Genomic DNA, 55194 nt, shown 5'->3' with positions numbered 1-55194 from the left:
TCGCCTACCGGGGGGACCTCGGCGCGCCCCGCACCGGCGACGGGCTGGCCCACTTCGGCGCCTGCGAATGGCGCGACCTGGACGCCGCCATCCGCTACGCCGTGCGGTACGGCGCCCAGCGCGTCATCCTGTACGGCTGGTCCACCGGTGCCGCCATGGCGCTCCGCGCCGCCGCCGAGTCCGCGCTGCGGCAGCACCTCAGCGGCCTGGTGCTGGACTCCCCGGTGCTGGACTGGCAGGCCACCCTGCGCGCCCTGGCCGGCCGCCGCGTCCCGTCCTTCCTGCTGCCGCTGGCGGTGCGCGCGGCGCAGGGCCGGACCGGACTGCACGGCCACGGGCGCCACCCGGCCGGCCTGCCGCGGTTCGACGCCGCCGGCCTGACCCTGCCGACGCTGCTGCTGCACGGCCCGGACGACACGGTGGCCTCCTGGGACCTCTCCCGCCGGCTCGCCGCCGACCGCCCCGACCTGGTCACCCTGCACACCGTCCGGCAGGCCCCGCACGGGGCGATGTGGAACGCCGATCCGCAGCGCTACGAGGAAGCCCTCCGGCGCTTCCTCACCCCGCTCATGTAGCGGCCCGGCGCGGCGCCCCGGCCCCGCGGTCCGCCACCCGGACCGCCGGACGCTCCCGCGCGGGCCGGCCGCGGAGGGCTCCGGACGGACACCCGGGCCCCGGCCCGGAACCGCTCCGGACGGCACCCGGGGCCGGCCCGGAACCGCTCCGGACGGGCAGGCCGGGCGCTGCCCGGAACCGCTCCGGACGGGTTCCGGGCAGGCTCCGGACAGGCTCCGGCGGGCATCCGATTGGGCTTTCGGGCCGTCAGCGGCAAGACTGCTCCCGTGACGTCCCGTACTCCGCGCGACTCCCGGCTCAGACTCGTCCCCCACCGGCCGATGGCCGCTGCCCGCCGGGGCGTGGCACACCGCGGCCCCGCACGTCCGGCCCCCCGGCCACCCGAGGGCACCCCACCGCCCTCCGAACTCGCCCGCCAGGCGCGGGCCGAACTCGCCGGCGCGGTACGGGTCGCCCGCTGGGCGGCCGCCGACGACGGAGCCCGGGGCACCCTCACCGGCCCGGCCGCCGAGCGGGCCGCCGCGGCCCTGGGCACCGCGCCCGACCGGGTCCGGGCCGACTGGGACCGGGCCCGGCTGGTCGGCCTGGTCGAGCTCCACGGCGGCACCACCCGGCCCGGCTGGCGGCTGCGCGCCTGGGACCGCGACGACAGCGCGGTGCTGCGCGGCTGGGTCGCCCTGCTCGACGCCTGGTCGCTGGCGAGACCCGCGCCGCCGGAGGCGGAGGCCGCCGCGGTCGCCGAAGTCGTCGAGGCCGTGCCCCAGTTGCTCTCGCTGCTCCAGCTCTCCGCGGGACCGGTGCAACTCGCCATCCTGCTCGACCTGCTGGAACAGCGGGTGGCCGAACTCCGCACGGAGCGTTGCGAGGTGCCGTACGGAGCGCTGCGCCCGGCGGCCGTCGAGACGGTGGCAGCCCCGGACGCCGCGGCGGCCACCGCCGGTCCGGCCGCCGGGACCGGTCCCGGCGCCGGAACCGGCCCGTCGGCGCCCGGACCGGACACCGGCATCCCGCTGGCGGCCCTGCTGGACTGGGCGTTGGACGCCCTCGCCGCGGTCGGCGCGCTCGTCGTCGGTGACGGGGCCGAGGGCCGCCGGGAGGCGGTGCTCACCCCGCTCGGCAACTGGGCGGTGTGGGTCAAGCTGGAGCAGATCTGCGTCGCCGCCCAGAGCCCGGCCGGGAACATCGAGCAGCCGGCCGCCGACATGCTGCGCGGCTGCGCCGGGCTCACCCCGGGGCCGGCGCGTGCGGAGTACCGGGCCTGGCTGGCGGCCCGCCCGGTGGCCAGCGCGGTGACCGAACTCCTCGACGTCGCCCGCGGCGACGACGCCCTGCTGCGCGGCCTGGCCTTCGAAGCGCTGCGGGTGGTGGGCGCGCCCGCCGAGCCCGCGGTGCGCTCGGTCACCGAGGAGCCCTGGCTGCGCCCCTACGCCCTGCTCTGGCTCGCCGAGCTGGAGGGCGGCGACCCGGACGACGCCCTGGGCGTGCTCACCCGGGAGGAGGCCACCTGGCTGTGGGTGGACACCGCGGCCGCGGTCGCCGACCACGGCGAGAGCCCGCTGCTCGTCCGGCACCTGGAGAGCGCCGTCCAGGGCACCGTCCCGGCGCTGCTGGCGGAGGTGCGCGCGGTGGGGCACCCCCGGACGGTGCAGGTCCTGGTCGCGCTGGCCGCGGCGCATCCCGACCCGGTGCTCGCCAAGGCGGTCCGCCGCGCCGCCTTCCAGGTGCACACCGGCGGTTCCTGACCTCGGCCGGTCGCGGGGCCGGCGGCGCGGGTGCGGTGCGGCGGCCCGGGCCCGGGCGGCGCGGTCCGGTGTCTCGGGCCCAACTCCGCACCGGGGTCACGGATGTGATCTGCGGCACAATTTCCCGGCGTGGTCCGGGGTTGGCCTGCGGAGCGTCCGGCCGGCCCCGAAAAGCAGTTGTCCGCCCCGGTAAACTGAATCCATGGCATTTCTCCTCGCGCATTAGACGGCGTGGTCCGCATCCGTCAGTCCTTCCCGCCGTCCACCCTGCCCAGGAGTAATTCCCGTGATCACCGCATCCGGCGTCGAGCTGCGCGCCGGCGCCCGAGTCCTCATCGAGTCCGCCTCCTTCCGTATCGCCAAGGGCGACCGCGTCGGCCTGGTCGGCCGCAACGGCGCGGGGAAGACCACCCTCACCAAGTGCCTGGCGGGCGAGGGCATGCCCGCGGGCGGCTCCATCACCCGCTCCGGCGAGGTCGGCTACCTGCCCCAGGACCCGCGCACCGGTGACCTCGACGTGCTGGCCCGTGACCGCATCCTGTCCGCCCGCGGCCTGGACACCGTGCTCCGCAAGATGCGGGAGAACGAGGACCGGATGGCGAACGGCCAGGGCGCCACGCGCGAGCGAGCCATGAAGAAGTACGAACGGCTGGAGACCGAGTTCCTCACCAAGGGCGGTTACGCCGCGGAGGCGGAGGCGGCGACCATCGCGGCCAGCCTCGGGCTGCCCGACCGGGTCCTCGGCCAGCCGCTGCACACCCTCTCCGGCGGCCAGCGGCGCCGGGTCGAGCTGGCCCGGATCCTCTTCTCCGACGCCGACACGCTGCTGCTGGACGAGCCGACCAACCACCTCGACGCCGACTCGATCGTCTGGCTGCGCGACTACCTCAAGACCTACCGCGGCGGGTTCATCGTGATCTCGCACGACGTCGACCTGGTCGAGACGGTGGTCAACAAGGTCTTCTACCTGGACGCCAACCGCTCGGTGATCGACATCTACAACATGGGCTGGAAGCTGTACCAGGCCCAGCGCGAGGCCGACGAGAAGCGCCGCAAGCGCGAGCGCGCGAACGCCGAGAAGAAGGCCGCGGCGCTCAACGCCCAGGCCGACAAGATGCGCGCCAAGGCCACCAAGACCGTGGCCGCCCAGAACATGGCCCGCCGGGCCGAGAAGCTGCTGTCCGGGCTGGAGGCGGCGCGGGCCGCGGACAAGGTCGCCAAGCTCCGCTTCCCGGATCCGGCCCCGTGCGGCAAGACCCCGCTGACCGCCGAGGGCCTGTCGAAGTCCTATGGCTCCCTGGAGATCTTCACCGATGTGAGCCTGGCCATCGACAAGGGTTCCCGGGTGGTCATCCTGGGCCTCAACGGCGCGGGCAAGACCACCCTGCTGCGGCTGCTCGCCGGGGTCGAGAAGCCCGACACCGGCGAGGTCGTCCCCGGGCACGGCCTCAAGCTCGGCTACTACGCGCAGGAGCACGAGACGCTCGACCCGGACCGCACCGTGCTGGAGAACATGCGGTCGGCCGCCCCGGACATGGACCTGGTGGACATCCGCAAGACGCTGGGCTCGTTCCTCTTCTCCGGCGACGACGTGGACAAGCCCGCCGCGGTGCTCTCCGGCGGGGAGAAGACCCGGCTGGCGCTGGCCACGCTCGTGGTGTCGTCGGCCAACGTGCTGCTGCTCGACGAGCCGACGAACAACCTCGACCCGGCCAGCCGGGAGGAGATCCTGGGCGCGCTGCGCAGCTTCACCGGCGCCGTGGTGCTGGTGACCCACGACGAGGGCGCGGTCGACGCGCTGCAGCCGGAGCGGATCATCCTGCTGCCGGACGGGGTCGAGGACCTGTGGGGCGCGGACTACGCCGACCTGGTCGCCCTCGCCTGACCCGGTGATCGCCCGTGCACATGCCGTTGGCAACGCGGAGTGACGGGCTTGATCAAACAGCGGTGGATCATTCGGCCGATGGGTGATCCATCATCTGAGTGAGAACGGCTCGTACCGCGGCGCGTCGCACCGCACCGGCGCGCGCGAGGGGGGCGCGCGCCGGGCACCGTTCTGCCGCCCTTCCGGCCTCCTCTCTGACCTGCCACTTCGCGCGAATTTGCGCTCCGCGGTCCGGAGCGAATCCGCTGGAATCTCACGTTCCGAAGACGCCCGCCCCGTGATTCCGGGGAAGTCTTGTGCCACGGACCTTGTCGAATGGGTGGCCAGGACGCCGTTGAGGGGTGATCATGAGAAGTCCAGAGCGCACTTCCCATGAGGAGGCACGGGTGGCCGAGACTCTGAAGAAGGGCAGCCGGGTGACCGGCGCCGCGCGCGAAAAGCTCGCGGCAGACCTGAAGAAGAAGTACGACTCCGGTGCGAGCATCCGGGCGCTGGCCGAGGAGACCGGTCGCTCCTACGGATTCGTGCACCGGATGCTCAGCGAATCCGGCGTGACGCTGCGTGGTCGCGGCGGGGCGACACGAGGCAAGAAAGCCGCCTCGGCCTGACGTCCCCTACCGGCGGGTACGAGCAGTACCACCCGGTTGACCGGCCGGTCGGCCGGGTGGTTACTGTGCAGTCACTTAACCTGACTGCGGCCGACCGGAGGCTTCCAGTGACCCTGCTCGACAAGGACGGCGTACACCTCGCCGTCGACGACGCGGTTGCCACGGTAACCCTGACCAATCCCGCCAAGCGCAACGCCCAGTCGCCCGCGCTGTGGCGTGCGCTGACCGAGGCCGGACGGCTGCTGCCGGGCAGCGTGCGGGTCGTGGTGCTGCGCGGAGAGGGGAAGTCCTTCTCCGCCGGTCTCGACCGTCAGGCATTCACCCCCGAGGGCTTCGACGGGGAGCCCTCGTTCATCGACATGGCGCGCGGCTCCGACGCCGAGCTCGACGCGACCATCGAGGAGTACCAGGAGGCGTTCACCTGGTGGCGGCGGAACGACATCGTCTCCGTCGCCGCCGTCCAGGGGCACGCCATCGGCGCCGGCTTCCAGCTCGCGCTCGCCTGCGACCTGCGCGTCTGCGCCGATGACGTGCAGTTCGCGATGCGCGAGACCAGCCTCGGGCTGGTGCCCGACCTGACCGGCACGCACCCGCTGGTCGGTCTGGTGGGCTACGCCCGCGCCCTGGAGATCTGCGTCACCGGCCGGTTCGTCCACGCCCAGGAGGCCGAGCGCACCGGGCTGGCCAACCTCGTGGTGCCCGCCGCCGAACTCGACGCGGCGGTGCGCGACCTCACCGCCGCGGTGCTCGCAGCGCCGCGCGACGCCGTCATCGAGACCAAGGCGCTGCTGCGCGGTGCCGCGGGCCGCGACTACGAGGACCAGCGGGTGGCCGAGCGCGCCGCTCAGGGGCGCCGGCTGCGGGACCTCGCCGGTACCGCCGGCTAGCGAGCGGGTGTCTCCCTGAGGGTTGGCCGGTCGATCGTCCGACCGGGTCGGCCGCCGCCTGCGGCGAGACCGACCCGGTGGCCGCCCGCCCGGCTTCGGCGGGGCCGCGTTCGGCTCGGGCGGCCGCCGGTCACAGCGCCAGCTTGAACCCGTCGTGGCTGCGGGCGAAGCCGAGCGAGTCGTAGAAGCGGTGGGCCTCGGTGCGGCGCTTGTTGCTGGTGAGCTGGACCAGGGTGCAGCCGCGGGCGCGGGCGCGCTCGATGGCCCAGCGCAGCAGCTCGCGGCCGAGCCCGCCGCCGCGGCGGTCGGCGCGGATGCGGACCGCCTCGATCAGGGCGCGCTCCTCGCCGCGGCGGCCCAGACCCGGGATGTAGGTGAGCTGGAGGCAGCCGATGACCGTGCCGTCGCCCTCGTCCAGCACGACCAGCTCGTTCCGCGGGTCGCTGTCCACCGCCTCGAAGGCACGCGCGTACGCCTCGTCCACCTCGATGGTGGCGGGGTCGATCACCTTCTCCTCGTCCTTGAGCAGGGCGAGGATCGCGGGCAGGTCGGTGCGGGTGGCGGGGCGGAAATCCATGGCCAGAGCATGGCATGCGCGCGACGAGAGAGGCGGGCCGGGGGAGGCGCCCCACGACACGGGCCCGACGACCCCCCCTCGCCCGCCGGGCCGCACGCCACCTCGCGGGCACCCTCATCCGGCCCCGACGCCGACCGAAGGGGCGGAACCTAGGTCACGTCGGTCACGACCACGGCGACGGTGACCGGCGCGGCGACGGTGCGCGCCACCGCGGCCCGCACCGCCCGGGCCACCTCCAGGGCGCCGTGGTCCCCGGCGACGGCCAGCTGCACCTCGACATGGCGGCCGATCGGCGCCCCCCGGGCATCGGTGCGGTCCTCCACGCGCACCGCCCGGGCCGCTCCGCCCAGGACCGGGGCGAGCGCCACGACGCCCGGCACGCCCCGGGCGGCGGCCGCCAGGGCCACCACCGCGGGCGGGAACTCCGGCTCCTTGGCCGAGGGCGGGACCTCCGGCGCCCCAGCCGCGCCGGGCGGGGAGGAGAGGCCCGGCGCAGGCGGCAGCTCCTCCAGCAGCTCGGTGACCCGCAGGTCGATCGCGTCGACCACCAGGCCCAGCCGGCGGGTGGCGCAGGCGTGCAGCCCGGCCCGCAGCTCCCGGGCCACCGCCGGCAGCGGCTGCCCGGCCACCGCCACACAGGTGGCGCCGATCCGCAGCGGCCCCGGAGGCAGCGCGCTCACCGGGGCCGGCACGGTGGGCCGGGCGGCGTGCTCCGGATCGGCCAGCCCGATCCGGAGCGAGCCCAGCCGCGCCCCCGGTACCTCGCTCTCGACGCGGCGCAGCACGTTCCGCGCCGCCTGCTCGACGACCCAGGAGGCGTCGCCCGGCCCGCCCAGTGGCAGCAGTCTGCCGAGTGCCAGTTGCTCCCGTACCGCGCGCGTCAGCCGGTCCGTGACCACGTCCGTCCCCTCTTCGCCGTAGGTCCGCCCAGCCTGCCGCACACATCGCCGCCCGGGGCGGCGACCCACCCGGGCGCGGGTGGTTCGAAGCCCCCGGTCGCACTTCTGCCGCACAGAGCGAGCAATTCCGGTGATCCGGGCCTAGTGTGACAAATGGAGCCGCAGACCACTGCCCCGGAAAGGTTGATCGGCGATGACGGAGACCTCACAGCGCACCCGCTCCGAGACACAGGGCACCGAGGAGAAGAAGACGCCGGGAGGCGTGTCGGTCGGCCGCGGCGGTGGTGCCCCGGGGGTCCGGGGCAAGACCACCATCGCCGACGGTGTGGTGGAGAAGATCGCGGGCATGGCGGCCCGTGACGTCATCGGCGTGCACGCCATGGGCAGCGGCTTCGCCCGCACCATCGGCGCGGTCCGCGACCGGGTGCCCGGCGGCGGCCGGTCGGGAGTCACCCGAGGAGTGAAGGCCGAGGTCGGAGAGGTACAGGCGGCACTCGACCTGGAGATCGTGGTCGACTACGGCGTCTCCATCTCCGAGGTCGCCAACGACGTACGGGAGAACGTGATCTCCGCCGTCGAGCGGATGACCGGCCTGGAGGTCGTCGAGGTCAACATCGCGGTGAGCGATGTGAAGCTTCCGGACGAAGAGGAAGAGGAGACCGGGCAACGGGTCCAGTGAGTAGCACCTCGCCGCCGGACCAGTTGGGGAGTGCAGCATGAGCAAGGCCGTGATCGGTCTGATCGTCGGGATGGCGCTGGCGTACGCCGGGTACTTCGGCGGGTTCGGAGCCTTCCTGCTGGTGGCCGCGCTGGGCGCCGTCGGGTTCGCGGCGGGCCGGTTCCTGGAGGGTGACTGGGAGCTCGGTGACTTCTTCCGCCGGGGTGACCATGGCGAGCGACGGCGGTGACCCGGTGGTCGTGGCCGCCGAGCGCGGCGCGACCCGCATCGCGGACCGGGTGGTCGCCAAGATCGCGTCGCAGGCGGCGCGGGAGGCGCTGCCCGACACCCCCGGCTCCCCCCGCCCGCAGGCCGTGGTCGTGGTGCACGACCGGGTCGCACGGGTCCGGGTCGCGGTGGAACTCCCCTACCCGTCGGATCTCGGCGCGCGCTGCGGCGCGGTGCGCGTCCGGGTCGGCGAGCGGGTCACGGCACTGGCCGGCATGGAGGTCCCCGAAGTGGCCGTGACCGTGGAACGGCTGCTCTCCCCGCACCTGGGCCGCGGGGAGCGGGTGCGATGAGCGATCCGGAACCGGCGGTCGACCTCACCAAGCACACCGGATCGCGGCAGTCCGGACCGGCCCCCGACCGCCCGGACGGACCCGCCGCCGGCCCGCACGTCCGGGCCGGCCGCTTCTGGTCGACCCGCCGGATCCCCGCCCTGGTGGTCGCGGCCGTGCTACTCGGCGCGGTGGGACTGCTGCTGTACGACGTCGCGGCGGTCCGCGCCGACCGGCCCGGAATGCACTGGCGACGGTGGCTCGCCGACGAACTCGACACCCGGCCGCTGGACGACCCGTGGGTGCTCGCCGCCGCCGCGCTCGCCATGGCCCTCGGCCTCTGGCTGCTCGTGCTGGCCCTCACCCCCGGCCTGCGCCGGCTGCTGCCGATGCGGCGGGAGACGCCCGAGGTGCGGGCCGGGCTGGACCGGAAGGCCGCCGCTCTGGTGCTGCGCGACCGCGCCATGGAGGTCTCCGGGGTCCAGTCGGTCCGGGTCGGGGTGGGCCGGCGCAAGGTCACCGCCCGCGCCCAGTGCCACTTCCGGGACCTGGACGAGGTGCGCGGCGACCTGGAGACGGCGCTCTACGAAGGCATCCACCAGCTGGGCCTGGCCCGGCCGCCGCGCCTGCTGCTGCACGCCCGGCGACCGGCGAAGTGGTGACGGCGGCCGTGCCGGGCGGCATCGGACGAACAGGAGGGCGCGGCCCCGCCGGGACGCCGCGCCGCAGGCGGGCCGACGGCGGGCGAAGGGACGGAACGGCGTGCTGAGAAGGGTCAACCGGGTGCTGCTGGCGCTGGTCGGGCTGGTCCTGCTGGCGGTGGGCGGCGCGGTGCTGCTCTCCGGCCTCGACCTGCCCCGCCACTGGGGGTTCACGATGCCCGGCTGGTGGCCGTTCGACGGCCCCGGCGACGTCGTGCTGAGCGACGCGGACCGGCGCCGGTGGCGGGACGAGGGCTGGTGGTGGCCCACCGTCATCGCGGCGCTGGCCGTGCTGCTGCTGCTCGCCCTGTGGTGGGCACTGGCGCAGCTGCGCCGGCGCCGGCTCGGCGAGGTGCTGGTCACCGGCGGCGACGGGAACGCCGCCTCGCTGCGCGGCCAGGCCCTGGAGGCGGTGATGGCGGCGGAATCCGAGTCGCTGGACGGGGTGGAGCGGGCACGGGTCCGGATCCGCGGCCGCCGGACGGCACCGGAGGCCCGGCTACGGCTGCTGCTGACCGCGTACGCCCAGCCGGTGGCGACGCTGCACCGGGTCTGCGGCGACGTGCTGGAGCACGCCCGGCACTCCGCGGGGGTGGACCGGCTGCCCGCCGAGATCAGGCTCCGGGCGGAACGGCACGGCGCGGAGCGGGTGAGCTGAGCACTCCGTGCCACCCGCTCCGGCCGCCGTCCCGCCCCCGTCCGGTACGGCTCGGCCGTCCCCGCCCTCGGGGACGGCGCGCCGCGCTCAGATGCCGTGCGTCGCGCCGCCGTCCACCGGGACCATCAGCCCGGTCAGGTAGGAAGCGGCCGGGGACAGCACGAACGCGGCGGTCCTGCCGAACTCCTCCGGCGTGCCGTAGCGGCGCAGCGGAATCGCCTCGCAGTTGCGGCGCCGGGCCTCCGCCGCGTCCCCCGACAGCGCGTCCAGTTCCCGTACCCGGTCGGTGTCGATCCGGGCCGGCAGCAGACCGACCACCCGGATGCCGCGCGGGCCCAGCTCCACCGACAGGGACTTGGCCAGCCCCGCCAGGCCCGGGCGCAGGCCGTTGGAGATGGTCAGCCCCGGGATCGGCTCGCGCACCGAGCCGGAGAGCACGAAACCGATCACCCCGCCCGCGGGCAGCGCGGCGGCCGCGGCACGGGCCAGCCGCAGCGCCCCCAGGAACACCGCGTCGAACGCCGCCTGCCACTGCTCGTCGGTGTTGTCGTCGAGCAGCCCGGCGGGCGGGCCGCCCACGCTGATCAGGATGCCGTCGAAGCGGCCGAACCGCTCCCGGGCGAGGGCGACGACCCGCTCGGCGGTGTCCGCGGAGCCGTTGTCGGCGGGCACCCCCACCGCGTTCGGCCCCAGTTCGGCGGCCGCCTGTTCGACCCGGTGCGCGTCCCGCCCGGTGATGACCACCTTCGCGCCGTCGGCGACCAGCTCGGCCGCGGTGGCGCGGCCCAGCCCGCGGGACGCCCCGGTGAGCACGTACACACGGTCCTTCAGTCCAAGATCCATGGGGTCAGTCTGCCGTGCCCCGGGAGAGGAGTGTGAGCGCGCTGTCCACCAGGCCGATGTGGCTGAACGCCTGCGGGAAGTTGCCCAGCTGCCGGCGGCCCACCGGGTCGTACTCCTCCGCCAGCAGACCCACGTCGTTGCGGAGCGCCAGCAACTCGTCGAACAGCGCCCGCGCCTCCTGCCGCCGCCCGATCATCCACAAGGCGTCGACCAGCCAGAACGAGCAGGCGAGGAACGCCCCCTCGGACCCGGGCAGCCCGTCGACCGCCGACGGGCCGGCCCGCCCGGAGCCGTAGCGGCGGACCAGCCCGTCCTGGCTCAGCTCGCGGCGCACCGCGTCGACGGTCCCGGCGATCCGCGGATCGGAGGGCGGCAGGAACCCCACCCGGGGGATCAGCAGCGTCGCGGCGTCGAGCTCCGCGGAGCCGTAGGCCTGGGTGAAGGTGCCCCGGTCGCTGTCGTAGCCCAGCCGGCACACCTCCCGGTGGACCTCCTCCCGCATCGCCCGCCAGCGGCCGGGGTGACCGGGCAGCTGGGGGAACCTCTCCACCGCGCACACCGCGCGGTCGGCCGCGGCCCACGCCATCACCTTGGAGTGCACGAAGTGGCGGCGGGCGCCGCGGACCTCCCACAGCCCCTCGTCGGGTGCGCGCCAGGCCGACTCCAGGTAGTCCATCAGGGAGCGCTGGAGGTTCCAGCCGGGCGCGGCGGCGGGCAGCCCCCGGTTGCGGCAGATGTGCAGGGTGTCCAGGACCTCGCCGTAGACGTCGAGCTGCCGCTGGTCGACGGCCGCGTTCCCGAGCCGCACCGGGGCCGACCGCTCGTACCCGGACAGCCAGGGCAGCTGCGTCTCGGGCAGCCGCCGCTCGCCCCCCAGCCCGTACATGATCTGCAGCTCGGAGGGGTTGCCGGCGATGGCGCGCAGCAGCCAGTCGCGCCAGGCGGCGGCCTCCTCCCGGTATCCGGCGGAGAGCAGGACGTTCAGGGTGAGGGCGGAGTCGCGCAGCCAGCAGTACCGGTAGTCCCAGTTGCGGACGCCGCCGACCTGTTCCGGGAGGGAGGTGGTGGGGGCGGCGACGATGCCGCCGGTGGGGGTGTAGGTGAGGGCCTTGAGCGTGATCAGGGACCGCACCACGGCGTCCCGGTGGGGACCGCGGTAGACGCTCCGGGCGGCCCAGGCGCGCCAGTCGCGCAGGCAGTGGTCCAGGCTCAGGTGGGGGTCGATCAGCTCCGGCCGCGGCTGGTGGGAGGGGTGCCAGGTGAGGACGAAGGCCACCCGCTCCCCGGCGGCGACGGTGAACTCCGAGCGGGTGCTGAAGTCCTTCCCGTAGGTGCGGACGGGCGGCTCGGACCGCAGCCACACCGAGTCGGGGCCGGCGACCGCCACCCGGTGCCCGCCGCAGCGGCGCATCCAGGGCACCACATGGCCGTAGTCGAAGCGCAGCCGCAGCACGCCGAGCATGCCGACCCGGCCGGAGACGCCTTCGACGATCCGCACCAGGTCGGGCGCGACGTCGCGGTGGGGCATGAAGTCGAGGACCCGGACGGTGCCCTCGGGGGTCTCCCAGACCGACTCCAGGACGAGCGAGTCGGGGAGGTAGGCACGCCGGGTGCAGGCGCCGGCCCCGGCCGGGGCGAGTCGCCAGTGACCGTTCTCGGGGCCGCCGAGGAGCGCGGCGAAACAGGCCGGTGAGTCGAAGCGGGGCAGGCACAGCCAGTCGATGGAACCGTCCCGGCCGACCAGTGCGCCGGTCTGGCGGTCACCGACGAGGGCGTAGTCCTCGATCCTGCGGGCCACGGGTGCCGGGTGCCCCGTGCCGCGGCAGGCCATGCCGCGGATGCCGGTGCGGCACCGGCGGCCGGGCGGCTCGGTGCCACCGGAAGGGGGCTACTTCTCGGACAGCACCTGGTCGGCGGCGGGGGAGGGGGCCGGAGCTCCGGCCGGTGCGGACGTCCGGTCGGCCGCCGCACCGGAATCCCGGGCCGCCGGCCCGGCCGGGTCCTCACGCGGGTCCGGTCCGCCGGCCCCCGCACCCGGGCCGGTGGCACGGTCGGCGGAGGCGGCGGCCGCCCGGTCCCGGCGCTCCCGCCGGACCAGGACGATCCAGCCGGCCGGGACACCGGCGGCGAACAGCCACCACTGGATCGCGTACGCCATGTGGGCGCCGATGCTGCTGTGGTCCGGCGCCGGAACCGGCTCGGGCTGCCCCTTGCCCTTCGGCGAGGACCCGGTGAGCTCGATGTAGCCGCCGAGGACGTCCCGGTCCAGCACCTTCGCCAGCCGCCCGCTGTCGATCAGCATGACCTGGCGGTCGGGCAGGCCCTTCTTGTCCTTGATGCCGCTGCTCGCGGTGGTCTCGTCGGCCTTGAGGCGGCCGGTGACGGTGACCTCGCCGCGGGGCGCCGGCGGCACCTCCGGGAACTTGGTGAGGTCGCCGCCGGCCGGGATCCAGCCCCGGTTGACCAGCACCGCCCGGTCGTCGGCGAGTAGCAGCGGGGTCACCACGAAGTAGCCGATGGACTGCTCGTCGGGGCCGGTGCGCTGGCGGATCACGACCTCGTGCCGGGGGTCGTAGCTGCCCGTGGCCCGCACCGTGCGCCAGGTGTCGTCGCGCGAGACGGCGCGGCCCGGGGCGGTGAGCTTCCCGACCGGCACGGCGGGCGCGTCGAGGCTCTGCGCGATGAGGTCGTTGTGCGCCACCCGGTTCTGGTGGCGGTGGAGCTGCCAGAAGCCCAGCTTGACCATGACCGGGATCAGGACGAGCCCCACCAGAGTGAGGATCACCCACTGCCGGGACAACAGGAAGCGGTACACGGCTTAAGACAGTACCCGTCGCGGATCGTCCCCTTGCGGGTGGGTACCCGGCGCGAGCCCGCCCCGCGGCGCGCGCCGCCGCCCGGCGCGGCCGCCCCGGGCGGGCCGGCTCACCGGCGGGCGGTGCCGGCCGGGGTCCTCAGACCCGGTCGACGATGCCCACCCGCCCCTCGGCGCGGGCGCAGTGCGCCCCGCAGTACCAGTGCCCGTCGGCCTCCACGCCCTGCCCGATGATCTGGCACCGGCAGTGCTCGCAGATGGGCGCCATGCGGTGGATGGCGCAGGAGAAACAGTCGAAGACGTGCACCGCGCCCTGCGCGTGCACCTCGAATGTCATGCCGTAGTCGTTTCCGCAGACCTCGCAACGTGCCATGCGCCCCAGCCTGCGGTGCCGGACGGGCCGGGGCGAGCGGGGGCCGGGCGCGTCGGCCGGGATTCACCTGATTGTCTGACCGGTTGCGGCCGATTGCCGGGCCCGGCACACCTCCCCGGCCGGCCCCGGGCCCCGGCGGGCGCCCGGTACGCCCCGGCGCGCCCTGGCATACCTCCGCACGCCCCGGCGCGTTCCGCCGGGCCTGCCGGTGCGTCCCGCGGGGCCGCAGGGCCGCCGGGGCGTCCCGGCGGGGCTCAGCCGGCGGCCGTGCCCCCGGCCGGCCGGACGTGCTGCAGCAACTGCATGAAGGCCGCCTCGTCGACGACCGGGGTGCCGAAGGAGCGGGCCTTGGCCACCTTGGAGGTGGGGGAGCCGGGGTCGTTGGTGACCAGCAGGCTGGTGAGCCGGGAGACGCTGGTGGCGACATGGAGCCCGGCCTCCACCGCGCGGTCCTCCAGCAGCTCCCGGTCGACCGAGGTGTCACCGGAGAACGCGACCCGCATGCCCTGCGTCAGCTGCTCGCCGGGCACATAGCGCCCCGGGTTCGGGTACGGGCACGGCGGCCGCTTGCGGCTGGGCCGCCAGCTGCCGGCCCGGTACGACCGCTGCCGGCCGATCCCCGGGGACCCGCCGCCGGGGGACGACGGCCCGTCCGACCACTCGGTGAGCGGCTGGCAGGCGAGCAGCGGCAGCCGCAGACCGGACCGGGCGGCCATCCGCAGGCTCGGCCGGAAGGTCTCGGCGAGCACCCGGGCGTCGTCGAGGGCGTGGTGCGCCCGCTGCTGCACCACGCCGTAGTGCGCGGCGAGGGTCTCCAGCTTGTGGTTGGCCAGCGGCAGTCCCAGCTCCTTGGACAGCGCGATGGTGCACAGCCGCTGGCGCACCGGGGCGGTGGCGCTCGCCCGGGCGTACTCACGGGCGATCATGGACCAGTCGAAGACGGCGTTGTGGGCGACGAGCACCCGGCCGGCCAGCCGCTCGGCGAACCGGTCCGCGATCTCCGGGAAGAGCGGGGCGCCGGCCAGCGCCTCGCTGGTCAGCCCGTGGATCCAGACCGGTCCGGGATCGCGCTCGGGGTTGACCATGGTGTACCAGTGGTCCTGGACCTCGCCCTGGGCGTCCAGCTGGTAGACGGCGGCCGACACGATCCGGTCGTCCCGGGCGAGGCCGGTGGTCTCCACGTCGACGACCGCGTACCCCTCGGGATAGGAGTCCGGCCAGGAGGTCGGCGGTACGGCTGCCATGCGGTCTTCGAGCATGGTCCATGAGGATACGGCCCGCCGCGGACAGTCACCGCGTGGACATGGCTACTTTGTGACGGCGTGAAAGCTGACGAGCTTTGGGAATTCCCAGCAGAGTGGTGCATATCGGGCATGCCCCGGTCGCCGCCCCGAAGCTCGCTGACAAGAAGTCTCACTTCTTTTCTACTTCTCGGTAACTACCTCTAGCCGTGGCCGCCGGGCCAGCCCTAAATTGCGAACATGCCTCACCTTCCCGATGTCGTGCTGTGGTCGATCCCGGCCTTTGTGCTGCTCACCGCCGTGGAGATGGTGAGCTACCGCATCCACCCCGACGACGAGGCCGAAGGCTACGAGGCCAAGGACGCCGCGACCAGCGTCACCATGGGCCTCGGTAGCATCGTCTTCGACTTCCTGTGGAAGATCCCGATCGTCGCGATCTACGCCGCGGTCTACGAACTCACCCCGCTGCACGTCCCGGTGGTGTGGTGGACCCTGCTGCTGATGCTGCTGGCGCAGGACTTCTTCTACTACTGGTCCCACCGCGGGCACCATGTGATCCGCGTGCTGTGGGCCTGCCACGTGGTGCACCACTCCAGCCGGAAGTTCAACTTCACCACCGCGCTCCGCCAGCCCTGGACCACCTGGACGGTCTGGCCCTTCTACCTGCCGATGATCGCCCTCGGCGTGCACCCGGCCGCCGTCGCCTTCTGCTCCTCCACCAACCTCGTCTACCAGTTCTGGGTGCACACCGAACGCGTCGGCAAGCTGTGGCGCCCCGTGGAGTTCGTCTTCAACACGCCCTCCCACCACCGGGTCCACCACGCGTCCCAGGGCGGCTACCTGGACCGCAACTTCGGCGGCATCCTCATCGTCTGGGACCGGCTCTTCGGCTCCTTCACCCCGGAGACCGAACGTCCGGTGTACGGGCTGACGAAGAACATCGCCACCCACAACCCGCTGCGCGTGGCCACCCACGAGTACGCCGCCATCGCCCGCGACGTCCGGGCGGCGGACAACTGGCGGGAGCGCGCCGGCCGCGTCTTCCGGGGCCCGGGCTGGCAGCCGGCCCCCCGGGCCGGGGCCGCCGCCGACGCCCCGGCCGCCGACGCCCCGGCCGCCGACGCCCCGGCCGCCGACGCCCCGGCCGCCGACGCTCCCGAGCCCGCGGCAGCACGGCCGGAAACCACCGGGCAGCCGGTCGCGGAAGGTGCCGCATGAGCCTGACCCGCCGCCCCTCGCCGCCACCGGCGTCCCTCTCCGGAGCCCCCGCGTCGCGCCGTCCGGACCTGCTCCTCGGGCTGTTCGCCCTGCTGGCCGCCGCGCACCTCGCCGCGCTGCTCGGCCGCGCGGAAACCCTCGAGCACCTCACCAAGCCGGCGCTGATGCCGGTGCTGGCCGGGTACGTCCTGCTGCGCGGCGGCCCGCGTCCGCTCGCCGCCGCCCTGCTGTTCGGCTGCGGCGGCGACACCCTCCTGCAGATCGGCGGCGACCTCGTCTTCCTGGCCGGCATGGGCTCCTTCGCGGCCGGACACCTCTGCTATCTGGCGCTCTTCCGGCGCAGCGCCGAGCGCCGGGTCCCGCTGCCGCTGGTGGCCGGGTACACGGTCGCCTGGCTCGGCACCATCGTCCTGCTCTGGCCCGACCTGCCCGCGGACATGCGGATCCCGGTGGCCGGATACAGCCTGCTGCTCGCCGGGATGGCCCTCGCCTCGCTCCGCGCGGGGCTCCTGGCGGCGGCCGGCGGGGCGCTGTTCCTGCTCTCCGACACCCTCATCGCGACCGGCATCGCCGAGTGGCCGCAGGCTCCGGTGCCGCAGTTCTGGATCATGCTGACGTATCTGGCGGCCCAGTACGCCCTGGCGGCGGGGGTGCTGCGGAGCGCGCCCAAGGGGCGTGGGCGACCCGAGCCGGTCACAGCTTGAAGAACCGACGCAGCTCGGGGCGCTGGACGCGCTCGGGCGGGATCAGGTGCTCGTTGAGCACGACCGAGTCCTCGCGCAGGGTGATGACCAGGTCGGACAGGTCCTGCAGCGGCGCGAGGTCGACAGGAGCGCCGGACTGCGTGCACTCCACCAGACCGAGCTCGGTGAGCCCGGGCAGCTCGGCAAGGGGGGCCAGCCCCTCGGGCACGTCGCAGCCGAACAGGAAAAGCCTGGTGATCCGCTGGAGCGGGGCGAGTTCGGCAAGGCGCAGATCCGCGCGCTGGGACACCGAAAGGGTCTCCAACTCGGCAAGTGTGGCCAGCTTCTCCAGTTCCCCGGGGTGGACAGCGCCGGCGATTTGCAACCGGCGGAGCCGGGGCCATCGGGTGATGCCGTGCAGGGACAACCCGTCGTCGGGAGCGTGCAGGCCGAGGATGACGAGTGCCGGGCCGGCCGGCACGGACTCCAGGCCGGACGGCCCGGAGGGGACCGGGAGGCTGAGGTCGGTCAGACTCGGAAGATCGCGCAGAACGGACAGGTCCAGCCCCGGCTCCACCCCCCGGCCCAGGTAGAGCACCCTGAGGGAACCGAACCGCGCGAGCGGGGAGAGATCCCCCAGACTCGGGTTCCGCAGCACCTGAAGGAGCTCGACCTTGGGGTCGACGTAGTCGAACAGTGGCAGTTCACCCTCCACGCCGATGGCGCGGTACTGGGGAAGACGGGGCAGGCAGCGCAGTTGTTCCTCGGTCTCGACGGGAAGGTAGATCTTGTTCTCCGGGGCGTCGGCGAGAACGGCATCGACGTACTCCTCGGTCTCGAAGCGCCGCCACCCGTGGTGGATCTGCACCCGGACCGGCCCCTGGGTCTCGTGCCGGAAGCGTGCGATCAGTGCCTGGGCCGCGGGTCCGCCGATGCGGGCGGCCGTGTGGACCACCGCGGCGGCGGTCCACTCGTCCAGTCCCTCGGGCGGGGGCAGCAGATCCAGAACCAGCTCACCCGCCGCCGACAGTTCCTCCGCCTCCGGGAAGTCGCGCGGCGGGACGAGCCCGTTCGTCCGCCGCTCCACCTCCTCCCGCACCCCCGGGTCCAGCTGCGGCGCGTGCTCCAGGCATGCCGCTGCCAGCAGGTTCAGCCGGTTGCGCCACTTCTTGACCCGGTCCGCCCGCTTGAGGATCCGGCGCAGCAGCCGCGCGCGTTCGTCCGGTCTGGCGTGCCCGACGGCCATCCGTACGACGTCCTCCCACTGGTCGTCGTGCGCCCTCTCCGCCAGCAGGCCGAAGTCCCCGGCCTCCACCGCAGCCTTCGCCGCCAGGTAGTCCTGAAACGTCCGGTGCACGAAGACGACGGCACCCGGGGCGGGTTCGCGCAGCAGGCCGCTGCGGATCAGCAGGTGCCGGAAGACCTGTTCGGCATCGCCCTGCGCCCGCACTTGCGGCATCGCCGCCAGCGCGCCCTGGATCCGTTCCACCGCGTCCGCCCGGTCCGCCTCCAGCTGGCCGTTGCGGATCAGCCAGTACGCCAGCTCCTGGAGGAGCAGGGTCTGCTCGTCGCGGGTCAGTTCGACACCCTCGACCGCGCAGATCTCCCGCTCGGTGTCCCGCCGGATCAGCAACATCTCCAGCGCCGCGTCATACAGATCCTTGCGGGCGCGCGGAAGCTGCATCCGGCGGTCGCGGTTGAGGGCGCACAGCAGGGCGCACATCAGCGGGTTGGTGGTGAGCCGGGAGAGCTCGCGGCGGGCGGTGACCGCCTGCAGCATGGCGTCCTGGTACGCCTCCAGCGGCTCCCCGGTCTCCTCCCGCGCGGCGTCGTGCCAGTGCGTGATGAACGACCGGACGTCCTCCCGGCTCATCGGCAGCAGCGCGTGGGCGCGGAAGCCGTGCGGGGTCAGCCAGTTCTCGGGCACGGCGGACGGCCGGGTGGTCACCACGTAGCGGGCGTCGGGGAACGCGGTGACCAGCTGTCGTAGCCATTCCTCGGTGCGCCTGCGCAGCCGCTGCGGCACCTCGTCCACGCCGTCGACCAGCACCAGGGCCCGGCCGGAGGACATCAGCCCCTCCACCCAGCCGGCCGGTGCGGCGCCGGAAAGGGGGTTGCCCATGCTGCTGAGGAACTCGACGGGCAGCGGCAGCGTTTCGCGTTCGGTGAGGGCGCGCAGCCGCAGTACGAACGGCACGCAGATATTCCAGTCCGCGAGTTCGGGGCCGAAGCTGCGGCGGGCGGCGTTCGTGGCGAGCCACTGGACCAGGGTGCTCTTGCCGGAGCCGGCGGGGCCCCGGAGAAGCAGCCGGGAGGTGGCGGCCAGGGCGTGCTCGATCCGCACGCTGCCGGGGCCGAACTCGCCGAAGCCGGGATCGGCCGGGGCCTCGTCGCGCACGCCGAGACTGATGTACGCGGTGTCCAGCGCCCACTCGGCGCTCGCGCCGCTCAGCGTCACGCCGAACAGTTGCAGCCTGCTCTGCGTGGCGCGGACGAAGTCGGAGTACCGGGCCTCGTACGCGGCGGCGGTGCGCTCCGGCCCGGGGCCGAGCCGGTGCCGGATGTCGGCGAGGGCCTCCACCATCGTGCCGGTGCGCCGGACCAGCTCGACCTGTCCGCGGGCGGGGAACTCCGGCAGGGTGGTGAGGTACTCCACGACGTGGGCGCAGCACAGGTCCAGCAGCCGGTCGAAGAGGGCCGTGGCATCCGCCCCGAGCCCGGCCCGGTCCGGTACGCCCAGAGCGCGGGCCAGCACCTCGCGGCGCAGCCGCTCCGGGTCCAGGTCCACCGCCAGCAACCGGTCGGCGGCGAGTGGTCCGGCGGCCCGGAAGGCGTCGGCGGCCGCCGCGACGGCGGCGAGCCGTTCGTGTTCCGGTACCGAAGTCCCGGCGCCGCTCAGCCGGTCGGCGAGTGTGTCGACAAGTCGTTGCGTCTCCTTGTCGGTCAGCCGGCGCGGCCGCCGCAGCGGACCGCCAGGGGGTACGGGCTTCTCCGCGAGCCCGGCCCCGGGCCGCGGGGCCAGCAACGACTTCACGAGCATGGACGTCACCGTGGTGGCCAGCCGCAGCACGGCGGTCTCCAACCCCTGCACCCGTCAACTCCCCCTCATGGAACGGGCGGTACCCCGAATGCCGCAGGGTACCGCCCGTTCGTCAGCCGCCGCCGGTGGGTTCGACCACCGTGGCCGCCGGTTGTTCACCGGTGCTCATCAGCACACTCGGCAGGCGCGGCGCGCCCGGCGGGTCACTTGGTGACCGCGTCCAGCGCGTCGACGATGCCGTAGCCGTAGAAGTTGTTCACGTGCTTGGTGCCGGTGCAGGTGGCGTCCACGTCGCCGTCACCGTCCGGGTCGTACGGCGCGGTGGAGCAGCCCGGGTTGTCCGCCTGCTGCTTCAGGAGCCACTGGATCTCCTGCGGGGTGGACGTCGGGTGCTTGCTCTTGACGAGCGCGGCGACACCGGCGACGTGCGGGCCGGCCATCGAGGTGCCCTGCAGGTAGGCGTAGTCGCCCTCCGGCATGGTGGACAGGATGCGGCCGTCCTTGGCGGGCAGTTCGGGCACCTGGTACTTGTCTCCGCCCGGCGCGGCCACGTCGATCTGGCCCAGGCCGTAGTTGGAGTAGTACGACTTCGAGTTGTTCACGCCGGTGGCCGAGACGGTGACGACACCGGGGAGCTGGGTCGGCACGTCGAGGCACTTCGACGGGTCGATGGTCCGGTCGACGGGGGTCGAGTCGTTCGGGCTCGACTTGTCGACGATCTCCTTGGCGGCGAGGTCGAAGTTGGAGTTGCCCGCGGAGGCGACGTTGATCGCGCCCTTGTTCTGGGCGTACTTCGCCGAGCGGCCGACCGCCTCCAGGATGGCCTTCTGGTCGAGGTCATCCTTGCAGTTGAACATCCACGGGTCGACGTAGTAGCTGTTGTTCGTGACCTCGACGCCCTTGTCGGCGGCGAAGACGAACGCGCACACCACGTTCTCCGCGTAGAACAGACCGTCGGTGGGGTCGCTCACCTTGATGCCGGAGAGCTTCACGCCCGGGGCCACACCGGCCACGCCGATGCCGTTGCGCGCGGCGGCGATCGAGCCGGCCACGTGCGTGCCGTGGTAGTCCTCGGTGGTGTACGGACGCCAGGCGCCGGGGCTGGTGTCCGCGACACCGCCGACGCAGTTGGCGGACGCCTTGGCGTCGAAGTTCGGCGCCAGGTCCGGGTGGGTGTCGTCCACACCGGTGTCGATGACCGCGACGGTCACCTTCTTGCTGCCGGGGTTCACCTTCGCGGCCTTGTCGGCCTTGATGGCGGGGATGTCCCACTGCAGCGGTTCCAGCGGCTCCTTGCCGGAGGCGAGAGCCTTGGACTTCGCGGCGGCGGTGGCCTTCGGCGCCTTGACCTTCTCCGGCTTGCCGACCTCGGTGGTGGCGACCGGCTTCAGCGGCGCGGTGCGGGTGGCACCGGCGGACTGCACGCCCTGCACGCCGCGGACCGTCTTGGCGAAGTCCGGGTTGGCGGAGTGCGCGACGATCACGCCGATCTTCGCGTGGGTGGTGACGATGGTGCCGCCGGCCGCCTTGACGGCCTTCTTCACCTTGTCGAGGGTCGCCTTGTCGGGGGTGGCGTTGACCACGTACGACAGCAGCGGACCGTCGGCCTTGGCGGCCGCGGCGGGCGCGTCCTGCGGGGCGGCCGAAGCTCCGTGGGGGAGGAAGCCGAGGGACGCGGTGAGCGCCAGCCCGACCGGCACCGCAAGAGCGGCACGCCGACGGGTGGATCTCAGATGAGCCATGGGATCTCCACATCATCCGTGAGACCGCCCCCGCGCAGCTGCGCGCGGGCGGGTACATGACGAGTGAAGCTAGCGCCGATCATGGTCAATCATCAATACATTCCGGCGGAAATCCCATCACGGTTCGCACACAACCTGTCCTTCACTCGAACAGTTTCGTTCGGCGGTCAATCACCCGGGCCTGTTGAAAGATCGGGCGCAGCACCTACGATGCGTGATCTGGATCACTCGCACCCGTCCCCCTCACTCATCGGGAGAGACCGTGGAGACCGCACCGCCCAATCAGCAGGGGCAGCAGGAGCCCCCACCCTACGCGCAGGTGCAATCGAGTGCGGAGTTCGCCGAACTCCGGCGCGCGCACCGGTCGTTCGCCTTTCCCCTCACGATCGCGTTCGTCAGCTGGTACCTGCTCTACGTGCTGCTGTCCAACTACGCGGGTGACTTCATGGGCACCAAGGTCGCCGGCAACATCAACGTCGCGCTCGTGTTCGGCCTCGCCCAGTTCCTGACCACCTTTCTGATCGCCTGGTGGTACTCGCGGCACGCGGCGGTCAAGCTCGACCCGCGCGCCGAGGCGATCAAGGCCGGACTGGACGGTGACGCGTGAACAGCACCCACCTGCTCGCCGCGGCCGGTGACGCCAGCGAGCACCGCCCCCTGATCATCACCCTCTTCGCGGTCTTCGTGGTGGCCACCCTGGTCATCACCGTCTGGGCGGGCCGCCAGACCAAGGACGCCGCCGACTTCTACGCCGGCGGGCGCCAGTTCACCGGGTTCCAGAACGGCCTGGCCGTCTCCGGCGACTACATGTCCGCCGCGTCCTTCCTCGGCATCGCCGGCGCCATCGCGCTCTACGGCTACGACGGCTTCCTCTACTCGATCGGCTTCCTGGTCGCGTGGCTGGTCGCGCTGCTGCTGGTCGCCGAGCCGCTGCGCAACTCCGGCCGCTACACCATGGGCGACGTGCTGGCCTACCGGATGCGGCAGCGGCCGGTGCGCACCGCCGCCGGTACCTCCACCATCGTGGTGTCCATCTTCTACCTGCTGGCCCAGATGGCCGGCGCCGGTGTGCTGGTCTCCCTGCTGCTCGGCATCACCAGCGACAGCGGCAAGATCGCCATCGTGGCCCTCGTCGGCGTGCTGATGATCGTGTACGTCACCATCGGGGGCATGAAGGGGACCACCTGGGTGCAGATGGTCAAGGCGGTCCTGCTCATCGCGGGCACCCTGCTCATCACCTTCCTGATCCTGCTGAAGTTCGACTTCAACCTCTCGGACCTGCTCGGCGCGGCCGCCTCCAACAGCGACAAGGGCTCGTCCTTCCTGGAGCCCGGCCTGAAGTACGGCCTCAGCGAGACCTCCAAGCTGGACTTCATCTCCCTGGGCGTGGCCCTGGTCCTGGGCACCGCCGGACTGCCGCACATCCTCATCCGCTTCTACACCGTGCCCACCGCCAAGGCCGCCCGTAAGTCGGTGAACTGGGCGATCGGCATCATCGGCGCCTTCTACCTGATGACGATCGTGCTCGGGTTCGGCGCCGCGGCGCTGCTCTCCCAGACGGAGATCAAGGAGTCCAACAAGGCGGGCAACACCGCCGCCCCGCTGGCGGCCATGGAGGTCGGCGGCGGCGGGGACTCCACCGGCGGCGCGATCCTGCTCGCGATCATCTCCGCGGTGGCGTTCGCCACCATCCTCGCGGTCGTCGCCGGGCTCACGCTCGCCTCGTCGTCCTCCTTCGCGCACGACATCTACGCCAACGTCATCCGCAAGGGCCAGGCCACCGAGAAGGAGGAGGTCCGGGCGGCCCGCTGGGCGACGGTGCTGATCGGCGCGGTGGCCATCGTGCTGGGCGCGTTCGCCAGGGACCTCAACGTCGCCGGACTGGTCGCCCTGGCGTTCGCGGTCGCCGCCTCGGCGAATCTGCCGACCATCCTCTACAGCCTGTTCTGGAAACGGTTCACCACCCAGGGCGCCCTGTGGTCCATCTACGGCGGCCTGATCTCCTCGGTGGTGCTGGTGCTGTTCTCCCCGGTCGTCTCCGGCAAGGAGACGTCGATGTTCAAGAACGCGGACTTCTACTGGTTCCCGCTGGAGAACCCGGGGCTGATCTCCATCCCGCTGGGCTTCCTGCTCGGCTGGCTGGGCTCGCTGCTGAGCAAGGAGGAGCCGGACAAGGAGAAGTACGCCGAGCTGGAGGTGCGGTCCCTGACCGGCCACGGCGCACACTGATCCGGGGCGGCTGAACGGCCCCTCTCACGGACGGCGACCGGACCGTTACTTCAACGAACTGTTGAAGGTCGTGCCTGTCGCGTACGCTGCGGGAGAATCGACCACAGCGCTTGCACTCGAACGTGGGAGGGGTCGCCGCCATGCTGATCGACACCTTTGGTCGCGTCGCCACCGACCTGCGGGTATCCCTGACCGACCGGTGCAACCTGCGCTGCACCTACTGCATGCCCGAGGAAGGGCTGCAGTGGCTCGCCAAGCCCGATCTGCTCACCGACGACGAGATCGTCCGGCTCATCACCATCGCCGTCACCCGGCTCGGTGTGGACGAGGTGCGCTTCACCGGCGGCGAGCCGCTGCTCCGGCCCGGCCTGGTCGGCATCGTCCAGCGCTGCGCCGCGCTCACCCCCCGCCCCCGGATGTCGCTCACCACCAACGGCATCGGCCTGGCCCGTACCGCCACGGCGCTGCGCGACGCCGGGCTGGACCGGGTCAACGTCTCCCTGGACACCCTGCGCCCGGACGTGTTCCGCACCCTGACCCGGCGCGACCGCCACCACGACGTGCTCGCCGGGCTGGAGGCGGCCCGCGCCGCCGGGCTCACCCCGGTCAAGGTCAACGCCGTCCTGATGCCCGGGCTCAACCAGGACGAGGCGCCCGACCTGCTCGCCTGGGCCGTCGAGGCCGGTTACGAACTCCGCTTCATCGAGCAGATGCCGCTCGACGCCCAGCACGGCTGGAAGCGCGACGGCATGATCACCGCCGGGGACATCCTGACCTCCCTGCGCACCCGCTTCGACCTCACCCCCGAAGGGCAGGGCGAGCGCGGCTCGGCCCCCGCCGAACGCTGGCTGGTCGACGGCGGGCCCGCCCGGGTCGGTGTCATCGCCTCCGTCACCCGCCCGTTCTGCCGGGCCTGCGACCGCACCCGGCTCACCGCCGACGGCCAGGTCCGCACCTGCCTGTTCGCACAGGAGGAGTCCGACCTGCGCGGGGCGCTGCGCTCCGGCGCCCCGGACGAGGAGATCGCCCGCCGGTGGCGGCAGGCGATGTGGGGCAAGAAGGCGGGGTCCGGACTGGACGACCCGTCGTTCCTGCAGCCGGACCGCCCGATGTCCGCCATCGGCGGCTGACCCGCGCCACCGGCCGCCCGGCCGGTGGCCTCGCCCGGGGGCCGTCGGGCCGGCTGTGCGGCCGGCTGCGCGCCCCGCGCACGGGGCCGGGCCCCGGCGGCCAGGGTTCCGCGGCCCACGGGCGGGTCAACTCTCCGAGGACGACCACTCCGACAGCTTCACCACGTCCTTGAGGAACCCCCGGATCCCGAGGAACTCGGAGAGGTGCTCGCGGTGCTCGTCGCAGGCGAGCCAGGTCTTGCGCCGGTCCGGCGTATGGATCTTCGGGTTGTTCCAGGCCAGCACCCAAACGGCGGGGGCCCGGCAGCCCTTGGCCGAACAGATGACATCGGCGGGCGCGTCGGCGGGATTCACACCCCGATCCTAAGGGGCGCGGAGCGCTGTCCCTTGAGGGTGGCGGTGGGCGACGGGCGTGGTCCTGGGGCGCGGAGCGCCATCCACTGAGGGTGGCGGTGGGCGACGGGCGGATCCAGGGGCGCGGAGCGCCATCCACTGAGGGTGGCGGTGGGCGACGGGCGGGCGGACATGACGACGCCGGGCAGCCACGGGGGGAGCCGCCCGGCGTCGGTCCGTCGCTCCGACGGGGGATGCGGAGCGCGTACGCAGTATGTCATGCGGCATGGGGCGCGGTGCACCGGAAGCACATGATTGCTCTCAGCTTTTCTCCGGGCCCCGATCGCGCAGCAGGTCAGCCACGTTCGTCGGGTCTGCCCTCGGACCCCCGGGCGGTGTCGTCCGCTACCGGTTCCGCACTCCGCGCTGGGCCGTGGTCCCCGTCATCGGGGGCGTGCCGCCCGTCCCCGGCGTGCAGCGCCGGCCGGGTGGCCGCCGGGATGAAACTCGACGGCAGCGACGGCACGTTCTCCCGGCCCGCATTGGCGATCACCACGGAGATGTACGGCAGCAGCACACCCAGGACCAGCGCGACGATCGCGACATGCCGCTCGACGTTCCACAGCACCGCCGCCAGCACCACCGAGACGGTGCGCACCGACATCGAGATGACGTAACGCCGCTGCCGCCCGCGTACATCCTCGGCCAGGCTCTGGCGCGCGCCGGTGATCCGGAACACCTGTGCGCCGCCACGCTTCCGCATCACGTTCCACCACCCGATTCCTGGGCCGGCTCACCCTGGTGGCCGGACATCTCCACGGTACGCCCCAGCTGGTCAGGACCGGCGGCCGGGGCACCCCCACGGACGTAGCCGGGACCCGCCAGGAGTGCCGCGGTGACTCCGGCGTGCGCCGTACATCCATCGGCCGGACACTGAGGATGCGTGACGCGTACCCGGTGCCGCACGAGGAGGCAGCATGAACTGGTTGTGGGCGATCATCGTGGGACTGGTGCTCGGCGTCCTCGCCAAGGCCATTCTCCCGGGAAAGCAGAACATCCCACTCTGGCTGACCGTGATCTTCGGCATCCTGGGATCCATCATCGGCAACGCCGTCGCACGGGGACTGGGCGTCGACGCGACCAGAGGAATCGACTGGTGGCGCCATGTGTTCCAGCTCGCCGGAGCCGTGCTCGTGGTGGCCCTCGGCACCCCGTTGTGGGCGGCGATCCGGGGTCAGGGCAGAGAACGGGCCTGACCGCGCCCGAACGGGGGAACGGCGGCCGGTGCGCACCCCGCGCACCGGCCGCCGCCGCATCCGGGGTCAGACCCCGCGCAGCTCCGCGATCTTGCGACCCGCCTTGAGGTACACGGCGCCCGAGGCGGCCAACCGCCCCTCCGCGACCAGCTCCCGGACCACCTCGGCCAGCGGCCGGATGGCCTGCGCCTCGGTCAGCACCACGCTGAGCTGCTCCCCGTCGGCCTCGCCGACCAGCCGCAGCCCGTTCTGCTTGGCGACCCGGCGGGCGGCCGACGCGCTGGGCTGGAAGTCCAGCACCTTCGACAGCACCACCGTGGCGGCTTCCGCGCCGTGCTCCGCCAGTTCCACCAGCGGCAGCGACTCGACGTCGGTGAAGCTCTTCTTGGAGAACTGCGCCACGAACCCGGCCCGCGCGGCCATCGCCGCCTCGACGCCGTACAGCGCCGCCACGACCTCACCCGCCAGTACCTTCTTCAGGTCCATCGGGTGCAGCGTCTTCGCCTCGATCCGGGCGGTGACGAGGGCGATCTCCTGGTCCGTCCACTCCGTCCAGGCCCGCAGGTACGGCTCCATCAGCCGGTCCGGCACCGACATGATCTTGCCGAACACGTCGTCGGCCGGCGCGGACAGCCCGACGTAGTTCCCCTTGGACTTGGACATCTTGGCGCCGGTGCCGTCCGTGCCCTCGATCAGCGGCATGGTGACCACCAGCTGCGGCCGCTGCCCCCGCAGCTCCATCAGCTTGCGCCCCATCTGCAGGTTGAGCAGCTGGTCCGCGCCACCGAGTTCCACGTCGCAGTCCAGGGCCACCGAGTCCAGGCCCTGCGCGATCGGGTAGAGCAGCTCCGACATGGTCAGCCCCGAACCGGCCGCGAGCCGGTTGCGGAAGTCCTCCCGCTGCAGCAGCTGGGACGCGGGCACCTGGGAGAGGAGCCCCAGCAGCTCCGGGAAGGTGTACGGCGCCAGCCACTCGCTGTTCTGCCGGAAGCTGACCTTCTCGAAGTCGAAGAACGGCCGCACCTGCTCCCGGTACCCCGCCAGATTGGCGGCGATGTCGGCGTCGGTGAGCGGCGGACGCTCCGCGGTACGCCCCGACGGGTCGCCGATCTTGGCCGTGAAGTCACCGATCAGCAGGGTGACGTCGTGACCCATCCGCTGGAAGCGGCTGAGGATGATCACCGGCACGGCGTGGCCCAGGTGCACGTCCGCGGCCGTCGGGTCGATGCCCAGCTTGATGCGGAGCCCGCGGCCCGCCGCCCGGCGCTCATCGATCCGCTCGGCCAGCTTCTCCACCCCGGGCAGCACCTCGACCGTGCGGGAGGCGATCAGCTCGGCCTGTTCCTTCGCCGGCAGGTCCGTCAGGTCCAGATAGCGCCGCGCCTTGGTCTCACCGAGCAGCTGCTCCACGGTGGAGTCGGAGGAGAGATCCTGCGCCAGCAGTGCGCTGGCGCGCGCGACGGAGTCGCCGAGGCGTGTCATCGTGGCGTTCCTGAGGATGGTGGTCGGACGAAGGACAGGTCGAGTCTATTTGGTCGGAGCGGTGGCCGCGGGCACGCCGGGTCACCGCCGGGCTCACACGCCCTTGCTGACCGAACTCATGTTGAAGTCCGGCACGCGCAGCGCGGGCATCGCCGTCCGGGTGAACCAGTCGCTCCACTCGCGCGGCAGCGTCCGCTCGGTACGGCCCGCCTCGGTGGCCCGGGACAGCAGGTCCACCGGCGACTCGTTGAAACGGAAGTTGTTCACCTCGCCGACCACCTCACCGCCCTCCACGAGGTAGACGCCGTCCCGGGTGAGACCGGTGAGCAGCAGCGTGGCCGGATCCACCTCGCGGATGTACCACAGGCAGGTCAGCAGCAGCCCCCGCTCGGTGCCGGCCACCATCTCCGGCAGCGAACGGGTGCCGCCCGCGGCGCCCGCGTCCAGGATCAGGTTGTCGATGGCCGGGGCCACCGGCAGGCCGGTGAGGCCCGCCGAGTGCCGGGTGGTGGGCAGCCGGTTCAGCACCCCCTCGGACACCCACTCGGTGGCCGGCAGCGGCAGGCCGTTGTCGAAGACGGAGGAGTCGTCGCCCGACGAGTGCGCCAGCACGAACGGCGCGGCCTCCAGGCCCGGCTCCGCCGGGTCGCTGCGCAGCGTCAGCGGCAGCCGGGACAGCTTCTCGCCGACCCGGGTCCCACCGCCCGGCTTGCTGAACACCGTCCGGCCCTCCGCGGCGTCCCGCGCCCCCGAGGACCACATCTGGTAGATCAGCAGGTCGGCCACGGCGGTCGGCGGCAGCAGCGTCTCGTACCGCCCGGCGGGCAGCTCCATCCGGCGCTCGGCCCACGCCAGCCGCTGCGCCAGCTCGGCGTCGAGCACGGCCGGGTCCACGTCCGTGAAGTCCCGGGTGGCCCGCCCGGCCCAGGCGGACCGGGTGCGGTCCGGGGACTTGGCGTTCAGCTCCAGCGTGCCGGTGGGCTGGTCGTGGCGGAGCCGCAGGCCGGTGGAGGTGCCCAGGTAGCTGGAGACGACCTCGTGGTTGGCGAAGCCGTACAGTTCACGGCCGCCGGCCCGGGCCCGCGCGAAGGACTCGCCGAGCGCCGGGGCGAACGCCGCGAACACCTCCGAGGAGGTCTCGGCGGGAGCCTCGGTGAAATCGGGCGACGCGGGCCTGCCCTCGACCAGCGGCTGGGCGTCCTCGGCCGGACCGGCGTCCCGCGCGGCCGCCTCCGCGGCGCGGACCAGCGGCTCCAGCTCGTCGGCGGTGACGGCGGACCGGGACACCACCCCCGAGGCGGTGCCCTCCCGGCCGTCGACCGTGGCCACCACGGTGAGCGTCCGGCCCCGGGTGACCCCGTTGGTGGTGAGGGCGTTCCCCGCCCAGCGCAGGTTGGCGGTGGACGTCTCGTCGGCGATCACCAGGCAGCCGTCGGCGCGCGACAGTTCCAGCGCCCGCTCGACGATCTCGTGCGGCTTGTGGGTACGGGAGCTCATCGACCGGCCTCCTGGGTGGTGTGGGGACTGTGCCGGCCCGGGTGGTGAGCCCCGGGCCCCCGGCGGTTCAGGCGGGCCCGGCTCATCGGCCCGCCTCCTGCGTGGTGTTGAGGATGTTCACGCCGCGGAAGAGCGCGGAGGGGCAGCCGTGCGAGACGGCGGCGACCTGGCCCGGCTGGGCCTTGCCGCAGTTGAACGCGCCCCCGAGCACATAGGTCTGCGGTCCGCCGACGGCCGCCATCGAGCCCCAGAAGTCGGTGGTGGTGGCCTGGTACGCGACATCGCGCAGCTGGCCCGCGAGCCGGCCGTTCTCGATCCGGAAGAACCGCTGACCGGTGAACTGGAAGTTGTAGCGCTGCATGTCGATCGACCAGGAGCGGTCGCCGACCACGTAGATGCCCCGCTCCACCCCGGAGATCAGCTCCTCGGTGGAGGGCCCGTCCGGGGCCGGCCGCAGGGAGACGTTCGCCATCCGCTGCACCGGCACATGGCCCGGCGAGTCGGCGAAGGCGCAGCCGTTGGAGCGGCCGAGGCCGGTGAGCCGGGCGATCCGCCGGTCGAGCTGGTAGCCGACCAGCATCCCGTCCTTCACCAGGTCCCAGGACTGCCCGGCCACCCCCTCGTCGTCGAAGCCGACCGTGGCCAGCCCGTGTTCGGCGGTCCGGTCCCCGGTGACGTTCATGATCTCCGAGCCGTACCGCAACGTCCCGAGCTGGTCGAAGGTGGCGAAGGAGGTGCCCGCGTACGCCGCCTCGTAGCCCAGCGCCCGGTCCAGCTCGGTGGCGTGCCCGATCGACTCGTGGATGGTCAGCCAGAGGTTGGACGGGTCGACCACCAGGTCGTACGCCCCGGCCTCGACCGACGGCGCGCGCATCTTCTCGGCGAGCAGCGCCGGGATGGCCGCCAGCTCCGCGTCCCAGTCCCAGCCGGTGCCGGTCAGGTACTCCCAGCCGCGTCCGACCGGCGGCGCGATGGTCCGCATCGAGTCGAACTCGCCGGACTCGCCGTCCACCGCCACCGCCGTCAGCTGCGGGTGCAGCCGCACCCGCTGCTGGGTGGTCGTGGTGCCCGCGGTGTCCGCGTAGAACTTGTTCTCCTGGACGGTCATCAGCGAGGCGTCCACATGTGCCACGCCGTCGGCGGCCAGCAGCCGGGAACTCCACTCCGCCAGCAGCCCGGTCTTCTCCGCGTCCGGTACCTCGAAGGGATTGACCTGGTAGGCGGAGACCCAGGTGCGGTCGGCGTACACCGGCTCGTCGGCCAGCTCCACCCTCTCCGCCGAGCCGGCCGCCTGGATCACCTTGGCGGACAGCTGGGCCATCGCCACCGCCTGGGAGGCAACCCGGGCCGCGGCGTCCATCGTCAGGTCCACGCCCGAGGCGAACCCCCAGGCGCCGCCGTGCACCACACGCACCGCGTAGCCCAGATCGGTGGTGTCGGACGAACCGGCGGGCTTGGCGTCCCGCAGCCGCCAGGAGGCGCTGCGCACCCGTTCGAAGCGGAAGTCCGCGTGATCGGCGCCGAGCGCGCGGGCGCGGGCGAGCGCCGCGTCGGCGAGCGCGCGCAACGGCAGTGCCAGGAACGACTGATCGACCTCATGGGGCACGTCGGGCCTCTCCTTCTCTTCCTCTTCGCAGCCTCTGACCGGAGTGAATCATGGCCCTGCGCACCGTACAGAGGAATAAACCGCTCCCGACAGACGGCGAGGGCCACCGGGCCGGCGTGCCGCGGCGGCGGGTCCGGCCGCCGGCCACCGGCGGCACCCACCGGTTGTGAGGTTCCGCTCACGCGGCCGGCCGGGCGGTCGGCCGATCACCGCAGACCGACCCGTTCGGCCCGTACTTCTGTAGGGATCCGACAGTGCTTGCCCGGCGCCACTGTCAGGGGTGGATTCTCCGGGAGCCGCCCCGGACCGATAGTTTGCGGGAGTACCACGACCGCTATCGAAAGGGTGCTCCCTTGAGCCGCTCGGTTCTCGTCACCGGAGGAAACCGGGGCATCGGCCTCGCCATCGCCCGAGCGTTCGCCGACGCGGGCGACAACGTCGCCATCACCTACCGGTCCGGCGAGCCGCCGGCGGGCTTCCTCGCCGTGAAGTGCGACATCACGGACCCCGAGCAGGTCGAGCAGGCGTACAAGGAGGTCGAGGAGAAGCAGGGCGCGGTCGAGGTGCTGGTGGCCAACGCCGGCGTCACCCGCGACCAGCTCCTGATGCGCATGTCCGAGGAGGACTTCAGCACCGTCCTGGACACCAACCTGACCGGTACCTTCCGCGTGGTGAAGCGTGCCAACCGCGCGATGCTGCGCGCCCGCAAGGGCCGCGTCGTGCTCATCTCCTCGGTCGTGGGCCTGCTGGGCTCCGCGGGCCAGGCGAACTACGCCGCCTCCAAGGCCGGCCTGGTCGGCTTCGCGCGCTCCCTCGCCCGCGAACTCGGCTCCCGCAACATCACCGTCAACGTGGTCGCCCCCGGCTTCGTCGACACCGACATGACCCGCGTGCTCAGCGACGAGCAGCGGGCGGGCATCGTGAAGCAGGTGCCGCTGGCCCGCTACGCGCAGCCCGAGGAGATCGCGGCCGCGGTCCGCTTCCTGGCCTCCGACGAGGCCGCGTACATCACTGGAGCCGTCATCCCCGTCGACGGCGGATTGGGCATGGGTCACTGAACGTCATGAGTGGAATTCTCGCGGGTAAGCGCATCCTGGTCACGGGCGTCATCACCGATGCCTCCATCGGCTTCCACGCCGCCAAGCTGGCCCAGGAGGAGGGCGCCGAGGTCATCCTCACCGGCTTCGGACGGCTGACGCTGGTCGAGCGGATCGCCAAGCGCCTGCCCAAGCCCGCCCCGGTCATCGAGCTGGACGTCACCAACCAGGAGCACCTGGACACCATCGCCGACAAGGTGCGCGAGCAGCTGGGCGAGGGTGTCGACCTGGACGGCATCGTGCACTCCATCGCCTTCGGCCCGCAGGGTGCCTTCAACTTCCTGGAGGCGAGCTGGGAGGACGTCTCCACCGCGGTGCACGTCTCGGCGTACTCCCTCAAGTCGCTGACCACGGCGCTGCTGCCGCTGATGCCGCGCGGCGGCTCGGTGGTCGGTCTGACCTTCGACGCCAAGTTCGCCTGGCCGGTCTACGACTGGATGGGCGTCGCCAAGGCGGCCCTGGAGTCCACCTCCCGCTACCTCGCCCGTGACCTGGGCCCGAAGAACGTCCGCAGCAACCTGGTCGCGGCCGGCCCCATCAAGTCGATGGCCGCCAAGTCCATCCCCGGCTTCGAGGTGCTCGCCGACGAGTGGGGCGACCGGGCCCCCATCGGCTGGGAGATCGCCGACCCCGAGCCGGCCGCCCGCGGCGTGGTCGCGCTGCTGTCCGACTGGTTCCCCAAGACCACCGGCGAGGTCGTGCACGTCGACGGCGGCGTGCACATGATGGGCGTCTGAGGACGCCCCCGGCGGCCCCCCGGGGCCGCCCCCCGGCCACGATGCCCCGGTCCCCGCAGCCGCGCGGGGGCCGGGGCATCGCCCGTTCGGCCCTGCCCGCGGGCGGCCGGGCCGGCGGGCCCGCACCGTGGAGGAGTACCGCGCGTCCTGCGTACGGAGCACGGGAGCACGTCCCCCTTGAGGTGCAGCCGCGGCCTGCGTGCCGCAGCACGGCCGAGGAGGTTTCCGCCATGCGCACATCCCGGGCCGCGGCGGCGGCATCCGTGGCCGCGGCGGCCGCGATCGCCGCCGTGGGCATGCAGCCGGCGGCCGCCGGCAGTCCGCGGGGTGCCGCGTCCGAGCCGGTGACCGCGGTCCTGGAGTCGGCCGCCGCCCGGGTGGCGGCCGCGGCCGCCACCGGACCGGGCGGGGTGCGGACCACCGGACCGCCCGTCGGCGCCCCGCGGGGCCCGGACGACGCGGACGACGCGGACGACTCCCGTCCGGGGGAGCGCGGCGCCTCCTGCAACGCCTGGATATCCGGGTCCCGGGCGCACGCCAGTTGCTTCAACCCCGACCCCGGCGCCGACCGGGTGCAGTTGCACGTCGACTGCGCCCGCTGGTGGGACCCGGACCTGGACGGGCACCCGGTCGAGGTCGGGCCGGCCCAGCACATCCGGCTCTCCCAGCGCTGCTGGAAGGAGATCCGCGAGGCCTGGGTGTCCCACCGGCCGGAGCGCTGACCGGCTCCCGGGCGCGGCTCAGCGGGGGGTGAACCGGCAGGAGAAGGCGTGGGCGCTCGCCTCGGCCGCCGCCCGTTCGCCGTCCCGCGCCCGGATCGCCTCCACCAGCCGGGCGTGGTCCACGTACGCCTCGGGGCGCAGCTCGGCGCCGACGTCGGCCCGCAGGAACTCCCGCAGCACCCCGCCGAGGTCGGCGTAGAGCTCGGCCAGCACCTCGTTGTGCGACGCCGCCACGATCGCCAGGTGGAGCGTGGCGTCCGCCTCCACGAAGGCTTCCGTGTCACCCGAGTCCCAGGCCCGTTCGCGCCGGTCGAGCAGGGTGCCGATCTGCCGCAGGTCCTGCTCGGTGCGGCGCTCCGCCGCCAGCTGGGCCGCCTTGGTCTCCAGCGCGGTGCGCAACTCGGCGACGTGCAGGGGTTCGGAGTCCGCGAACCGGCGGTGCATCACCCCGGCCAGCTCGCTGGTGGCCACCACGTAGGTGCCCGAGCCCTGCCGGATGTCCAGCAGTCCGTTGTGCGCCAGCGCGCGCACCGCCTCACGCACGGTGTTACGGGCCACTCCCAGCTGTTCGACCAGTTCGGGTTCGGTCGGGATGCGGGACCCCACCGGCCACTCGCCGGAGGTGATCTGGGCGCGCAGCTGGGCGATCACCTGGTCGGCGAGCGCGGAGCGCCGGGGCGAGGTCAGCGGCATGACTCTCCTGGCTTCGGGCCTGGCTTCGAGCCCGGCTTCGGGCCCGTACCGGGGATCCGGACGGGCTTCCGGACGACCCCATTTTGCCGCCCGCTCGGCACCGCGCGGTCACCGGACCCGTCGGCGGGGCGGCCGGCCGGAGGGGGGTGCGGGCCCGCGCCCGGACGGGCGGGCGGAGTGGACATCGATTCATCCCATGATTCTATGATGGGGATATGAGAGACCAGCGCGTCACCACCGACACCGCCGCACCACCGGACCGGCCCGCCGCCGAGCGCGACGCCGCGGCCGCACCGGCCCGGGGCGCGGCGTCCGGTCCGGCGGACCCGGCCGCCGAACGCGACGCCGAAGCCGCGGAGGCCGCCGACGCCTCCGGGTCGCGCGGCAGGCAGCGGCTGGTGGTCATCGGCCTGGTGCTCGCCGCCCTCAACCTGCGGCCCGCCATCACCAGCCTCGGCTCGCTGCTCGAAGAGGTCCGCGACGGCCTGGGCATGAGCGGCACCCTCGCCGGCTTCCTCACCTCCGTCCCGGCGCTCTGCTTCGCGGTCTTCGGGCTCGCCGCCCCCCGGCTCGCCCGCCGCTGGGGCCCGGCCACCGTGGTGTGCTCCGGTCTCGCCGCGATCACCCTGGGGCTGGCCGTCCGCCCCCTGCTGGGCGCCACCGCGGGCTTCCTGACCGCCAGCGCGCTGGCGCTCGCCGGGATCGCGGTGAGCAACGTCCTCATGCCGGTGATCGTCAAGCGCTGGTTCCCCGACCGGGTCGGCACCATGACCGGCCTGTACTCCATGGCCCTGTCGCTGGGCACGTCCGCCGCCGCCGCGGTCACCGTCCCGATGACCGATGCCCTCGGCGGCAGCTGGCGGCTCGGCCTGGGGGTCTGGGCCGTCCTGGCCGGCGTCGCCGTGCTGCCCTGGCTCGCCGTCGCCCGCGGCCGCACCAACCGGCAGGCGCGTGCGGAGGCGGCCGGCCCGGCCCGTCCGGACGCCCCCGCCGGCCGCATCACCCGCAGCCGCACCGCCTGGGCCATGGCCGTCTTCTTCGGCCTCCAGGCCACCGCCGCGTACATCACCATGGGCTGGATGCCGCAGATCTTCCGCGACGCCGGGGTCTCCGCCTCCACCGCGGGCGTACTGCTGGCCGTCACCATGGTGATGGGGGTCCCGCTCTCCTTCGTGCTGCCGCGGATCGCCGCCCGGCTGCGCCACCAGGGCGTCCTGGTGGTGGCGCTGGGCACCTTCGGCCTCACCGGCTACGCCGGGCTGTGGCTCGCCCCGGCCGCCGGCGCCTGGGTCTGGGCGCTGCTGCTGGGCGTCTCCAACTGCGCCTTCCCGCTCGCCCTGACGATGATCGGGATGCGGGCCCGGACCAGCTCCGGGGTGGTCCGGCTGTCCGCCTTCGCCCAGTGCACCGGCTATCTGCTGTCCATCCCCGGACCGCTCCTGGTGGGCGCCCTCTACCAGCACAGCGGCGGCTGGGACCTGCCGATCGCGCTGATGGCCGCCCTGATGCTGCCGCAGATCGCGGCCGGCGTGCTGGCCGGTCGCGACCGCACCCTGGAGGACGAGCTGTGAGCCGGCGGTGCGACACTGGGGCCATGTCTCCTGTGCTGGACCCCAACCCGCAGAACGGGCAGAAGAAGCTGCTCACCATCCTGGGCGCGATGCTCGTGATCACGGTGATCATCGGCGTGATCGCCACCATCGCCTCGCCCTGACCCGCGACCCCCGCCCCGGCCGCCGCGCCCGGCCGCCGCGTGGTGGGGTACGCCCCCCTGTCCCCTAGGGGGCGGGCCTCAGGGTCGAGTGGGTGGGATGCCGGATGGGAGCGGCGGCCGCGGCTGCGTAGATTCGAGGAGTCACAGCCCGCGTCAGGGCAACCGCTCCCTGTCTCCGGAGGCTCCCATGTCCGCCCGGTCAGCACGCCCCTCCATCCGGCCCGCCCGTCCGGCCCCCGGCGGCGTGGAGACCCGGCTCCCGTGGTGGGGGATAGCGCTCCCCGCCCTCGCCTTCGCCGCGCTCCTGCTGCTGATGTCGGGCGCCTCGAACGTGCACGCGGCCGGCCGCGGCGGAAGCTGGTCGCAGCTGCTCGGCTCGGTCCAGCGGACGGTGCTCGACCAGCTGCCGTGACCAGGGGTGCCCGACCGGTCCACCCTTGGTGGGGACCCTCCCAACACCCCGCGCTCCGCACCCCTTTTCATGCGAAGCTGGGACCCATGAGCGTCGATGTGACCCGAAGGATCGTCCTACTCCGACACGCCAAGGCCGAATGGTCCGCTGACTCCGACCACGAGCGGCCGCTGGCCGACCGCGGCCGCACAGACGCCCCGGTCGCCGGACGCTGGCTGGCCGGCGCCGGCATCACGCCGGACCTCACCGTGTGCTCCACCGCCGTCCGCACCCGGGAGACCTGGAAGCTGGCCGTCTCGGAGCTGCCGCAGCGCCCGCGGACCGTCTACGACGAGCGGGTCTACGAGGCGTCGCTCGGCGAGCTGATCGCGGTGCTCAACGAGACCTCCGACGAGGTCCGCGACCTGCTGCTCGTCGGCCACAACCCCGGAGTGCACGCCCTGGCCGACGCGCTCGCCGGCGAGGCGGACGGCGACCTGCTGCCCAGGATGAACCGGAGCGGCTTCCCCACCGCGGCGATGGCCGTGGTGACCTTCAACGGTTCCTGGAAGTCCGTGGAGCACGGCGTGGGACGGCTGGTCGCCTTCTGGGCGCCGCACGCCGCCTGATCCCCCCGCTCGATGTGCCGCTGCCCCCACCCGGAGGCGGGGGCAGCGGCACATCGAGGCGCAGCCGGTCCGGGGGACCGGTCAGTCGGAGTGCGTCTCCGCGGCCTCGACCTCTTCCCGGGTGATGCCCAGCAGGTACAGCACCGTGTCGAGGAACGGCACGTTCACCGCGGTGTGCGCGGCCTCGCGCACCACCGGCTTCGCGTTGAAGGCGACCCCCAGCCCCGCCGCGTTCAGCATGTCCAGGTCGTTCGCGCCGTCACCGATCGCCACCGTCTGGGCCAGCGGAACCCCCGCCTCGGCGGCGAAGCTGCGCAGCAACCGGGCCTTGCCCGCCCGGTCCACCACGTCCCCGACCACCCGGCCGGTGAGCTTGCCGTCCACCACCTCCAGGGTGTTGGCCGAGGCGAAGTCCAGTCCCAGCCGTTCCCGCAGGTCGTCGGTGACCTGGGTGAAGCCGCCGGAGACCACACCGACCTGGTAGCCGAGCCGCTTCAGGGTGCGGATCAGGGTCCGGGCGCCGGGGGTGAGCCGGACCTCGGCCCGCACCTTCTCCACCACCGACTCGTCGATGCCCTTCAGCAGCGCGACCCGCGCGTGCAGGGACTGCTCGAAGTCCAGCTCGCCGCGCATCGCGCGGGCGGTGACGTCGGCGACCTCGGCCTCGCAGCCCGCGTGTGCCGCGAAGAGCTCGATGACCTCGTCCTGGATCAGGGTGGAGTCGACGTCCATCACCACCAGGCGCTGCGCCCGGCGCTGCAGTCCGGAGGCGACGACCGCCACGTCCACGCCCAGGGCGGCGGCCTCGGTGGCCAGCGCGGTGCGCAGCGGCCCGGTCTGCGCGCCGGAGACCTCGAACTCCACCGCGGTCACGGGGTACTTCGCCAGTCGGAAGATGCGGTCGATGTTGCCGCCGGTGCCGGTGATACGGGCCGCGATGGCGGCCGTGGACTCCGCGGTCAGCGGGCGGCCGAGCACGGTGACATGGGACCGGCCGACGCCGCGGGGCCGGTTGTCGCCCCTGCCGGAGATGATCTCCGCCTGGAGCCGCAGCGACTCCGCCCAGCTGTGCACGGTGGCACGGAGGTCGCCCTCGGTCACGCCCGCGGCCGTCGGCGGGGTCACCAGGGCGCACAGCACTATGCGCCCCCGGGTGACGACCTGCTCGATGTCCACGACGTCGACGCCGTAGGCGGCGAGGGTGTCGAAGAGCCCGGCGGTGATGCCGGGGCGGTCCTTGCCGAAGATCTTGACGAGAAGGGTGGGATCGTCGTCGCCCGGTACGGCGATGGCAGGTGGGATCTGCGATGCGCTCATGGTGTTACCACCGTATCGGGCGTGGTGGAAGCGTCGCGCGGCTGTCCGTGCTGCGGACGGCAGTGCGACGGAGAGTGTTCCACCCACGGTCATCGTGCGGTCACGCAATACCGGCGAACTCAGGTTATCGAGGGTCGAAACACCCCGCATCCCGGCACCGCCGGACGTCCCGGTCTCCTGTCGGTCACCGCGCCACGCCGGCGCCCCGGTCACCGCGCCACGCCGGTGCCCAGGTCGCCGGGACCGGCCGGGGCGGCCCGCTCGCCGGCGACCCCCGCCCGCCAGGCCAGCAGCGCTCCGGCGAAGCCCGCCAGACCGCCCCAGGCGGCGCCCAGGAGCAGCGCGAGCGGCGCACTGCCGTGCAGGTCGAGCCCGGCCTCGAAGGCGTCGAACCCGAGCACCGACAGACTGGCCCCGGCGGACACCCCGGTCAGCTGGACCAGCAGCGGCAGGGCGAGCGCGGTCGCGATCCCCAGCCGCAGCGCGCACCGGCCCGCGAACCCGTAGGGGCCGGCGTCCCGGCCGGCCCCGGTGACCCCGGCCGGTACCGGTGTCCGCACCGCGGTGAGCACCCCGGCCGCCAGCGTCATCAGTACGCACCCGACGACCAGCAGCCAGACCCGGCCGTCGAGTTCGGCCAGCCGGCCGATGGTGATCCGCTCGTCCGTCCCCGCACCGAGCAGCTCGTCCAGCGGGTCGGGCAGCACCTGCCGGAACGCGCCGGTGGCCGACCCGTGCCAGGGCACGAAGAGACCCAGCGGAACCCCCAGCCACACCCCGTTCGGTGCGCCGATCAGGGTGCCGCCGAGCACCAGCCCGGGGTGGTCGTCGCCGATGGCCGCGTACACCCCGGCGGCCACTCCGGCGCCGACGGCGAGCACCAGCACCGCGCAGAGCGCCGAGACGGCCGGAGCCACGGAGTGCCGCAGGGCCTGCCAGTCCCCGGGGAGCGGGGTGCGGCGCGAGGCGAGCAGTGCGATGAGCAGGACGGCCAGCACCCACACCGCGCCGCCCAGCAGCGAGCGGCCGGTCTCCACGGCGAGCCCCACCCGCGCCTCGGCGCCCGCCAGCTCGGCGAGCCGCCCCGGCAGCAGTCCGCCGCCGAGGTCCGCGAGGTCGCCCAGGTCGGCGGGGAACTCGTCCGGCGCCCCGCCGTCGGTGCCGAACGTCGAGCCGTCGATCGTGACCGTATCGTTGCCCACCCAGCACAGCCCGGCGAGCAGCAGCAGGAAGACGACGGCCACCGCCCCGGCGCGGGCGGCGAGTTCGGCCCGGTCCGGCACGGATCCGGACCGCCGCAGCGAGCGGAGGAACAGCATGCCGAGCAGAAGCGCTCCGACCAGTGAGATGCCCAGTGGCGCGATATCGACGGCGCTGGTGGCGTCTGCACCTTCGAGTCCGAAAATCTTCACATCGCCTGACGGTTTGACCGAGCCGCCGACCGCGAGCACCACCGCCGCGGCGGTCATGGGCCCCAGAGAACCCGCGCGATCCGCCCCCATCAGATGAAGGCCGAGCGCTCCCAGGCCCACCATCGCCAGAAAAGCCCAGCTCACAGCGGCCAAGGCGGAAATCAGCACCTCGCCAGGGCGGACCCGGCCACCGTCGCTCGCCGCCATGGTGTTTTCCCCTGATAGTCGCGAATTGCCCGGATAACCCATGATCCACGCCATTCGTAGGCGCCTACCACTTTCCGGAGTCCTTTCGGATGAGTCAACGCTGTCCGGTACGCGCTCTTGTCAATGCCCGACTTCCGGTTCGGGGACCGAGCCTGAAATAGTTCCCCACGATGTTCGCCATCCCTAGACTCCCTGCCGCAGGGGGATTTTCGGGGGACAACTAGTGGGGCATGGAGTGCCGGAACTCGTACTGGAATTGAATGGTCAGACCTGGACACTTGACCCATCCAGGTCGTACAGCCTTGGGCGTGACCCGCAGGGCGACGTGGTATTCGACGACGCCAGGGTCTCCTGGCGGCACGCCACCGTGCGCTGGGGAGGGCGCAGTTGGGTCATCGAGGACCACGGCAGCACCAACGGCACCTACCTGCAGGGTCAGCGCATCCAGCAGATGGAGATCGGCCCGGGTTCGGTGCTGTACCTCGGCAACGCGACGGACGGCCCCCGGCTGACGCTCTCCGGCGCGGCGGCCCACGCCGGAGGGGCCGCTTTCGGCGCGCAGAACGCGATGGCGGCCCCCCAGCAGGCCCAGCAGGCCCAGCAGGCCCCGTATCCGCAGGCGCAGCCGCAGCAGCCGGCCTGGCAGAACGGGGTGCCGCAGCAGCCGTACCAGCAGCAGGCCCCGCAGGGCTGGCCGCAGGCGCCGCAGCACGGCGGCCCCGAGCAGCAGCCGCACGCGCAGCCGCACCATCAGCCGCAGCACCAGGCGCCGCACGCACAGCCCCAGCAGCAGTCGCACGCGCAGCCCCAGCCGCCGCAGGGTCTCCAGCAGCCGCACCAGCCGCCGCACGGCCACCAGCCGCCCCAGGGGTTCGTCCCGCAGCAGGCCGGGGCTCCCCAGGAAGACCCGGCGCGGCAGGCTCCCGGCACCGCTCCGTCGGCGCACCCGGCGCCCGCCCAGGGCGACCGCAGCCCCACCACCTTCCACCACCTGGCGGTCGGCCGGGTGATGCGGATCGGCCGTGCCCTGGAGAACGAGCTGGTCGTCTCCGACCTCCAGGTCTCCCGGAACCACGCGGAGTTCCGTGCGCTGCCCGACGGCCGCTTCGAGATCGTCGACCTCGGCAGCCACAACGGTACGTACGTCAACGGTCAGCCGGTCCGTCAGCAGGTCATCGGCCCGAACGACATCGTCGGCGTCGGCCACTCCACCTTCCGGCTGGTCGGCGACCGGCTGGAGGAGTTCGTCGACACCGGTGAGGTCTCCTTCTCCGCCCGTCACCTCACCGTGACGGTGGACGGCGGCAAGCAGATCCTCAAGGACGTCTCCTTCGGCGTGCCGGAGAAGTCCCTGGTCGCGGTCATCGGCCCGTCCGGCTCCGGTAAGTCCACCCTGCTCAAGGCGCTCACCGGGTACCGTCCGGCCAACCAGGGCGACGTCCTCTACGACAACCGGAACCTCTACAAGCAGTTCGCCGAGCTGCGGCAGCGCATCGGACTGGTCCCGCAGGACGACATCCTGCACAAGGAACTGACGGTGCGGACCGCCCTGAAGTACGCGGCCAAGCTCCGCTTCCCCGGTGACACCGCGGAGGCCGAGCGCACCGCCCGCATCGACGAGGTGCTGCGCGAGCTCAAGCTCGACATCCACGCCGACAAGAAGGTCACCTCGCTCTCCGGCGGCCAGCGCAAGCGCGTCTCGGTGGCGCTGGAGCTGCTCACCAAGCCGTCGCTGATCTTCCTGGACGAGCCGACCTCCGGCCTCGACCCGGGCATGGACCGGGACGTCATGCAGCTGCTGCGCGGCCTGGCCGACGACGGCCGCACCGTCCTGGTCGTCACCCACTCGGTCGCCGAGCTGGCGCTGTGCGACAAGCTCCTGGTCATGGCGCCGGGCGGCTCGGTCGCCTACTTCGGTCCGCCGGAGGAGGCACTCAACTTCTTCGGCTACGAGACCTGGGCGGACGTCTTCTCCGCCTTCGAGAACTACCGCGACTACGACTGGGCGGGCCGCTGGCGCGGCTCCGAGCACTACCGGCTGTACGCGGCCGACCTCGACGCCGTCGCTCCGCAGTCGGTGCACGTCCAGCCGCCGCCGGCCCGGGTGCACAAGCCGCAGAGCTGGGGCTCCCAGCTGTTCACCCTGATCCGCCGCTATGTCTCGGTGATCGCCTCCGACCGCGGCTTCCTGGCCCTGATGCTGATCCTGCCCGCCGTCCTCGGCGGTGTCTCGGTGGTCATACCCTCCGACTTCGGACTGCAGATGGCCCCGAAGGGCCAGTTCAACCAGGACGCCGGGACGATCATGCTGATCCTGGTGGTCGGCATGTGCTTCTCCGGCGCGGCGAACTCCGTCCGAGAACTGATCAAGGAACGGGTCATCTACGAACGGGAACGGGCCGTCGGCCTGTCCCGGTCCGCCTATCTGATGTCCAAGGTCATCGTGCTCGGCGTGATCACCGCGTTCCAGGGCGTCATCATCTGCGCCATCGGCTTCTCGGTCCGCGAGCTGCCGGAGGAGGGGCTGATCCTCCCGCCGGCCGCCGAGCTCTGCCTGGCGATCATCGCCATCGGCTTCACCTCGATGATGATCGGCCTGGTCATCTCCGCACTGGTGAAGACCGCCGAGAAGACCATGCCGCTGCTGGTCATGTTCGCCATCGTCCAGGTCGTCTTCACCGGCATCCTGTTCAAGATCTACGGATCACCCGGCATCGAGCAGTTCGCCTGGCTGATGCCGGCCCGCTGGGCCGTCGGCGCGGCCGCCGCCACCCTGGACTTCGGCCCCGGCCCCGGCCATGTGATGGCCCCCTGGGACCGCAAGAAGCCCGACGACCTCGACCCGCTGTGGGAGCACGCCACCGGCCAGTGGGCCATCGACATGTTCGTGCTGATCGCGCTCGGCGTCGCCTGTGGCTTCGCGGTGGCGCGGCTGCTGCGCCGGCACGAGCCGGAGGTCATGCGGAAGTGACCCGCCGCGGGTCCCGGTGACCCGCGCGAGGCATCGCCCGCACACGGCGAAGGGCGGCACCCACCGGGGGTGCCGCCCTTCGTCATGTGTCACGGCCTCGGTCACCGGCCCTCCAGGGCGCGGGCGCGAGGGGCCGGACGGATCAGTACGCCGAGTTGACGTTGTCCATCGAGCCGTAGCGGTCGGCCGCGTAGTTGCAGGCCGCGGTGATGTTGGCGACCGGGTCGTAGATGTCCCAGGAGGTGCCCTCGACGTGGTACGCCTTGAAGGTCGGCGGGATCACCTGGAGCAGACCCTTGGACGGGATGCCGTTGATGGCGTTGATGTCCCAGTTGTTGATCGCGCGCGGGTTACCGGAGGACTCCCGGATGATGTTGCGGTGGATGCCCTCGTAGGTACCCGGGATGCCCTTCTCCTTCATGATGGCGAGGGACTCGCGGATCCACCCGTCCAGGTTGTCCGGGTAGGTCGGCTTGGCCGGGGCGGGCTTGGCGACCGGGGCGGCCTTGGTGACCGGCTTCCGCTCCTGCGAGCGGTTGGCGGCCTCGGCGGCGGCGCGCTTCTTGGCGACCTGCTCCTTGACCACGCGGTCCCGCTCGGCCTTCGCCTTGGCGGCGGCCTCGGCGGCCTTCTTCTTGGCGGCCTCGTCGGCGGCCTTCTTCGCGGCGGCGTCGGCGGCCTTCTCGGCCTCCGCCTTCGCGGCGGCCTGCTTCTCGGCCTCGGCCTTCTTCGCGGTCATCGCGGACTGCTGGGTGAGGCTGTCCTTCTGGATCTTGGCACCGAGCGCGGAGTCGTCCAGCGTGGCGACCGGCTTGGCGGACAGGGCCTGCGACTGCGGCTCGGCCTCGGCGCTGCCGCCGGGGACGACAGTGAAGGCCAGGGCGGCGGCACCGGCCGCGGCGATGCCGGCGGCGGAGAACTTGTGGGTCTTGGTCAGACGGCTATAACCGGAGATGCTGGGAATGCGCATGGGCGGTGTAGTCCTCTTCCAATCGCTCGGAGTCGCAGAGGCCGTTCGGCGCTGAAAAAGCGCCGTGTCTCGATCTACGGCGCCGTGCGACTCGGCAATTGTTAGCGGCCGCAAAAACGCGTGGCAAAGGTGTGACGTACTAAGCCGCTTCGTGGGACCCGGTGCCCCCGGAGGGCCTCCAGGGCCCGGGGCTCCCCGCTTACTCGGGCTTTAAACGTCCACTAACTCCGGTCGTAGGTGACCTGGGTCCTATGCCCAGGGTCACACGGAGGCACCCTCCGAATCGCTCTCTGTGCTCGAGTGAACACGGGAAGGCGAACTCCGGGCCCGCCTTCCCGCTCCGGCCGCTCCGGGCCCGCCTTCCCGCTCCGGCCGTGCCGACCGCCCGCGTGCCGACCACCCGCGTGCCGAGCGCCCGGCCGCGCCCGGCCGCGTCGTTCAGATTTCGGTCAGTACCTGCGGCAGCGACTTGCGGACCAGATCGGGCACCACGCAGTCCGCCGCCGGATAGCCCACCGGGATCACCGCGAACGCCTTCTCGTTCTCCGGCCGCCCCAGCGCCTCGCCCAGGAACCGCATCGGGCTGGGCGTGTGCACCAGCGCCGCGAGCCCGGACAGATGGAGCGCGGACAGCAGCATGCCGACCGCGATCCCCACCGACTCGTCCACGTAGTAGTGCTTGCGGCGCTCCCCGTCCGGCCCCAGCCAGTAGCGCTGCTGGAACACCACGATCAGCTGCGGCGCGTCCGTGAGGTGCGGCTTGACCGCGTCCGTGCCCAGCGGACGCAGCGCCGCCAGCCACTCCCCGCCCAGCCGGCCCTCGTAGGACACCTGCTCCTCGGCCTCGGCGGCCTCCCGGATCCGCCGGCGCACCCGCGCGTCCTTGACCAGGACGAACGTCCACGGCTGCTGGTGCGCTCCGGACGGGGCGGTCGCGGCGCAGGCGATGGCGTCCCGCACCACCTGCTCCGGTACCGGGTCGGTGGAGAACTGCCGCACCGTCCGGCGCTCCGCCATCCGCTCCCGCAGCTCCGCGGCGCGGGCCAGCGACTCCTCGGCCGTCATCCGACCGGGCCGGTAGGGCACCGGCCGGTAGGGATCGCCGTGGGTGGGGGTCCAGCTCCTCATTGGTATGGACATATGGAGGAGTCTGCGGGGCGTCCGGCCCCACCGGGGGAGATTCCCGCCACCTACCGCCCCGGCTACGCCGTTCACGGTCGCGCCCGGCAGACGGAAGGGGGAGAACGGCCCGGACGGCCTACGTCCCAGGCCCTAAGCGGAGGCCGCCGCCGGGCCGATACGCCGCCACCGACCCGCCGGTACGGTGACCGTATGAACAAAGGACCGGGCAGTGACCCCGGAGCGGGGCTGGCCTGTGTCAGCAGCGCACTCCTCGCCATGAGCCGCCATCTGGAGGTACGCGACGTGCTCCAGACGATCGTGGTCTCGGCCCGGCAGCTGCTCGACGCCGAATACGCGGCCCTCGGCGTACCCGACGATCACGGCGGCTTCGCGCAGTTCGTCGTCGACGGGGTCAGCGAGGAGCAGTGGAAGGCCATCGGCCCGCTGCCCCGCCAGCACGGCATCCTCGCCGCGATGCTCCGCGACGCGACCCCGCAGCGGCTGGCCGACGTCCGGCAGGACCCCCGCTTCGAGGGCTGGCCCGACGCCCACCCCGAGATGTCCGACTTCATCGGGCTGCCGGTCGCCGACGGGGACGAGGTCCTCGGCGCGCTGTTCCTCGCCAACAAGAGGTGTCCCAAGCCGGAGGGCGGCTGCGGCTTCACCGCCGCCGACGAGGAACTGCTGGGCATCCTCGCCCAGCACGCCGCCATCGCCCTCACCAACGCCCGGCTCTACGAGCGCAGCCGCGAGCTGACCATCGCGGGCGAGCGGGCCCGGCTCGCCCACGAGCTGCACGACGCGGTCGCCCAGAAGCTCTTCTCGCTGCGGCTGACCGCGCAGGCCGCGACGGCCCTGGTGGACCGCGACCCGGCCCGGGCGAAGAGCGAGATGCAGCAGGTCGCCGCGCTCGCGGCGGAGGCCGCGGACGAGCTGCGCGCCGCCGTGGTGGAGCTGCGCCCCGCGGCGCTGGACGAGGACGGGCTGGTGGCCACCCTGCGCACCCAGATCCAGGTGCTCGACCGGGCCCACACCGCCCGGGTCACCTTCGCCGCCCGGAGCGTCCGCGCCCTCCCGGCCGCCCAGGAGGAGGCGCTGCTGCGCGTCGCCCAGGAGGCGCTGCACAACGCGCTGCGGCACTCCGGCGCCGGGCGGGTCGAGGTCACCCTCGCCCGGCAGGGCCCCTCCGGGGTGCTGCTGCGGGTCGCCGACGACGGCGGCGGCTTCGACCCGTCCGCGGTCCGGCGCGCGGGACGGCACCTGGGCCTGGTGTCGATGCGCGACCGCGCGCAGGGGGTCGGCGGCACATTGACGGTGGAGTCGGAGCCCGGGAAGGGCACCGCGATCGAGATGGAGGTGCCCGGTGGCTGAGCCGGCGAGAATCCGGGTCCTGCTGGTCGACGACCACCAGGTGGTCCGGCGTGGCCTGCGGACCTTCCTGGAGGTGCAGGACGACATAGAGGTGGTGGGCGAGGCGTCCGACGGGGAGGAGGGCGTCACCCGGGCCGAGGAGCTGCGGCCGGACGTGATCCTCATGGACGTGAAGATGCCCGGCGTGGACGGCATCGAGGCGCTGCGCAGACTGCGCGAGGCCGGCAACCCGGCCCGGGTGCTGGTCGTGACCAGCTTCACCGAGCAGCGCACGGTCGTGCCGGCGCTGCGGGCGGGCGCCGCCGGCTACGTCTACAAGGACGTGGACCCCGACGCGCTGGCCGGGGCCATCCGGTCCGTGCACGCCGGCCATGTACTGCTCCAGCCGGAGGTGGCGGGAGCGCTGCTCTCACAGGAGGAGGCGAACGGCGGGCAGGGCCGTCAGGGCTCGCTCACCGAGCGGGAGCGCGAGGTGCTGGCGCTGATCGCGGACGGGCGCTCCAACCGGGAGATCGCCCGTGCCCTGGTGCTCTCCGAGAAGACCGTCAAGACCCATGTGTCGAACATCCTGATGAAGCTGGACCTGGCGGACCGCACCCAGGCGGCGCTGTGGGCCGTGCGGCACGGCATCGGTGCCTGAGACCGACTGGAGAACGACTACAGAAAGGTCATCGGCCGAGCTGAGATTCATACCGTCGGGTGTAAGTCACCCGATCGGCGTCACCCCGGTGTGCCTGGGGCGTTTCCCAGTACGTGCCACGGCGAACGGCCGTGGCATCACGCCAGGAGGGTTTGACCACGTGAAGAACATCAAGAAGCTCGCGGCCACCACGATCGCGGCGGGCGGCCTCGTCCTCGCCGGTGCCGGTGTCGCTTCCGCCGCAGGCTCCACCGCCCACGGTGACGCCGTGGGGTCGCCCGGTGTCGTCTCCGGCAACGTGCTCCAGGTCCCGGTCAAGGTCTCGGCGAACGTCTGCGGCGACTCCGTCGACATCATCGGCCTGGTGAACCCGGCCGCCGGCAACGCCTGCGGCAACGCCTGACCTCCGGTCGGCCTACCGCACCTGCGGGGCCCCGCGCGTCACATCGACCGCGGGGCCCCGCAGGGTGTCCCGGTGGCCGGCGGCCCGGCGAGACAGCTCCCCGGCCCGGCGGCCGGCGGCCCGGCGGGGAAGCGCCCGGCGGGCACACCCGCGCCGTGACCCCTTTCTCCCCGCGCCCCTCCCGGTGCCCCTCCCTGCGCCTCTCCCGGTGCCGCGCGCCCCGCTCCGCCGGGCCCGGCCTCCCGGGTCGGCCCCCGGCCGGGGTGCGCCGGAGCGGTCAGGGCCGGTCGCGCCGCCGCTCCCGCTCCTCCACATACGCGTTGTACGCGGCCACCTGCGCCCGCCGCGCGGTGCGCTCGACCGGCCGGAGGGCTTCCGCCCGGGCCGCGATCTCCGACGCGCTCACCGCCGCGCCGTGCTCCCGTCCGTCCCCGCCCGCGGTGTAGGCGATGGAGATCAGCGCGCCGACCCGCTGCGCCAGCTCCAGCACCCGGACCGCACGCGGCGGGTAGCCGGGCGCCAGCACCTCACGGCCACGCTCCGCCCGCGCCCGGTAGGCGTCCAGCGCCGCCTGGGCGATCGGCCCGGAACCGGCGACGTTCAGCCGGGACAGCACCTCGGTGGCCTCCCGCAGCGCCTCCGCCAGCTCCCGCTCCGCCTCGCCCAGCGAGGGCACGTCCGCGGGTGGTGCGTCGCGCACCGGCAGACAGCGCCACACCACCTCCACGTGCAGGTCGCCGGCCGGGCCCGCCTCGAAGACCTCCGGCACCAGGCCCAGCGACACGCCCGGGACGATCACCGCCTCGCCCGCGTCCAGCGCCCGCGCGTTGAAGTCCGGCGGGCCGCTCAGCCCGAGCGGATGACCGGGCACCGGCAGTGCCACCCCCATCCCGGTGGCGCCCAGCGCCCGCAGCCGGCCGAGCGCCAGGGTCAGCCCCACCGGTGCCGATTCCCCGGGGAGATCCGCCACGCGGTGCGAGGTGTCCTCACCCGCTATGCGGTCAGCTGCCTCATCTGGTGAGACAAGTCCGGCAAGAAGGGCATTTCCCCACGCCGCGAGACGTCCTGAACGAGGTTCATCGAGCATGGTCCCCAGCCTAAGGACTGCCGCCGACAACCAGTGGCGTAGGTTTTCCCTGGGGGCTGCGCCTACCGGCGCACGCGACATTCGAGACTGCAATGGGAGACAACGCGCTCATGAGCGATGTTCTGGAGCTGGTGGACGTATCCGTGGTCCGCGACGGCCGGGCTCTGGTGGACAAGGTCTCCTGGTCGGTCGCCGAGGGGGAGCGCTGGGTGATCCTCGGCCCCAACGGCGCCGGCAAGACGACCCTGCTCAACGTCGCCTCCAGCTATCTCTTCCCGACCAGCGGCACCACGCAGATCCTGGGTGAGAAGCTCGGCGCCGTCGACGTCTTCGAGCTGCGCCCGCGGATCGGCATGGCCGGTATCGCCATGGCCGACAAGCTGCCGCGCAACCAGACGGTGCTGGAGACCGTGCTCACCGCCGCCTACGGCATGACCGCCCACTGGCAGGAGAGCTACGACGCCGTGGACGAGGAGCGCGCCCGCGCCTTCCTCGACCGGCTTGGCATGAACGACTACCTGGACCGCAGGTTCGGCACCCTCTCCGAGGGCGAGCGCAAGCGCACCCTCATCGCGCGCGCCATGATGACCGACCCCGAGCTGCTCCTCCTCGACGAGCCCGCCGCCGGACTCGACCTCGGCGGCCGCGAGGACCTGGTGCGCCGGCTCGGCCGGCTCGCCCGCGACCCGCTCGCGCCCTCCATGATCATGGTCACCCACCACGTCGAGGAGATCGCCCCCGGCTTCACCCACGTCCTGATGATCCGCCAGGGCAAGGTGCTCGCCGCCGGTCCGGTCGAGACCGAACTGAACTCGCGCAACCTCTCGCACTGCTTCGGACTGCCGCTGGTGGTGGAGCGCAACGGCGACCGCTGGACCGCCCAGGGGCTGCCGCTCCGCTGACCCCGCGACCGCGGGCGGCCTCTCCCGGGGCCGCCCGCGGCGCCGTACCCGGACCCGGCCGGCGCTCCTGGCCCGGGCCACCCAACCGCCCCGGGCCCGCCCGGCGTCGGCGGCAGGTCCGCCCGAACCGCCCCGGCGCCACACGGCATCCGCCGCGGGACCCGCCCGGCCTCCGTCCCGGGGCGCACCCCCGTCGTCCCCGCCCGCACGCGGCGGTGAACCCCGCGGACCGGCAGGCCCGGTCCACGTCGCGGACACCGCACCCCGGCCCCGGGACGGGGGCGCCCGGCCGTTGCGGTCGCGCCCTGTCCCCGTCAACCCCCGCCAACTACCATGACGGTGTGGACGGATGGGTGTGGTGGCTGATCGCCGCCGTAGCGCTGGGCATCCCGCTCGTGCTGACCGCGATGCCCGAGTTCGGCATGGCCGCGGTCGGTGCCGTGGCCGGAGCCGTCACGGACGCGCTCGGCGGCGGGATCGTGCTCCAGGTAGTGGTCTTCGCCGTGATCTCGGTCGCCCTGATCGCCGTGGTGCGCCCGATCGCCAACCGCGGCCGCCGGCAGCGCCCCGAACACGTCAGCGGCGTCGAGGCGCTGAAGGGCCGTCAGGCCGTCGTGCTGGAACGGGTGGACGGCGAAGGCGGCCGGATCAAGCTCGCCGGTGAGGTGTGGTCCGCGCGCGCACTCGACGCCGACCAGACGTACGAACCCGGGCGGCGGGTCGACGTCGTGGACATCGAGGGCGCCACCGCCGTGGTCATCTGAAGCCGTCAAGCTGCGCCGTGCACCGGTTATCTGAAAGACTTCAACATCATCGTCCGATGAGACCGACAGGCTTGACAATCCAGCAGCATGAAGGGCACGGGGAGCCAGTGTGAATCCGATCATCATCGTCCTGATCATCCTGGTGATTCTCGTCTTCGTCGCGCTCATCAAGACGATCCAGGTGATTCCGCAGGCGAGTGCGGCCATCGTCGAACGCTTCGGGCGCTACACCCGCACCCTCAACGCGGGCCTGAACATCGTCGTACCGTTCATCGACTCGATCCGTAACCGGGTCGACCTGCGGGAGCAGGTCGTGCCGTTCCCCCCGCAGCCGGTGATCACCCAGGACAACCTGGTCGTCAACATCGACACCGTCATCTACTACCAGGTGACCGACGCGCGGGCCGCGACCTACGAGGTCGCCAGCTTCATCCAGGCGATCGAGCAGCTCACCGTGACCACCCTGCGGAACATCATCGGCGGCATGGACCTGGAGCGCACCCTCACCTCCCGCGAGGAGATCAACGCCGCCCTGCGCGGGGTCCTCGACGAGGCCACCGGCAAGTGGGGCATCCGCGTCAACCGCGTCGAGCTCAAGGCGATCGAGCCGCCCACCTCCATCCAGGACTCGATGGAGAAGCAGATGCGCGCCGACCGGGACAAGCGTGCCGCGATCCTCCAGGCCGAAGGTGTCCGGCAGTCGGAGATCCTGCGCGCGGAAGGCGAGAAGCAGTCCGCGATCCTGCGCGCCGAGGGTGAGGCCAAGGCGGCCGCGCTGCGCGCCGAGGGCGAGGCCCAGGCGATCCGGACCGTCTTCGAGTCCATCCACGCCGGCGACCCGGACCAGAAGCTCCTCTCCTACCAGTACCTCCAGATGCTGCCGAAGATCGCCGAAGGCGACGCCAACAAGCTGTGGATCGTGCCCAGCGAGATCGGCGACGCCCTCAAGGGTCTCGGCGGGGCGATCGGCAACTTCGGCCCGATGGGCGGCGGCGGCTCCGGCGCCGCGAAGGAGACCGCACCGCGCCGCGAGCAGCCCAGGATCGACTGAGCCCCGGCCGCCGGCACACAACCGCCGCCCGACGCGATCCGCGTCGGGCGGCGGTTCCGTCTCCGGCCGGGGTCAGGGCAGCAGAGGTGCCCCCAGCGGCAGTTCCCCCTGCCGCGCCGAGCCCAGCGCCAGCAGCAGCGCGTCGGCCGGGGTCGGCTCGAACGGCGTGCTCAGCAAGGTCATCCCGGCCTGCTCCGGGGTACGGTCCGCCTTGCGGTGATTGTCCTCGGCGCACGACGCGACCGTGTTCAGCCAGGTGTCCCCGCCCCCGCGCGACCGGGGCACCACATGGTCCACGGTGGTCGCCCGCCGGCCGCAGTAGGCGCAGCGGTGCCGGTCCCGCACCAGTACTCCGCGCCGCGACCACGGCGCCTGTCTTCGGAACGGCACCCGCACGTAACGGCGGAGCCGGATCACCCGGGGCAGCGGCAGATCGATCGCCGAGGCGCGCACCCGCAGCCGCGGATGGGCCTGTTCGACGACTGCCTTGTCCTGCAGTACCAGCACCACCGCACGGCGCAGGCTCACCGTCGACAACGGCTCGAAGCTCGCATTCAGTACCAGTGTCTCGCGCATCCAGACCACCTCCCGCACCAGGCATCCCGGCCCGCTCCACCACGGGCGGGCCGGGATCAACTCTGGCGCGGGGCCCGGACCGCGACAACGCAATTTCCGCCGCCGCGAGGCCCCCGAGCCCACCGGACCCGGGGGCCGCCGCCGCACGGTCAGCCGCCGGCGGGCACCTCGTACTCGGCGATCACCTGGGCGCGGGCCAGCGCGTGGAAGCGGAGGTGGAAGCCGACGACCGCGGGCGACGCCTCCGCGTCCGGCCCCAGCTTCTCGCCGTCCACCGCGTAGACGGTGAAGACGTAGCGGTGCGGGCCGTCACCGGGCGGCGGCGCCGCACCCCCGAAGTCCCGCGACCCGTAGTCGTTCCGCGCGTGCACCGCGCCGGCCGGCAGGCCCGCGAAGTCGCCGCTGCCCGCCCCGGCCGGCAACTCCGTCACCGACGCCGGGATGTCGAAGAGCACCCAGTGCCAGAATCCGCTCCCGGTCGGGGCGTCCGGGTCGTAGCAGGTGACCGCGAAGCTCTTGGTCTCCTCCGGGAAGCCCTCCCAGCGCAGGTGCGGTGAGACGTCGCCGGCCGCCTGCACCTGGGCATCCTTCAGCGTGCCGCCCGGCTCCACATCGTCGCTCACCACCGTGAACGACGGCACCGGGGGATGGAAGTCGTGAGGAAGCGGACGCCGCTTCTGCTCGGCCACGTGAAAAACCTCCTGCTGCTCGTACCGGACGCGTGCGCGGCCAGCCTAACCAGCCGTCCCCGCCCGGTCTGGGACGATGCGCCACATGACCTCACCGGAGCCTCGCCCTGTCCGGCACGCGGCCGAACTGCGCCTGGACGGCGTGTCCGACAAGACCGGCTTCCTCGACCGGTGCGCACGCGATCTGCAGCTGCCCGACTGGTTCGGACACAACTGGGACGCCCTCGCCGACGCCCTCACCGACCTGACCTGGTGGGGTGCCCCGCCGGTGGAGTACGTGCTGCGCGTCCACGGCTGGTCCGACTTCCGCCGGGCGGCTCCCGAGGATGCCGCCGTCGCCGCCGGCATCCTGTCCGACGCGGAGTCCTACTGGGCAGCCCGCGGCACCCCGCTCACCGTCGTCTACGACGCCCGCCCCGAGCGGCCGCCGGGCTGAGCCGGTGCCGCGCCGGCCCCGGGGCGCGGAGGCGAGGCGGCCGGGAACGGCGGAGGGGCGTGCCGGACCGATGTCCGGCACGCCCCCTTCGACCGCGTCACCGACGGCCGGCGGCACCCTCGCCCTGGGTACCGCGCCCGCCGCTCAGAACCAGTTGCGCTTCCCGCCGACCTCGGCGAGCCACTGGTTGAGGTACGCGGCCCAGTCGGTGTCCTGGTACGAGGCCAGGCCGACGGTGAAGGCACGGTAGGAGTCGCTGCCCTCGGTGAACAGGCCGGGCTTCTTGTCCATCTCCAGCACCACGTCCATCTCACGGTCGTCCGTGATGAACGTCAGCTCCACCTGGTTCAGGCCCCGGTACTGCTCGGGCGCGTAGAACTCGATCTCCTGGTAGAAGGGCAGCCGCTGCCGGGTGCCGCGGATGTGGCCGCGCTCCAGGTCGGCGCTCTTGAAGCGGAAGCCGAGCCCGCCGAACGCGTCCAGGATCGCCTGCTGCGCCGGGAGCGGGTGCACGTTGACCGGGTCGAGGTCGCCGGAGTCGACCGCGCGGGCGATCCGCAGCTCCGTGGTGACCCCGATGTTCATCCCGGTGAGGTGACGGCCGAGGACGGTGGTGATCGGCGTCTCCCAGGGCACCTCCAGGGTGAACGGAACGGTGTGCGCCGCACCGGCCTGGACCTCGAAGGCCCCGCCGACCTCGAGCCGGGTGAACTCGATGTCCTGCTTCACTTCCTGGTCGTTGCCCTCGACCTCGACGCGGGCCTGCAGGCCGACCGAGACGCCCTCGATCTGCTGCGCGACCGAGCCGCCCTGGATACGGACCTCGCCCTGCACCACGCCGCCCGGGACGACGTTCTCCTCGGTCAGCACCGTCTCCACCGAGGCGCCACCGGCACCCAGACTCGCGAGCAGCTTCTTGAAGCCCATGTTGTTCCCTTCCAGGACGTGATCACCGGTTGATCGGTCGACCGCCGTGGATCCGGGGGATCCACGCTCCGTCCGATACGAACGCGGAACGGAGCCGCGCGGTTCCGTCCCTACCTTTCCAGCCACCCGCCCTCCGCACCAACAACGGAGGCCGGCCCTTGTCCGATCCGTTGCACTACGCTCGAATCCCGTGACTCAGGGACCCGACCGAACGCCGCTGGACCGCGACTTCTTCAACCGCCCGGTACTGGAAGTGGCCCCCGACCTGCTCGGCCGCACCCTGGTGCGGCACACCCCGCACGGCCCGATGGAAGTGCGCCTCACGGAGGTGGAGGCGTACGCGGGCCAGGCGGATCCCGGCTCGCACGCCTACCGCGGCCGCACCGCGCGCAACGCCGTGATGTTCGGGCCCCCGGGTCATGCGTATGTCTACTTCACCTACGGCATGTGGCACTGCCTGAACCTGGTGTGCGGGCCGGAGGGCGTGGCGAGCGGGGTGCTGCTGCGCGCGGGCGAGGTGCTGCGGGGCGCGGAGCTGGCCCGCAGGCACCGGCCCACCGCCCGCACCGACCACGAGCTGGCGAAGGGGCCGGCCCGGCTGGCCACCGCGCTCGACGTCGACCGGCGGCTGGACGGGGCCGATGTCTGCGACGGCCCGGCGGCACCCCTGTGGATCCTGAGCGGCGAACCCGCACCCGCCCCGCGCATCCGCAGCGGCCCCCGGACCGGAGTGGGCGGCGAGGGCGCCACCCACCCCTGGCGGTTCTGGATCGACGGCGACCGCACGGTCAGTCCCTACCGCGCGCACACCCCGCGCCGGCGGGGTCCGAAGGTCCGCCCGACGGAACTTGACTCGACGGGCCGGGACGCCTAACGTAGCCCGAGCCGCTTGAACAGGTCAGGTGTCGGCGCGACCTCCGGTCCGCCCCATCGCAGCCTTCAGCGGCAAACCACTACCTACGACTTCCCCGGCAGGGGTCCGATTTCGGCATGCCGAATTCCGGATCGAAAGGCTCGATTAGGAGCCCACGGGGAAATCCGCTAAAGTAGTGATCACGCCGGAAGGCGCGAAACAAACCCCCTCCAACGGGGACCGGAAATGAAATCCGAACCGGGAACGGAACGGA

At 72.9% G+C, this 55194-nt stretch carries 55 protein-coding genes (1 of these 55 only partly in view); 32 read left to right on the top strand and 23 right to left on the bottom strand.

Annotated elements, in window-relative coordinates; translation table 11 throughout:
- The 5 genes from ACH4B3_RS28255 to ACH4B3_RS28235 form a co-directional block, all read left to right on the top strand.
- Positions 1 to 575: the 3' portion of an alpha/beta fold hydrolase gene (locus ACH4B3_RS28255; protein ID WP_398467467.1), read on the top strand. It extends 562 nt beyond the left edge of the window; only the last 575 of its 1137 coding nucleotides appear in the window; its start codon lies beyond the left edge, outside the window; the stop codon is at positions 573 to 575.
- 267 nt (positions 576 to 842) lie between these two features.
- The gene (locus tag ACH4B3_RS28250; protein ID WP_398467465.1) at positions 843 to 2318 is read left to right on the top strand and encodes a hypothetical protein; all 1476 of its coding nucleotides are present in this window, start codon (positions 843 to 845) and stop codon (positions 2316 to 2318) included.
- A gap of 286 nt (positions 2319 to 2604) precedes the next feature.
- Entirely contained in the window at positions 2605 to 4203 is a 1599-nt protein-coding gene (locus ACH4B3_RS28245) for an ABC-F family ATP-binding cassette domain-containing protein (protein ID WP_398467463.1), read from the top strand.
- Positions 4204 to 4589: 386 nt separating this feature from the next.
- Positions 4590 to 4811 (top strand): helix-turn-helix domain-containing protein, encoded by a 222-nt coding sequence (locus tag ACH4B3_RS28240; RefSeq protein ID WP_030021347.1) that lies wholly within the window; start codon positions 4590 to 4592, stop codon positions 4809 to 4811.
- A 107-nt stretch (positions 4812 to 4918) separates the two neighbouring features.
- Positions 4919 to 5698 (top strand): enoyl-CoA hydratase/isomerase family protein, encoded by a 780-nt coding sequence (locus ACH4B3_RS28235; RefSeq protein WP_398467461.1) that lies wholly within the window; start codon positions 4919 to 4921, stop codon positions 5696 to 5698.
- 130 nt (positions 5699 to 5828) lie between these two features.
- Here ACH4B3_RS28235 and ACH4B3_RS28230 read toward each other — a convergent pair whose 3' ends face one another.
- Positions 5829 to 6275: a GNAT family N-acetyltransferase gene (locus tag ACH4B3_RS28230; protein ID WP_398467459.1), complete on the bottom strand. Its 447-nt coding sequence runs from the start codon at positions 6273 to 6275 to the stop codon at positions 5829 to 5831.
- Between the two features lie 149 nt (positions 6276 to 6424).
- Complete coding sequence (locus tag ACH4B3_RS28225; RefSeq protein ID WP_398467457.1) at positions 6425 to 7174, bottom strand: nucleopolyhedrovirus P10 family protein; 750 nt, start codon at positions 7172 to 7174, stop codon at positions 6425 to 6427.
- Between the two features lie 193 nt (positions 7175 to 7367).
- Between ACH4B3_RS28225 and ACH4B3_RS28220 the strand changes: the two genes are divergently transcribed.
- From ACH4B3_RS28220 to amaP, 5 genes are all read left to right on the top strand, one after another.
- Positions 7368 to 7853 (top strand): Asp23/Gls24 family envelope stress response protein, encoded by a 486-nt coding sequence (locus tag ACH4B3_RS28220; protein ID WP_398467455.1) that lies wholly within the window; start codon positions 7368 to 7370, stop codon positions 7851 to 7853.
- A gap of 37 nt (positions 7854 to 7890) precedes the next feature.
- Positions 7891 to 8082 (top strand): hypothetical protein, encoded by a 192-nt coding sequence (locus tag ACH4B3_RS28215; protein WP_398467453.1) that lies wholly within the window; start codon positions 7891 to 7893, stop codon positions 8080 to 8082.
- On the top strand, positions 8063 to 8413 hold the full coding sequence (locus ACH4B3_RS28210) for a hypothetical protein (protein WP_398467616.1): 351 nt from the start codon (positions 8063 to 8065) through the stop codon (positions 8411 to 8413). The genes ACH4B3_RS28215 and ACH4B3_RS28210 overlap by 20 nt, the downstream gene beginning before the upstream one ends.
- Positions 8410 to 9054, top strand: coding sequence for a DUF6286 domain-containing protein (locus ACH4B3_RS28205; RefSeq protein ID WP_398467451.1), 645 nt, complete (start codon positions 8410 to 8412; stop codon positions 9052 to 9054). The genes ACH4B3_RS28210 and ACH4B3_RS28205 overlap by 4 nt, the downstream gene beginning before the upstream one ends.
- Positions 9055 to 9154: 100 nt before the next feature.
- Positions 9155 to 9751, top strand: a complete 597-nt coding sequence (amaP, locus tag ACH4B3_RS28200; RefSeq protein WP_398467449.1) for an alkaline shock response membrane anchor protein AmaP — start codon at positions 9155 to 9157, stop codon at positions 9749 to 9751.
- A gap of 87 nt (positions 9752 to 9838) precedes the next feature.
- Here amaP and ACH4B3_RS28195 read toward each other — a convergent pair whose 3' ends face one another.
- The 5 genes from ACH4B3_RS28195 to ACH4B3_RS28175 all read right to left on the bottom strand — a co-directional run bounded on the left by ACH4B3_RS28195 (position 9839) and on the right by ACH4B3_RS28175 (position 15041).
- Positions 9839 to 10594, bottom strand: coding sequence for an SDR family oxidoreductase (locus tag ACH4B3_RS28195; protein ID WP_398467447.1), 756 nt, complete (start codon positions 10592 to 10594; stop codon positions 9839 to 9841).
- Positions 10595 to 10598: 4 nt separating this feature from the next.
- Positions 10599 to 12392, bottom strand: coding sequence for a glycoside hydrolase family 15 protein (locus ACH4B3_RS28190; RefSeq protein ID WP_398467446.1), 1794 nt, complete (start codon positions 12390 to 12392; stop codon positions 10599 to 10601).
- 90 nt (positions 12393 to 12482) lie between these two features.
- Entirely contained in the window at positions 12483 to 13409 is a 927-nt protein-coding gene (locus tag ACH4B3_RS28185) for an SURF1 family protein (RefSeq protein ID WP_398467444.1), read from the bottom strand.
- 139 nt (positions 13410 to 13548) lie between these two features.
- Positions 13549 to 13782: a hypothetical protein gene (locus tag ACH4B3_RS28180; RefSeq protein WP_197987943.1), complete on the bottom strand. Its 234-nt coding sequence runs from the start codon at positions 13780 to 13782 to the stop codon at positions 13549 to 13551.
- 254 nt (positions 13783 to 14036) lie between these two features.
- A complete protein-coding gene (locus tag ACH4B3_RS28175; RefSeq protein ID WP_398467442.1) occupies positions 14037 to 15041 on the bottom strand; it encodes a DEDDh family exonuclease in 1005 nt (334 codons plus the stop codon).
- Positions 15042 to 15263: 222 nt separating this feature from the next.
- Between ACH4B3_RS28175 and ACH4B3_RS28170 the strand changes: the two genes are divergently transcribed.
- A complete protein-coding gene (locus tag ACH4B3_RS28170; protein WP_398467440.1) occupies positions 15264 to 16241 on the top strand; it encodes a sterol desaturase family protein in 978 nt (325 codons plus the stop codon).
- Positions 16238 to 16945: a lysoplasmalogenase gene (locus ACH4B3_RS28165; RefSeq protein ID WP_398467438.1), complete on the top strand. Its 708-nt coding sequence runs from the start codon at positions 16238 to 16240 to the stop codon at positions 16943 to 16945. The genes ACH4B3_RS28170 and ACH4B3_RS28165 overlap by 4 nt, the downstream gene beginning before the upstream one ends.
- Here the strand turns inward: ACH4B3_RS28165 and ACH4B3_RS28160 are convergent.
- Together ACH4B3_RS28160 and ACH4B3_RS28155 are read right to left on the bottom strand one after the other, a co-directional pair.
- Positions 16935 to 20015 (bottom strand): NACHT domain-containing protein, encoded by a 3081-nt coding sequence (locus ACH4B3_RS28160; RefSeq protein WP_398467436.1) that lies wholly within the window; start codon positions 20013 to 20015, stop codon positions 16935 to 16937. The genes ACH4B3_RS28165 and ACH4B3_RS28160 overlap by 11 nt on opposite strands.
- A 152-nt stretch (positions 20016 to 20167) precedes the next feature.
- Positions 20168 to 21706, bottom strand: a complete 1539-nt coding sequence (locus tag ACH4B3_RS28155) for a S8 family peptidase (protein ID WP_398467434.1) — start codon at positions 21704 to 21706, stop codon at positions 20168 to 20170.
- Positions 21707 to 21968: 262 nt separating this feature from the next.
- Here ACH4B3_RS28155 and ACH4B3_RS28150 point away from each other — a divergent pair, with 262 nt between their 5' ends.
- The 3 genes from ACH4B3_RS28150 (at position 21969) to moaA (ending at position 25065) form a co-directional block, all read left to right on the top strand.
- On the top strand, positions 21969 to 22313 hold the full coding sequence (locus ACH4B3_RS28150; RefSeq protein ID WP_398467615.1) for a DUF485 domain-containing protein: 345 nt from the start codon (positions 21969 to 21971) through the stop codon (positions 22311 to 22313).
- Complete coding sequence (locus tag ACH4B3_RS28145) at positions 22310 to 23935, top strand: cation acetate symporter (RefSeq protein ID WP_398467432.1); 1626 nt, start codon at positions 22310 to 22312, stop codon at positions 23933 to 23935. Before ACH4B3_RS28150 ends, ACH4B3_RS28145 begins: the two co-directional genes overlap by 4 nt.
- Before the next feature lie 140 nt (positions 23936 to 24075).
- Positions 24076 to 25065 carry a GTP 3',8-cyclase MoaA gene (gene moaA / locus ACH4B3_RS28140; RefSeq protein ID WP_398467430.1) on the top strand — a complete coding sequence of 330 codons (990 nt, stop codon included), beginning with the start codon at positions 24076 to 24078 and terminating at the stop codon, positions 25063 to 25065.
- Between the two features lie 126 nt (positions 25066 to 25191).
- On the opposite strand, the gene ACH4B3_RS28135 is transcribed toward moaA, so the two are convergent.
- A complete protein-coding gene (locus tag ACH4B3_RS28135) occupies positions 25192 to 25419 on the bottom strand; it encodes a hypothetical protein (RefSeq protein WP_398467428.1) in 228 nt (75 codons plus the stop codon).
- Positions 25420 to 25753: 334 nt separating this feature from the next.
- Entirely contained in the window at positions 25754 to 26161 is a 408-nt protein-coding gene (locus ACH4B3_RS28130) for a DUF3099 domain-containing protein (protein WP_398467426.1), read from the bottom strand.
- 214 nt (positions 26162 to 26375) lie between these two features.
- On the opposite strand from ACH4B3_RS28130, the gene ACH4B3_RS28125 reads away from it, so the two are divergent.
- A complete protein-coding gene (locus tag ACH4B3_RS28125) occupies positions 26376 to 26654 on the top strand; it encodes a GlsB/YeaQ/YmgE family stress response membrane protein (RefSeq protein WP_398467424.1) in 279 nt (92 codons plus the stop codon).
- Positions 26655 to 26720: 66 nt separating this feature from the next.
- Here ACH4B3_RS28125 and tyrS read toward each other — a convergent pair whose 3' ends face one another.
- From tyrS to ACH4B3_RS28110, 3 genes are all read right to left on the bottom strand, one after another.
- Entirely contained in the window at positions 26721 to 28136 is a 1416-nt protein-coding gene (tyrS, locus tag ACH4B3_RS28120; protein WP_398467422.1) for a tyrosine--tRNA ligase, read from the bottom strand.
- Between the two features lie 93 nt (positions 28137 to 28229).
- On the bottom strand, positions 28230 to 29633 hold the full coding sequence (locus ACH4B3_RS28115) for a metallopeptidase TldD-related protein (protein WP_398467420.1): 1404 nt from the start codon (positions 29631 to 29633) through the stop codon (positions 28230 to 28232).
- A gap of 82 nt (positions 29634 to 29715) precedes the next feature.
- On the bottom strand, positions 29716 to 31239 hold the full coding sequence (locus ACH4B3_RS28110; protein ID WP_398467418.1) for a TldD/PmbA family protein: 1524 nt from the start codon (positions 31237 to 31239) through the stop codon (positions 29716 to 29718).
- Between the two features lie 353 nt (positions 31240 to 31592).
- Here ACH4B3_RS28110 and fabG point away from each other — a divergent pair, with 353 nt between their 5' ends.
- The 3 genes from fabG to ACH4B3_RS28095 all read left to right on the top strand — a co-directional run bounded on the left by fabG (position 31593) and on the right by ACH4B3_RS28095 (position 33795).
- Positions 31593 to 32297, top strand: a complete 705-nt coding sequence (gene fabG, locus ACH4B3_RS28105; RefSeq protein WP_398467416.1) for a 3-oxoacyl-[acyl-carrier-protein] reductase — start codon at positions 31593 to 31595, stop codon at positions 32295 to 32297.
- Between the two features lie 5 nt (positions 32298 to 32302).
- A complete protein-coding gene (gene fabI, locus ACH4B3_RS28100) occupies positions 32303 to 33073 on the top strand; it encodes an enoyl-ACP reductase FabI (RefSeq protein WP_398467414.1) in 771 nt (256 codons plus the stop codon).
- Between the two features lie 230 nt (positions 33074 to 33303).
- On the top strand, positions 33304 to 33795 hold the full coding sequence (locus ACH4B3_RS28095) for a hypothetical protein (protein WP_398467412.1): 492 nt from the start codon (positions 33304 to 33306) through the stop codon (positions 33793 to 33795).
- Positions 33796 to 33813: 18 nt separating this feature from the next.
- Here the strand turns inward: ACH4B3_RS28095 and ACH4B3_RS28090 are convergent, their stop codons facing one another.
- Entirely contained in the window at positions 33814 to 34488 is a 675-nt protein-coding gene (locus ACH4B3_RS28090) for a FadR/GntR family transcriptional regulator (RefSeq protein WP_398467410.1), read from the bottom strand.
- 215 nt (positions 34489 to 34703) lie between these two features.
- Here ACH4B3_RS28090 and ACH4B3_RS28085 point away from each other — a divergent pair, with 215 nt between their 5' ends.
- From ACH4B3_RS28085 to ACH4B3_RS28070, 4 genes are all read left to right on the top strand, one after another.
- A complete protein-coding gene (locus tag ACH4B3_RS28085; protein WP_398467408.1) occupies positions 34704 to 36059 on the top strand; it encodes a CynX/NimT family MFS transporter in 1356 nt (451 codons plus the stop codon).
- A 23-nt stretch (positions 36060 to 36082) separates the two neighbouring features.
- On the top strand, positions 36083 to 36202 hold the full coding sequence (locus ACH4B3_RS28080) for an SGM_5486 family transporter-associated protein (RefSeq protein ID WP_398467406.1): 120 nt from the start codon (positions 36083 to 36085) through the stop codon (positions 36200 to 36202).
- 187 nt (positions 36203 to 36389) lie between these two features.
- On the top strand, positions 36390 to 36614 hold the full coding sequence (locus ACH4B3_RS28075; RefSeq protein ID WP_398467404.1) for a hypothetical protein: 225 nt from the start codon (positions 36390 to 36392) through the stop codon (positions 36612 to 36614).
- 86 nt (positions 36615 to 36700) lie between these two features.
- Entirely contained in the window at positions 36701 to 37222 is a 522-nt protein-coding gene (locus ACH4B3_RS28070) for a SixA phosphatase family protein (protein WP_398467402.1), read from the top strand.
- An 81-nt stretch (positions 37223 to 37303) separates the two neighbouring features.
- Here ACH4B3_RS28070 and serB read toward each other — a convergent pair whose 3' ends face one another.
- A complete protein-coding gene (serB, locus tag ACH4B3_RS28065) occupies positions 37304 to 38539 on the bottom strand; it encodes a phosphoserine phosphatase SerB (RefSeq protein ID WP_398467400.1) in 1236 nt (411 codons plus the stop codon).
- 209 nt (positions 38540 to 38748) lie between these two features.
- The gene (locus ACH4B3_RS28060; RefSeq protein WP_398467398.1) at positions 38749 to 40158 is read right to left on the bottom strand and encodes a streptophobe family protein; all 1410 of its coding nucleotides are present in this window, start codon (positions 40156 to 40158) and stop codon (positions 38749 to 38751) included.
- Positions 40159 to 40381: 223 nt separating this feature from the next.
- Between ACH4B3_RS28060 and ACH4B3_RS28055 the strand changes: the two genes are divergently transcribed.
- Entirely contained in the window at positions 40382 to 43129 is a 2748-nt protein-coding gene (locus ACH4B3_RS28055; protein WP_398467396.1) for an FHA domain-containing protein, read from the top strand.
- A gap of 142 nt (positions 43130 to 43271) precedes the next feature.
- Here the strand turns inward: ACH4B3_RS28055 and ACH4B3_RS28050 are convergent, their stop codons facing one another.
- Positions 43272 to 44099, bottom strand: coding sequence for a transglycosylase SLT domain-containing protein (locus tag ACH4B3_RS28050; RefSeq protein WP_398467394.1), 828 nt, complete (start codon positions 44097 to 44099; stop codon positions 43272 to 43274).
- A gap of 438 nt (positions 44100 to 44537) precedes the next feature.
- Positions 44538 to 45239 (bottom strand): nitroreductase family protein, encoded by a 702-nt coding sequence (locus ACH4B3_RS28045; RefSeq protein WP_398467392.1) that lies wholly within the window; start codon positions 45237 to 45239, stop codon positions 44538 to 44540.
- Positions 45240 to 45431: 192 nt separating this feature from the next.
- Here ACH4B3_RS28045 and ACH4B3_RS28040 point away from each other — a divergent pair, with 192 nt between their 5' ends.
- From ACH4B3_RS28040 to ACH4B3_RS28030, 3 genes are all read left to right on the top strand, one after another.
- The gene (locus ACH4B3_RS28040) at positions 45432 to 46592 is read left to right on the top strand and encodes a GAF domain-containing sensor histidine kinase (RefSeq protein WP_398467391.1); all 1161 of its coding nucleotides are present in this window, start codon (positions 45432 to 45434) and stop codon (positions 46590 to 46592) included.
- Entirely contained in the window at positions 46585 to 47232 is a 648-nt protein-coding gene (locus tag ACH4B3_RS28035; RefSeq protein ID WP_398467389.1) for a response regulator, read from the top strand. Before ACH4B3_RS28040 ends, ACH4B3_RS28035 begins: the two co-directional genes overlap by 8 nt.
- Positions 47233 to 47392: 160 nt before the next feature.
- Complete coding sequence (locus ACH4B3_RS28030) at positions 47393 to 47635, top strand: chaplin (protein ID WP_398467387.1); 243 nt, start codon at positions 47393 to 47395, stop codon at positions 47633 to 47635.
- A gap of 277 nt (positions 47636 to 47912) precedes the next feature.
- Here ACH4B3_RS28030 and ACH4B3_RS28025 read toward each other — a convergent pair whose 3' ends face one another.
- Positions 47913 to 48722, bottom strand: a complete 810-nt coding sequence (locus ACH4B3_RS28025; RefSeq protein WP_398467385.1) for a hypothetical protein — start codon at positions 48720 to 48722, stop codon at positions 47913 to 47915.
- A 110-nt stretch (positions 48723 to 48832) separates the two neighbouring features.
- Between ACH4B3_RS28025 and ACH4B3_RS28020 the strand changes: the two genes are divergently transcribed.
- From ACH4B3_RS28020 to ACH4B3_RS28010, 3 genes are all read left to right on the top strand, one after another.
- Entirely contained in the window at positions 48833 to 49624 is a 792-nt protein-coding gene (locus tag ACH4B3_RS28020; RefSeq protein WP_398467383.1) for an ABC transporter ATP-binding protein, read from the top strand.
- Between the two features lie 341 nt (positions 49625 to 49965).
- A complete protein-coding gene (locus ACH4B3_RS28015) occupies positions 49966 to 50388 on the top strand; it encodes an NfeD family protein (protein WP_398467381.1) in 423 nt (140 codons plus the stop codon).
- Between the two features lie 109 nt (positions 50389 to 50497).
- Positions 50498 to 51439, top strand: coding sequence for an SPFH domain-containing protein (locus ACH4B3_RS28010; protein ID WP_398467379.1), 942 nt, complete (start codon positions 50498 to 50500; stop codon positions 51437 to 51439).
- Between the two features lie 72 nt (positions 51440 to 51511).
- On the opposite strand, the gene ACH4B3_RS28005 is transcribed toward ACH4B3_RS28010, so the two are convergent.
- Both ACH4B3_RS28005 and ACH4B3_RS28000 read right to left on the bottom strand, forming a co-directional pair.
- Positions 51512 to 52015, bottom strand: coding sequence for an HNH endonuclease (locus ACH4B3_RS28005; protein ID WP_398467377.1), 504 nt, complete (start codon positions 52013 to 52015; stop codon positions 51512 to 51514).
- Positions 52016 to 52164: 149 nt separating this feature from the next.
- Positions 52165 to 52704, bottom strand: coding sequence for a YbhB/YbcL family Raf kinase inhibitor-like protein (locus ACH4B3_RS28000; protein ID WP_398467375.1), 540 nt, complete (start codon positions 52702 to 52704; stop codon positions 52165 to 52167).
- 85 nt (positions 52705 to 52789) lie between these two features.
- Here ACH4B3_RS28000 and ACH4B3_RS27995 point away from each other — a divergent pair, with 85 nt between their 5' ends.
- The gene (locus ACH4B3_RS27995) at positions 52790 to 53140 is read left to right on the top strand and encodes a barstar family protein (RefSeq protein ID WP_398467373.1); all 351 of its coding nucleotides are present in this window, start codon (positions 52790 to 52792) and stop codon (positions 53138 to 53140) included.
- Positions 53141 to 53284: 144 nt separating this feature from the next.
- Here the strand turns inward: ACH4B3_RS27995 and ACH4B3_RS27990 are convergent, their stop codons facing one another.
- Positions 53285 to 54067 carry a sporulation protein gene (locus tag ACH4B3_RS27990; protein ID WP_398467371.1) on the bottom strand — a complete coding sequence of 261 codons (783 nt, stop codon included), beginning with the start codon at positions 54065 to 54067 and terminating at the stop codon, positions 53285 to 53287.
- 190 nt (positions 54068 to 54257) lie between these two features.
- Between ACH4B3_RS27990 and ACH4B3_RS27985 the strand changes: the two genes are divergently transcribed.
- Positions 54258 to 54941 (top strand): DNA-3-methyladenine glycosylase, encoded by a 684-nt coding sequence (locus tag ACH4B3_RS27985; RefSeq protein WP_398467369.1) that lies wholly within the window; start codon positions 54258 to 54260, stop codon positions 54939 to 54941.
- Positions 54942 to 55194: the final 253 nt, after the last annotated feature.

The organism is Streptomyces sp. NPDC018031, assembly GCF_044327625.1.
Taxonomy (GTDB): Bacteria; Actinomycetota; Actinomycetes; order Streptomycetales; family Streptomycetaceae; genus Streptomyces.
This window is presented reverse-complemented; position numbering and strand designations above follow the sequence as displayed.

What these genes read in the sequence shown, in the direction of transcription:
- ACH4B3_RS28230 (WP_398467459.1), bottom strand. Translation starts at nt 6,275, where the DNA reads ATGGATTTCCGCCCCGCCACCCGCACCGACCTGCCCGCGATCCTCGCC.
- ACH4B3_RS28220 (WP_398467455.1), top strand. Translation starts at nt 7,368, where the DNA reads ATGACGGAGACCTCACAGCGCACCCGCTCCGAGACACAGGGCACCGAG.
- ACH4B3_RS28215 (WP_398467453.1), top strand. Translation starts at nt 7,891, where the DNA reads ATGAGCAAGGCCGTGATCGGTCTGATCGTCGGGATGGCGCTGGCGTAC.
- ACH4B3_RS28210 (WP_398467616.1), top strand. Translation starts at nt 8,063, where the DNA reads ATGGCGAGCGACGGCGGTGACCCGGTGGTCGTGGCCGCCGAGCGCGGC.
- ACH4B3_RS28205 (WP_398467451.1), top strand. Translation starts at nt 8,410, where the DNA reads ATGAGCGATCCGGAACCGGCGGTCGACCTCACCAAGCACACCGGATCG.
- ACH4B3_RS28195 (WP_398467447.1), bottom strand. Translation starts at nt 10,594, where the DNA reads ATGGATCTTGGACTGAAGGACCGTGTGTACGTGCTCACCGGGGCGTCC.
- ACH4B3_RS28180 (WP_197987943.1), bottom strand. Translation starts at nt 13,782, where the DNA reads ATGGCACGTTGCGAGGTCTGCGGAAACGACTACGGCATGACATTCGAG.
- ACH4B3_RS28175 (WP_398467442.1), bottom strand. Translation starts at nt 15,041, where the DNA reads ATGCTCGAAGACCGCATGGCAGCCGTACCGCCGACCTCCTGGCCGGAC.
- ACH4B3_RS28170 (WP_398467440.1), top strand. Translation starts at nt 15,264, where the DNA reads ATGCCTCACCTTCCCGATGTCGTGCTGTGGTCGATCCCGGCCTTTGTG.
- ACH4B3_RS28165 (WP_398467438.1), top strand. Translation starts at nt 16,238, where the DNA reads ATGAGCCTGACCCGCCGCCCCTCGCCGCCACCGGCGTCCCTCTCCGGA.
- ACH4B3_RS28155 (WP_398467434.1), bottom strand. Translation starts at nt 21,706, where the DNA reads ATGGCTCATCTGAGATCCACCCGTCGGCGTGCCGCTCTTGCGGTGCCG.
- moaA (WP_398467430.1), top strand. Translation starts at nt 24,076, where the DNA reads ATGCTGATCGACACCTTTGGTCGCGTCGCCACCGACCTGCGGGTATCC.
- ACH4B3_RS28130 (WP_398467426.1), bottom strand. Translation starts at nt 26,161, where the DNA reads ATGCGGAAGCGTGGCGGCGCACAGGTGTTCCGGATCACCGGCGCGCGC.
- ACH4B3_RS28125 (WP_398467424.1), top strand. Translation starts at nt 26,376, where the DNA reads ATGAACTGGTTGTGGGCGATCATCGTGGGACTGGTGCTCGGCGTCCTC.
- tyrS (WP_398467422.1), bottom strand. Translation starts at nt 28,136, where the DNA reads ATGACACGCCTCGGCGACTCCGTCGCGCGCGCCAGCGCACTGCTGGCG.
- ACH4B3_RS28115 (WP_398467420.1), bottom strand. Translation starts at nt 29,633, where the DNA reads ATGAGCTCCCGTACCCACAAGCCGCACGAGATCGTCGAGCGGGCGCTG.
- fabI (WP_398467414.1), top strand. Translation starts at nt 32,303, where the DNA reads ATGAGTGGAATTCTCGCGGGTAAGCGCATCCTGGTCACGGGCGTCATC.
- ACH4B3_RS28095 (WP_398467412.1), top strand. Translation starts at nt 33,304, where the DNA reads ATGCGCACATCCCGGGCCGCGGCGGCGGCATCCGTGGCCGCGGCGGCC.
- ACH4B3_RS28090 (WP_398467410.1), bottom strand. Translation starts at nt 34,488, where the DNA reads ATGCCGCTGACCTCGCCCCGGCGCTCCGCGCTCGCCGACCAGGTGATC.
- ACH4B3_RS28085 (WP_398467408.1), top strand. Translation starts at nt 34,704, where the DNA reads ATGAGAGACCAGCGCGTCACCACCGACACCGCCGCACCACCGGACCGG.
- ACH4B3_RS28080 (WP_398467406.1), top strand. Translation starts at nt 36,083, where the DNA reads ATGTCTCCTGTGCTGGACCCCAACCCGCAGAACGGGCAGAAGAAGCTG.
- ACH4B3_RS28075 (WP_398467404.1), top strand. Translation starts at nt 36,390, where the DNA reads ATGTCCGCCCGGTCAGCACGCCCCTCCATCCGGCCCGCCCGTCCGGCC.
- ACH4B3_RS28070 (WP_398467402.1), top strand. Translation starts at nt 36,701, where the DNA reads ATGAGCGTCGATGTGACCCGAAGGATCGTCCTACTCCGACACGCCAAG.
- serB (WP_398467400.1), bottom strand. Translation starts at nt 38,539, where the DNA reads ATGAGCGCATCGCAGATCCCACCTGCCATCGCCGTACCGGGCGACGAC.
- ACH4B3_RS28060 (WP_398467398.1), bottom strand. Translation starts at nt 40,158, where the DNA reads ATGGCGGCGAGCGACGGTGGCCGGGTCCGCCCTGGCGAGGTGCTGATT.
- ACH4B3_RS28050 (WP_398467394.1), bottom strand. Translation starts at nt 44,099, where the DNA reads ATGCGCATTCCCAGCATCTCCGGTTATAGCCGTCTGACCAAGACCCAC.
- ACH4B3_RS28045 (WP_398467392.1), bottom strand. Translation starts at nt 45,239, where the DNA reads ATGTCCATACCAATGAGGAGCTGGACCCCCACCCACGGCGATCCCTAC.
- ACH4B3_RS28040 (WP_398467391.1), top strand. Translation starts at nt 45,432, where the DNA reads ATGAACAAAGGACCGGGCAGTGACCCCGGAGCGGGGCTGGCCTGTGTC.
- ACH4B3_RS28025 (WP_398467385.1), bottom strand. Translation starts at nt 48,722, where the DNA reads ATGCTCGATGAACCTCGTTCAGGACGTCTCGCGGCGTGGGGAAATGCC.
- ACH4B3_RS28020 (WP_398467383.1), top strand. Translation starts at nt 48,833, where the DNA reads ATGAGCGATGTTCTGGAGCTGGTGGACGTATCCGTGGTCCGCGACGGC.
- ACH4B3_RS28005 (WP_398467377.1), bottom strand. Translation starts at nt 52,015, where the DNA reads ATGCGCGAGACACTGGTACTGAATGCGAGCTTCGAGCCGTTGTCGACG.
- ACH4B3_RS27995 (WP_398467373.1), top strand. Translation starts at nt 52,790, where the DNA reads ATGACCTCACCGGAGCCTCGCCCTGTCCGGCACGCGGCCGAACTGCGC.
- ACH4B3_RS27990 (WP_398467371.1), bottom strand. Translation starts at nt 54,067, where the DNA reads ATGGGCTTCAAGAAGCTGCTCGCGAGTCTGGGTGCCGGTGGCGCCTCG.